This is a genomic window from Shewanella sp. BJSY2023SW007 (assembly GCF_047314525.1).
Classification (GTDB): Bacteria; Pseudomonadota; Gammaproteobacteria; order Enterobacterales; family Shewanellaceae; genus Shewanella; species Shewanella chilikensis.
This window is the reverse complement of sequence record NZ_JBKORL010000101.1, coordinates 1-57671: the sequence shown is the minus strand read 5'-3', so window position 1 is coordinate 57671 and position 57671 is coordinate 1. Positions and strand designations below refer to the sequence as shown.

Annotated in this window: 49 protein-coding genes and 1 riboswitch (1 of these 50 running past the window's edge); of the genes, 23 read left to right on the top strand and 26 right to left on the bottom strand. The window is 54.9% G+C overall.

The annotated features are described in order from the left end of the window. Nucleotides 1-514, bottom strand: the 5' portion of a protein-coding gene (locus tag ACMHXE_RS18230) for a PH domain-containing protein (RefSeq protein WP_101052709.1). Its footprint begins 35 nt before the window's first position; 514 of the gene's 549 nt are visible here — the first part of the coding sequence; its start codon is at nt 512-514; its stop codon lies off the left edge, out of view. A 226-nt stretch (nt 515-740) separates the two neighbouring features. On the opposite strand from ACMHXE_RS18230, the gene ACMHXE_RS18225 reads away from it, so the two are divergent. Then, a complete protein-coding gene (locus ACMHXE_RS18225) occupies nt 741-1046 on the top strand; it encodes a winged helix-turn-helix domain-containing protein (RefSeq protein ID WP_039034136.1) in 306 nt (101 codons plus the stop codon). Between the two features lie 151 nt (nt 1047-1197). Here the strand turns inward: ACMHXE_RS18225 and ACMHXE_RS18220 are convergent, their stop codons facing one another. The 7 genes from ACMHXE_RS18220 to ACMHXE_RS18190 all read right to left on the bottom strand — a co-directional run bounded on the left by ACMHXE_RS18220 (nt 1198) and on the right by ACMHXE_RS18190 (nt 6439). Beyond that, nucleotides 1198-1533, bottom strand: coding sequence for a DUF2956 domain-containing protein (locus ACMHXE_RS18220; RefSeq protein WP_101052713.1), 336 nt, complete (start codon nt 1531-1533; stop codon nt 1198-1200). 169 nt (nt 1534-1702) lie between these two features. Further along, on the bottom strand, nt 1703-2548 hold the full coding sequence (locus ACMHXE_RS18215; RefSeq protein WP_101052715.1) for a heme ABC transporter ATP-binding protein: 846 nt from the start codon (nt 2546-2548) through the stop codon (nt 1703-1705). Nucleotides 2549-2556: 8 nt separating this feature from the next. Beyond that, nucleotides 2557-3576 carry a FecCD family ABC transporter permease gene (locus ACMHXE_RS18210; protein WP_071238416.1) on the bottom strand — a complete coding sequence of 340 codons (1020 nt, stop codon included), beginning with the start codon at nt 3574-3576 and terminating at the stop codon, nt 2557-2559. 2 nt (nt 3577-3578) lie between these two features. After that, complete coding sequence (locus ACMHXE_RS18205; RefSeq protein WP_157823001.1) at nt 3579-4418, bottom strand: heme/hemin ABC transporter substrate-binding protein; 840 nt, start codon at nt 4416-4418, stop codon at nt 3579-3581. Between the two features lie 64 nt (nt 4419-4482). Further along, on the bottom strand, nt 4483-4890 hold the full coding sequence (locus ACMHXE_RS18200) for an ExbD/TolR family protein (RefSeq protein WP_025008886.1): 408 nt from the start codon (nt 4888-4890) through the stop codon (nt 4483-4485). Continuing rightward, nucleotides 4887-5603 (bottom strand): MotA/TolQ/ExbB proton channel family protein, encoded by a 717-nt coding sequence (locus ACMHXE_RS18195; RefSeq protein ID WP_028779489.1) that lies wholly within the window; start codon nt 5601-5603, stop codon nt 4887-4889. The genes ACMHXE_RS18200 and ACMHXE_RS18195 overlap by 4 nt, the downstream gene beginning before the upstream one ends. 14 nt (nt 5604-5617) lie before the next feature. Then, nucleotides 5618-6439: a TonB family protein gene (locus tag ACMHXE_RS18190; protein ID WP_413732998.1), complete on the bottom strand. Its 822-nt coding sequence runs from the start codon at nt 6437-6439 to the stop codon at nt 5618-5620. Between the two features lie 451 nt (nt 6440-6890). Here ACMHXE_RS18190 and ACMHXE_RS18185 point away from each other — a divergent pair, with 451 nt between their 5' ends. Genes ACMHXE_RS18185 through ACMHXE_RS18170 form a run of 4 tightly spaced genes read left to right on the top strand, consistent with a single transcriptional unit; the run spans nt 6891 to nt 11888 of the window. After that, nucleotides 6891-8942: a TonB-dependent hemoglobin/transferrin/lactoferrin family receptor gene (locus tag ACMHXE_RS18185; protein WP_413733029.1), complete on the top strand. Its 2052-nt coding sequence runs from the start codon at nt 6891-6893 to the stop codon at nt 8940-8942. 11 nt (nt 8943-8953) lie between these two features. Next, the gene (hutX, locus tag ACMHXE_RS18180) at nt 8954-9502 is read left to right on the top strand and encodes a heme utilization cystosolic carrier protein HutX (RefSeq protein WP_373296776.1); all 549 of its coding nucleotides are present in this window, start codon (nt 8954-8956) and stop codon (nt 9500-9502) included. Continuing rightward, complete coding sequence (gene hutZ / locus ACMHXE_RS18175; protein ID WP_101052727.1) at nt 9499-10032, top strand: heme utilization protein HutZ; 534 nt, start codon at nt 9499-9501, stop codon at nt 10030-10032. Before hutX ends, hutZ begins: the two co-directional genes overlap by 4 nt. Before the next feature lie 32 nt (nt 10033-10064). Then, on the top strand, nt 10065-11888 hold the full coding sequence (locus ACMHXE_RS18170) for an ABC transporter transmembrane domain-containing protein (protein WP_240905207.1): 1824 nt from the start codon (nt 10065-10067) through the stop codon (nt 11886-11888). 11 nt (nt 11889-11899) lie between these two features. Here the strand turns inward: ACMHXE_RS18170 and ACMHXE_RS18165 are convergent, their stop codons facing one another. The 3 genes from ACMHXE_RS18165 to ACMHXE_RS18155 are packed head-to-tail and all read right to left on the bottom strand — an operon-like array spanning nt 11900 to nt 14465. Continuing rightward, a complete protein-coding gene (locus tag ACMHXE_RS18165) occupies nt 11900-12649 on the bottom strand; it encodes a PepSY-associated TM helix domain-containing protein (RefSeq protein WP_413732996.1) in 750 nt (249 codons plus the stop codon). Then, the gene (locus ACMHXE_RS18160; protein WP_413732994.1) at nt 12639-13202 is read right to left on the bottom strand and encodes an FMN-binding protein; all 564 of its coding nucleotides are present in this window, start codon (nt 13200-13202) and stop codon (nt 12639-12641) included. The genes ACMHXE_RS18165 and ACMHXE_RS18160 overlap by 11 nt, the downstream gene beginning before the upstream one ends. A gap of 42 nt (nt 13203-13244) precedes the next feature. Beyond that, on the bottom strand, nt 13245-14465 hold the full coding sequence (locus tag ACMHXE_RS18155; protein WP_413732992.1) for a porin: 1221 nt from the start codon (nt 14463-14465) through the stop codon (nt 13245-13247). Nucleotides 14466-14865: 400 nt separating this feature from the next. Here ACMHXE_RS18155 and ACMHXE_RS18150 point away from each other — a divergent pair, with 400 nt between their 5' ends. After that, the gene (locus tag ACMHXE_RS18150; protein ID WP_101052737.1) at nt 14866-15597 is read left to right on the top strand and encodes a DUF3581 domain-containing protein; all 732 of its coding nucleotides are present in this window, start codon (nt 14866-14868) and stop codon (nt 15595-15597) included. A gap of 2 nt (nt 15598-15599) precedes the next feature. On the opposite strand, the gene ACMHXE_RS18145 is transcribed toward ACMHXE_RS18150, so the two are convergent. Further along, nucleotides 15600-17579 (bottom strand): diguanylate cyclase, encoded by a 1980-nt coding sequence (locus tag ACMHXE_RS18145; protein ID WP_413732990.1) that lies wholly within the window; start codon nt 17577-17579, stop codon nt 15600-15602. A gap of 236 nt (nt 17580-17815) precedes the next feature. Beyond that, nucleotides 17816-19414: a TerC family protein gene (locus ACMHXE_RS18140; protein ID WP_413732988.1), complete on the bottom strand. Its 1599-nt coding sequence runs from the start codon at nt 19412-19414 to the stop codon at nt 17816-17818. 546 nt (nt 19415-19960) lie between these two features. Here ACMHXE_RS18140 and ACMHXE_RS18135 point away from each other — a divergent pair. From ACMHXE_RS18135 to ACMHXE_RS18105, 7 genes are all read left to right on the top strand, one after another. Next, entirely contained in the window at nt 19961-20575 is a 615-nt protein-coding gene (locus ACMHXE_RS18135) for a CDP-alcohol phosphatidyltransferase family protein (protein ID WP_101052744.1), read from the top strand. Nucleotides 20576-20600: 25 nt separating this feature from the next. After that, nucleotides 20601-22370, top strand: coding sequence for a bifunctional alpha/beta hydrolase/class I SAM-dependent methyltransferase (locus tag ACMHXE_RS18130; protein WP_339087048.1), 1770 nt, complete (start codon nt 20601-20603; stop codon nt 22368-22370). Further along, the gene (locus ACMHXE_RS18125) at nt 22370-23755 is read left to right on the top strand and encodes a phosphatase PAP2/dual specificity phosphatase family protein (protein ID WP_413732985.1); all 1386 of its coding nucleotides are present in this window, start codon (nt 22370-22372) and stop codon (nt 23753-23755) included. The genes ACMHXE_RS18130 and ACMHXE_RS18125 overlap by 1 nt, the downstream gene beginning before the upstream one ends. Next, complete coding sequence (locus ACMHXE_RS18120) at nt 23748-24176, top strand: hypothetical protein (protein WP_101052750.1); 429 nt, start codon at nt 23748-23750, stop codon at nt 24174-24176. The genes ACMHXE_RS18125 and ACMHXE_RS18120 overlap by 8 nt, the downstream gene beginning before the upstream one ends. 19 nt (nt 24177-24195) lie before the next feature. Further along, entirely contained in the window at nt 24196-24834 is a 639-nt protein-coding gene (locus ACMHXE_RS18115; RefSeq protein ID WP_413732983.1) for a lysophospholipid acyltransferase family protein, read from the top strand. Then, nucleotides 24831-25754, top strand: a complete 924-nt coding sequence (locus ACMHXE_RS18110; protein ID WP_025008904.1) for a phosphatidate cytidylyltransferase — start codon at nt 24831-24833, stop codon at nt 25752-25754. The genes ACMHXE_RS18115 and ACMHXE_RS18110 overlap by 4 nt, the downstream gene beginning before the upstream one ends. Before the next feature lie 99 nt (nt 25755-25853). Next, a complete protein-coding gene (locus ACMHXE_RS18105) occupies nt 25854-26711 on the top strand; it encodes a pirin family protein (RefSeq protein ID WP_413733026.1) in 858 nt (285 codons plus the stop codon). A gap of 51 nt (nt 26712-26762) precedes the next feature. Here the strand turns inward: ACMHXE_RS18105 and ACMHXE_RS18100 are convergent, their stop codons facing one another. The 10 genes from ACMHXE_RS18100 to ACMHXE_RS18055 all read right to left on the bottom strand — a co-directional run bounded on the left by ACMHXE_RS18100 (nt 26763) and on the right by ACMHXE_RS18055 (nt 37229). After that, nucleotides 26763-27794, bottom strand: a complete 1032-nt coding sequence (locus ACMHXE_RS18100; RefSeq protein ID WP_226564997.1) for a site-2 protease family protein — start codon at nt 27792-27794, stop codon at nt 26763-26765. Nucleotides 27795-27905: 111 nt separating this feature from the next. Continuing rightward, nucleotides 27906-28268, bottom strand: a complete 363-nt coding sequence (locus tag ACMHXE_RS18095; RefSeq protein ID WP_224866057.1) for a DUF4144 domain-containing protein — start codon at nt 28266-28268, stop codon at nt 27906-27908. 103 nt (nt 28269-28371) lie between these two features. After that, complete coding sequence (locus ACMHXE_RS18090; RefSeq protein WP_226565000.1) at nt 28372-30042, bottom strand: DUF342 domain-containing protein; 1671 nt, start codon at nt 30040-30042, stop codon at nt 28372-28374. Nucleotides 30043-30353: 311 nt separating this feature from the next. Further along, nucleotides 30354-31388: a methyltransferase gene (locus ACMHXE_RS18085; RefSeq protein ID WP_413733025.1), complete on the bottom strand. Its 1035-nt coding sequence runs from the start codon at nt 31386-31388 to the stop codon at nt 30354-30356. A gap of 123 nt (nt 31389-31511) precedes the next feature. Beyond that, a complete protein-coding gene (locus tag ACMHXE_RS18080) occupies nt 31512-32828 on the bottom strand; it encodes an alkaline phosphatase (protein WP_101052898.1) in 1317 nt (438 codons plus the stop codon). Between the two features lie 7 nt (nt 32829-32835). Continuing rightward, entirely contained in the window at nt 32836-33795 is a 960-nt protein-coding gene (gene gshB / locus ACMHXE_RS18075; protein ID WP_109248596.1) for a glutathione synthase, read from the bottom strand. A gap of 43 nt (nt 33796-33838) precedes the next feature. Then, nucleotides 33839-34570, bottom strand: coding sequence for a 16S rRNA (uracil(1498)-N(3))-methyltransferase (rsmE, locus tag ACMHXE_RS18070; protein WP_109248597.1), 732 nt, complete (start codon nt 34568-34570; stop codon nt 33839-33841). An 18-nt stretch (nt 34571-34588) separates the two neighbouring features. Beyond that, complete coding sequence (locus tag ACMHXE_RS18065) at nt 34589-35344, bottom strand: endonuclease (RefSeq protein WP_373296779.1); 756 nt, start codon at nt 35342-35344, stop codon at nt 34589-34591. Between the two features lie 95 nt (nt 35345-35439). After that, on the bottom strand, nt 35440-36009 hold the full coding sequence (locus ACMHXE_RS18060) for a SprT family zinc-dependent metalloprotease (protein ID WP_109248598.1): 570 nt from the start codon (nt 36007-36009) through the stop codon (nt 35440-35442). A gap of 71 nt (nt 36010-36080) precedes the next feature. Continuing rightward, nucleotides 36081-37229, bottom strand: a complete 1149-nt coding sequence (locus ACMHXE_RS18055) for a hypothetical protein (protein WP_101052771.1) — start codon at nt 37227-37229, stop codon at nt 36081-36083. Between the two features lie 269 nt (nt 37230-37498). On the opposite strand from ACMHXE_RS18055, the gene blaOXA reads away from it, so the two are divergent. Then, the gene (gene blaOXA / locus ACMHXE_RS18050; protein ID WP_412496187.1) at nt 37499-38368 is read left to right on the top strand and encodes an OXA-55 family carbapenem-hydrolyzing class D beta-lactamase; all 870 of its coding nucleotides are present in this window, start codon (nt 37499-37501) and stop codon (nt 38366-38368) included. A gap of 104 nt (nt 38369-38472) precedes the next feature. On the opposite strand, the gene ACMHXE_RS18045 is transcribed toward blaOXA, so the two are convergent. After that, nucleotides 38473-39384 (bottom strand): LysR family transcriptional regulator, encoded by a 912-nt coding sequence (locus ACMHXE_RS18045; protein ID WP_025008920.1) that lies wholly within the window; start codon nt 39382-39384, stop codon nt 38473-38475. 121 nt (nt 39385-39505) lie between these two features. Between ACMHXE_RS18045 and ACMHXE_RS18040 the strand changes: the two genes are divergently transcribed. Next, nucleotides 39506-44059 carry a biotin carboxylase N-terminal domain-containing protein gene (locus tag ACMHXE_RS18040; RefSeq protein ID WP_413732979.1) on the top strand — a complete coding sequence of 1518 codons (4554 nt, stop codon included), beginning with the start codon at nt 39506-39508 and terminating at the stop codon, nt 44057-44059. Nucleotides 44060-44455: 396 nt separating this feature from the next. On the opposite strand, the gene ACMHXE_RS18035 is transcribed toward ACMHXE_RS18040, so the two are convergent. Both ACMHXE_RS18035 and metH read right to left on the bottom strand, forming a co-directional pair. Beyond that, nucleotides 44456-44998 carry an outer membrane beta-barrel protein gene (locus ACMHXE_RS18035; protein WP_224866062.1) on the bottom strand — a complete coding sequence of 181 codons (543 nt, stop codon included), beginning with the start codon at nt 44996-44998 and terminating at the stop codon, nt 44456-44458. 678 nt (nt 44999-45676) lie between these two features. Next, a complete protein-coding gene (gene metH / locus ACMHXE_RS18030) occupies nt 45677-49396 on the bottom strand; it encodes a methionine synthase (RefSeq protein WP_413732977.1) in 3720 nt (1239 codons plus the stop codon). Between the two features lie 241 nt (nt 49397-49637). On the opposite strand from metH, the gene ACMHXE_RS18025 reads away from it, so the two are divergent. The 8 genes from ACMHXE_RS18025 to cobO all read left to right on the top strand — a co-directional run bounded on the left by ACMHXE_RS18025 (nt 49638) and on the right by cobO (nt 57557). Next, nucleotides 49638-50396: a histidine phosphatase family protein gene (locus tag ACMHXE_RS18025; protein WP_413732975.1), complete on the top strand. Its 759-nt coding sequence runs from the start codon at nt 49638-49640 to the stop codon at nt 50394-50396. A 95-nt stretch (nt 50397-50491) separates the two neighbouring features. Further along, a riboswitch (cobalamin riboswitch) is annotated at nt 50492-50629 on the top strand. Nucleotides 50630-50727: 98 nt separating this feature from the next. Continuing rightward, complete coding sequence (locus ACMHXE_RS18020; RefSeq protein WP_335921878.1) at nt 50728-51669, top strand: ABC transporter ATP-binding protein; 942 nt, start codon at nt 50728-50730, stop codon at nt 51667-51669. Next, the gene (locus ACMHXE_RS18015; RefSeq protein ID WP_224866068.1) at nt 51666-52736 is read left to right on the top strand and encodes a FecCD family ABC transporter permease; all 1071 of its coding nucleotides are present in this window, start codon (nt 51666-51668) and stop codon (nt 52734-52736) included. The genes ACMHXE_RS18020 and ACMHXE_RS18015 overlap by 4 nt, the downstream gene beginning before the upstream one ends. A gap of 17 nt (nt 52737-52753) precedes the next feature. Then, complete coding sequence (gene cobT, locus ACMHXE_RS18010) at nt 52754-53818, top strand: nicotinate-nucleotide--dimethylbenzimidazole phosphoribosyltransferase (RefSeq protein ID WP_224866070.1); 1065 nt, start codon at nt 52754-52756, stop codon at nt 53816-53818. Next, nucleotides 53818-54594 carry an adenosylcobinamide-GDP ribazoletransferase gene (locus ACMHXE_RS18005; RefSeq protein WP_101052783.1) on the top strand — a complete coding sequence of 259 codons (777 nt, stop codon included), beginning with the start codon at nt 53818-53820 and terminating at the stop codon, nt 54592-54594. The genes cobT and ACMHXE_RS18005 overlap by 1 nt, the downstream gene beginning before the upstream one ends. Beyond that, nucleotides 54591-55187: a bifunctional adenosylcobinamide kinase/adenosylcobinamide-phosphate guanylyltransferase gene (gene cobU, locus ACMHXE_RS18000; RefSeq protein WP_101052785.1), complete on the top strand. Its 597-nt coding sequence runs from the start codon at nt 54591-54593 to the stop codon at nt 55185-55187. The genes ACMHXE_RS18005 and cobU overlap by 4 nt, the downstream gene beginning before the upstream one ends. A gap of 74 nt (nt 55188-55261) precedes the next feature. After that, the gene (locus ACMHXE_RS17995) at nt 55262-56953 is read left to right on the top strand and encodes a cobyric acid synthase (protein WP_413733023.1); all 1692 of its coding nucleotides are present in this window, start codon (nt 55262-55264) and stop codon (nt 56951-56953) included. Then, a complete protein-coding gene (gene cobO, locus ACMHXE_RS17990) occupies nt 56943-57557 on the top strand; it encodes a cob(I)yrinic acid a,c-diamide adenosyltransferase (RefSeq protein ID WP_413732972.1) in 615 nt (204 codons plus the stop codon). The genes ACMHXE_RS17995 and cobO overlap by 11 nt, the downstream gene beginning before the upstream one ends. The last annotated feature ends 114 nt before the right edge of the window (nt 57558-57671 follow it).

The window sequence follows — 57671 nt, the reverse complement described above, 5'->3', positions numbered from 1 at the left end:
TTTTACTTGCCAGAGACAGCAGATGTTGGCGCAGCGCTTCGGCGACTTCAATATCCAGCCCGGGCAGACTCACCTCGGCCGCCGAACTGCCGGCACTGTAGCAGCGCAAACTTGTCAGTCCGAAATGGCGCTGCAATGGCCCCTGAGACAGGCTCACATGTTGCAGCCTGCTGGCCGGCATGGCGGTATGGCTCTGCCACCAAAGCCCTTCACGCAGCAAAATGCCGTATTCACAAACGCCATAAGCCATGGCTTCGGCTTGTTTTAGATTGAGCCAGGTCTTGAATCCCAAAAGCAGCAGAGCCAGTGTGACCGAGATGATGACTCCAAGACCACTCAGCTTGGCGCTGAGCAGTAAAGCAGGCACTAGTAGCAGTATGACCAGCGCCATCAGCAACAGGTTTTGCCACAGCAATTGTTGACGGTAGCGGGGAGACAAGGGGGCCAAGGGTTGGCTGTCAAAGCCCAACCACTGCTGCTGAGGCAGGGGCGAGTGGGGCGAGCGGATATCCATGTGCTTTGAGTCCTTGAGGCATTGACCTGACTATAGCAATAGAGAGTTTGTCGCTTCAAGCCGCTAACTCGGATGGCAGAGACTTGATGCAGTTCCGGATCCTGAGCGATTGCACTTGTGTTAACAACTGGATATCAAGTAGTTTGGTTGCAAGACTTTGTTGCCTATGTGGCGCTCGTTTTCTCAAACGCGCCGCTACTGGCTGTAAACCATCAGGACGATGAGTATGTTCCAAGCCGATAAGGTATCCAAACAGCAAACTGCCTTTTTACGTAAGCTCTATCTGGCCCACCTGATAGACGATAGCCAACATAACCTGCTGTCCTTACAGAAGGAAACCGGCATGCCGCGCCGCACTTTGCAAGATGCCATTGCCGCCTTCGGCGATATAGGTATTCAGGTGGACTTTATTCAGGATGGCCGCAGGAATAATTCAGGGCACTACCACATCCGCACCTGGGGCCCGATTAACAGTGCCTGGGTTGGCACTCACCTGGAGCAGATCCGCACTCTGCTGTTTAGCGACATCTGAGCTTCTCTGTTGCCATTAACCGGCAGAAAGTTTACGGATTATTGTATCTTAAATCATGCCGTAACTTGTTCGTGTGTGGCTGAACTCGCGGTGAGGAAGTTATTTTTATAGCCTTACTTGCTCTCAAATAAAATTTAAGCAATTGATAAAGTTATATAAATACAAACCAAATCCAGCTTAAAATGAGCAGTGTCCAAGGTAACAAGAGTTGCCACTTGGGGATGTAGCTTGAAGGTATTTCGCTTGCCGCGACGCCGTCATCTTCGCCGGACTGAAGTTTCTTTTTCTGCCTCAGCTCTTGTTTGCGCGCCTTGTCTCTTTCCCTGGCCTTGGCCTTTTGTTGCTTCTTGTATTCAGCAATGCCTTTCTCTATGCCCTGGGCAATGAGGCGGGTTTGCTCCTTGGTCTGCCCCGCCTTTTGAGTGGCTTTGGCCACGCGCATGGCTTCGGTTTGGGTTTCGTTGGAAATCGCTGGCTTCTTGTTCATCTCTGATGGGGTTGATGGCTGACCCAAGAATTATACCTGCCTGCTTGGAGTTCTGACCACAGACGGCTTCACATCAAAGGCGCTTGTCGGTGCTGAACTTGTTCGGGGTCAAATGCTCTTATGGCAGGGCCATATTGCAAGGGCTTTTATTGTCAAGATTTTGATCGCTTCAAAAATAGAGTCTCTGCCCCTGCGCGTCGGCGAAGGTACCCGGTTGATAGTGCCAGACCCTGGAAATCAGTTCAGGCGTCAAAGCCTGTTGAGGCTCGCCCTGAACCAGGAGTTTTCCTTTGTCCAAAACCAGCAACTGATCGGCATAGTGACTGGCCTGGTTGAGGTCGTGCAGCACGGCCAATACAGTGTAGCCCTGCTCATGTGCCAGCTCTCTGGCGAGCCGCAGTACTCTGTGTTGCTGGGCCAAATCCAGCGCCGAAGTGGGTTCATCCAACAAGAGTACAGGCGAGTGCTCGGCCTGGGCCAATTGAGTCAAAACCCTGGCCAACTGAACCCGCTGGCGTTCACCGCCGGACAGTGCCGGATAGCTGCGCTCACTCAGGTGAGCCAGATCCAGACGCCACAGTTGCTGCTCAACCAGTTGGGCGGCATCTCTGGCACTGAGACTGAGAGGATACAGGCCCATGGCTACCACTTCACGAACGCTGAAGGGAAAGCTGAGACTCGAGTGTTGCGGCAACATGGCCAGATGCCTGGCCAAGGCTTGTTTCGGCCACTGCCCAAGAGGCGAGCCGTGAAAGCTTATCCGCCCGGCATCGGCCTTGAGCTCCTGAGTTAACAGCCGCAGCAGACTGGACTTGCCAGCGCCATTGGGCCCCAATAGAGCGTAAAATTGGCCGCTTTGCAGTCGGCAACTGACATCGGTCAGCAAGGGCTTGTTGTCGACTCTGGCATGGAGATGTTTGAGCTCCAGTACTTGCTCAGTAACTACGGTGGACTCAAATGATATAGCCGGTGTCTGTGCGGCAGTTGTTGTGGTCACGGATTCGAGTGAAGGCATGGAGTACCTCAATAAAGCTTACGTCGCTGACTTAGCAGCAGATAGAGGAAGAAGGGAGCGCCGAGCAGAGCCGTCATCAGGCCGACAGGGATCTCGGCCGGTGACATCAAGGTGCGGGCCCCTGAGTCGGCCAAGGCCAGCAGCACGGCGCCGAGAATGGCACTCAGCGGCAGCAGTTGCCGATGATCCGGCCCCTTGAGCAGCCGCACCAGATGTGGTACCACCAGTCCGATAAAACCTATGATGCCGGTGGCCGCCACGGCAACACCGACACCCAAAGAGCAGAGTAAGATCAACTTCAGCTTGAGCCTGTCTACCTCTATGCCCAGATGACGCGCCTCGGATTCGCCAAGCAACAGGGCGTTGAGCGCCAATGCCTGTTTGTTGAACTGCCAACTCACCAAGGCCAGTACCGGCAGACAGATAAATACAGATTGCCAACTGGCACCGGCGATGGCCCCCAGTTGCCACAGGCTGAGATCCCGCAGTGCCATGTCGTTGGCAAGGAAAGTCAGCATGCCAATTCCGGCACCGGCCAGGGCGGTAATAGCCACCCCGGCCAGCAAGAGTAACACCACTGAGGTGCTGCCACCTGAAGTGGCGAGCCGGTAAACCAGTAAACTGGTTGCCAGACCGCAGAGAAAAGCACCAAGGGGGACGGCATAGCTGCCAAGATGTGGCAGTAGCACTATGCAGATGGCGGCTCCCAGCGCCGCGCCCGAGGACACACCTATGATGCCGGGATCCGCCAGAGGGTTACGAAACAGGCCTTGCATTACGGCGCCGCACTGTGCCAACAGGGCGCCGACAATCAGTGCCAGCAAGGTTCTCGGCAGACGGACATTTTGCACTATCAGGGCATTGGCTTCCTGCCCGGCGGCGATTGAGCCAAGCAGGGAGTCGATTATATCGCTCAAGCCTATGGTCACAGGTCCGGTTGCTATCGAGAGCAATGCGGAAAACAGCAGCAGGCTGGCGAGTCCTGGCCAGAGCCAGGGATGGCGGTGGGGGGGCAGCACGGCAGCCATGATTATTGCTCCAGCAGTTCCTGATTCAGGGATTCGGCCGCTTCAATGGCGGAGATACCCAATCCCCCGAGCAATGCCTGAGGTTGAAGATCCCGGATCAAACCGGCTTTTCCGGCCGGAGTATGGGCCAGTAGCGGCATGCTCTTCAGTAGCTTATCGGCTTGAGGTTCGGGTTGCTCGCTGGCGCTTGAGAGTAAAATCAGCTCTGGCTTGAGCGCCAGAATGCCTTCCTGAGACAGGCTGCGGTAGCCGCTGAAGTCGGCGGCGTTGGTGGCACCGGCCAGCTGGATAATGATATCGGCGGCCGTATCGGCGCCGCCGACCCTGGCGGGACGCTCTGACTGCAACAACATAAACATGACTCTGGGTGGATGTTCGAATTTGGCCGCTGATTGCGCCAATTGCTGTAACCTGTCACCCAGGGTATTGGCCAGTTCGGTGGCGGCTTTTTCCTTATTCAGAGCCTTTCCCAGAGTGAGAATATTTTGCTGTAGTTGCTCGGCGGTATCGGCCGCATTCAGGGTGATAACCGGCACACCGGCCTGTTTTACCAGCTCTATACTGCTGGCCGGTCCCATCACAGAGGTGCCAATCAGGAGATCCGGTTTTTGCGCCAATATGCCCTCGGCTGAAAGCATTCTGTGGTAGCCGAGTCTTGGCAGTTTCAGCGTTCCTGGCAGGGCGCTGCTGGCGTCAACAGCCACCAGTTGTGGGGCGGCATCCAATGCCAGTACCAATTCAGTGACGCCGGCACCGGCACTGATCACTCGCTTGGGAGGTTCTTCTGCGGCAAAAAGCGGCATGGCGAGCAGGCCACAGAGGAAGATAAGAGAGTTTTTCATTCTAGCTCCAAAATAATTCAGGGACTCATCGCCACAGACTTGTGTCTGAGGTTTCATCAGTTGTTTAGGGTTCCATCAGGACCCTGGTCTGGCTGATCTCCAGCCGTTGCAGCAGACTCAGCAGTTGCATCAGCGGCTGGACTCTTGCCTCCTTGTCGGCGGCTACCACCAAAGTCAGTTCGGGATTGTCGGCCAGCGCCTGAGTCAGTGCCTGCTCGAACGCGTCGAACCGGGCAAATTTTTGTTCGTTGAGCGCCCAGAACGGCGCCTGGGGTAACACGCTTACCGTCAATTGAGTCTGTGCTTGTGGGCTCAAAGTTGTGGCACTGTTATCCGGCACTTCAATCGGCAGGCTCAATAACTTGGGATTGGCTGTGAGCAGCAAAAACACCAGCACAATGAAGATGATGTCTATCAAGGGGGTTAGATCCAGGCCGCTATCCAGGCCATGCTCTTCCTTAATTTCAATCATGACAGCGGCTCCGGATGGCGACGCTTGCCATTGATTTGACTGAGTTTGGTCAGGTTAAAAGCAGCGTAATCATTGTCTTCGCCCTGCAGTGGAACCCCTTCCAGCCAAAGGTTGAGTTGATTCAGTACATGGGCGCAGGAGGCCACTGAGCGCTCGGCCCAGAGTCCGAACAGCTGCGCGCCCAACAGCGCGGGTACGGCGATCAACAGGCCGGCGGCTGTGGTGTACATGGCCAATCCCAAGCCTGAAGCCAACAAGGCCGGAGTGATACTGTCACTCTGATTGGCGCCAATGTCATTGAACATCTCCAGTAACCCCAGCACAGTGCCGAGTAAACCCAGAAGCGGGCTGATGGCACCTATGTATTGCAGCAACTTGAGCCCGGCGTGGAGTTTGCGTTTCTCCTTTGCCAGCCAAAGTGACAACAACTCTTCCCGCAGCGCCTTGGGTTGTGCGGCCTGTCTCAGCAAATGGCGGGCACCGCAGGAAATCAGTCCCCGGTTATCTTTCAGGCGTTCAAGCAGGCTGTCACAGCTTTCATCCAGTGTGCCGCTGCGCAATTCGCCGAGCCAGGATTGGCGCCTGAACAGGCTCGGCAACAAGATGGCAAAGCGCTCCAGCAATATCATCAGGGTCAGAAAGGCGCAGATGAGCAAAGGCCAAGTGAGATCGCCAAGTTGCTGGTGCAGGCTTTGGTACAAACTTAATTCCATCGTGTCTCCAACTGTTAATTAAGGGCGAAGCGAACCGGCACCCTGACTTTGAAACGGGCGGCTGAGGCTTGGGAAGGAATGCTGAACTGCCAGTGGCGTACGGCGGCCAATGCCGCTTCATCCAGAATGGAATAGCCTGAGCTGCTGACGAGCAGGGCGTTTTGGGTTTTGCCTTGATGATCAAAGAAGATGTCTACCAGAGCCGTGCCCTCAAAGCCCCGCTTGCGGGCGAGTCTGGGGTAGTTCGGTGGCGTCGGCGGGCTGGCAAAAACAGGCTCAGCCAGCTCTATTGTGTGATTCAGCCCTGAGGTGGTGGCTGTTAGAACCGGCGACGAAGGAATGCCCGGCTTTTCCTCATGGGGCACAGGCTCTTCTTGCTGAGTTGTTGAGGCGTGTTTCGGTTCAGATTTATCTTCTCTCTCTCGCGGTTTTTCCTGAGTCGGTTGTGGCTTACTCATCTTTGAGGCTTGTTTCTGACTCGCTTTGGCAGGTTTGGCATTTAGCTGCTCAGACTTTGGTTGCTCAGACTTTGGCGACTCAGGGTTTGCCACATTCTGCTTCAACGGTTTTTTATATTGAGGTTCGCTATGTTCAGCTTCTTTATGCTTAGCGGATGGGGCCTTTGCCGCGGGGTGGCTTTCGGCGGTAGCAGCCTGGTTTTGAGTCTGGGCAGAGGCAGTTTGGGGCGCTGCAGCAGGGGCTGCGCTGAAACTCAGCTGCAAACCGCCCTTGGTGGGCATTACCAAAGGATCTGGGGGGGCTGTCTGAGAGGCCAATACCGCACTCTGAAGTGACAATGCCATGAGCGCAAAACCACAATAACGCTTGGGGGTCACGCCGTTACTCCTGTTTACAACCGCTTGTTGCTGCGGGTGAATGTTCAAATTCAACTAAGCAAGGACCCGTAAGGCTCAATGCTGTTCTGTTTTGGGTCGGCTCTGTCCCTGAGCCGCCACCATTCCATGGTTCCTACTTTTACTGCCTAACCAGTTTTTACCGCTTGGCTAGCTTTTACCGTTTGAATAGCACCGCATTTCGTACCGACAAATGGCTTAGCTTCCCGAGTAACTTTCCCTTTCTTCAGATTAAAATATATTAGAGTAAATAATATTGCAAATGATAATAATTACTATTTGATCATCTTCTAAAGTTAAGCTAGAGTGCCGGCGTAAGTGGTGTTATCCCGGGCTTGCTGTTTGCCCCTGGGCTCAATTTATTTTCAGTAATGCCACTCCCATGAGAAAGGCTGGAGATACAGCCTGATAATCTGTTTGAGGATCAAAGATGATGAATAGAAAGCCGCTGGTTATGGCTATTACTCTGGCATTGGGGACTCCCCTCCTGAGTTTGGCCGCTGTTGCCGAGCAGGTAAAAACAGCTGAATTTGATGAAGTGCTGGTAAGTGCTACCCGCATTCAGGAGAAAGTCTCTGAGTCCAGCCGCAGTGCAGTGGTTGTCGGCGAAGAGCAGTTGGCTGAGAAGCAGGGCGACTCGGTGGCCGAAGTGCTCAAAACGGAAGCCAACATCAATATCGCCAATGGCCCCAGGGCGTCTGCCCAACAGGTGGAAATTCGTGGCCTCAGTGGCCAGAGAGTATTGCAGACCATAGATGGTGCCAGGCAAAACACCAGCGCTGGCCATAGAGGCACCTTCTTTATGGATCCTGAGCTGCTCAGTTCTATCGAGGTGGTACGCGGCCCGGCTTCCAGCCTTTGGGGCAGTGGCGCCATAGGTGGCATGGTATCACAAAATACCAAGTCGGCAAGAGAGATGCTCGACGAAGGCCAGAGCTTTGGTGGTTATCTCAAGCAAGGTTATGAAGCCAATGGCCAGCGCAGCAAGAGCAGTGGTGCCATTTATGGTGCCAAGGGCAGTATCGACTGGTTGCTGAACGGCAGCTACAGCGACGGCGACAATATCAAGGCCGGTAATGACAATACCCTGGAAAACAGCGCCAGCCGCAGCCGCAGTGGTTTGGCCAAGTTTGGTTGGCAGTTGGACGAGGCACAAAGGCTGCAGCTTTCCGGCAGGATCAATGAGATCTCCGAGGCCGTGCCCAGCAATCCGGCCACAGGTGTCAGCAATAGTGTGCCTCTGGTGCGCCGTGACAGCAAAGATTCCAACCTGACCCTGGACTACAGCCTGGCACCAAGGGGCAATGCCTTGCTGGATCTGGATGCCAAGTTCTACTGGAACAAGACAGATTATGATGAGAATCGCCTGACCAAGGGCCAGTTCGACACCACAGAATATGAAACCCTGGGGTTCAGTATCGCCAATCGCAGTCAATGGCAGGGGCTCAAATTAACCTATGGTCTGGATGGCTACCGCGACCAGATAGAAACCTTCCGTGATGACAGCGGCCAGAGCGGTCAGCGTCCCGGCAACATAGATGGTGAGTCTCGGGTGTGGGGCGCTTTCGTGGCCGCCAATATCGCCCTGGGGGAAAACTGGTCATTGGATCCGGCGCTGCGTTACGACAGCTTTGAAAACGAAAGCAATAACCTGGGTCATTCCAGTGATGACGATGCTTTGTCTCCCTCGTTGGCACTGGTGTGGAAGACAGCGCCATGGCTGACACTCAGTGCCCGTTACGATGAAGCCTTCCGCGCGCCATCAGTGGAGGAGATGTACTCCAGCGGCACTCACTATTGTATTCCATCCATCCCCAATTTCTTGCCCAACGGCCTGTGTAATACCTTCGAGGTCAATGAAAGCCTCAAGGCTGAAAAGGCCAAGAACAAGGAACTGAAGGCCGATATGCGCTTTGCTGAGCTGGCGGGCAACGATGAGTTGGCGCTGAGCTTGAGTGTATTCAGAAACGATGTCGATGACTTTATTGAGCAGCGGGTGACCAATCCATTGCATGGTATTCCCAGGCTTGAGCAGAATACCCGTTGGGATAACGTCGACAAGGCCAGGCTGACCGGTTTCGAACTGACGGGGAAGTATCGTATCAATCAGACCCGCTTATCACTCAGCTATGGTCAGACTGAAGGCAAGGACAGGCATGACGGAGGTTATCTGGCCAATATTCCGGCCAACAAGCTGGTGCTCGACTTATCGCAAGGGATCATGGCGGGCGATATGAAGCTGGGGACCCGGGTCAGCTATAACGCCAGTCAAGACAGGGTGCCTGAAAACAACCCGGTTAACCGCTACCAGGACTACACCCTATGGGATGTGTATCTGGCTTGGGAGCCTGCCATGGGGGCCTTCGAAGGACTGCGAGTCGACTTTGCCATTGAAAACATTGGCGATGAAGAATACATCCAAGCCTGGCAAACCCTGATGGATCAAGGGCGCAACTTCAAGCTCTCGGCCCGTTACCGTTTCTGATGGAGCAACAGATGCAGATAAGCGATACAACAAGGGCGGCCGCTGGCCGCCTGCAGATAGCCGCCGCCATGCTGGAACACCCTGAATGGTTGCCGGCCGATGCCGCCGCCAATCTTGGGATTTCTGAGCTTGAGGTGGTGCAGGCATTACCGGCCGAGCAGCAGCAATTCTTGCCGCTGGAATGGTTGGAAGCCCTGTTGCAGGCACTGCCTGAGTGGGGCAAGTTGACCACCATAGTCACAGTTGCCGGGCAGATATTTGAATTTAAAGGCGACTTCCCCAAGGGAAAGACGGCTCATGGCTACTTTAACCTCTACAGCAAGGGAGATGGCCTGCATGGCCATCTGAAATTGGAGAATTTCAGTGCCATCGCTTTGATAAGTCGTCCATTTCGGGGCACTGAAAGCCATTCGATTAACTTCTTTGGCCCTGATGGCGCCATCGTTTTTAAGGTCTATCTGGGCCGGGATCAACAACGCAAGCTGCTGCCGCCACAGTTGGCACTGTTTGCCGACTGGCGTCACCGTGGTGAAGTGACAGCAAAAAAGGGGGAAATATGACCAGTGAGAACCAACGCCTGCAGGAAAAACTGCTGCCGGAAATTGAAGAGTTTAAACAGGGGCGCACTACCTTGCAGTTGGCGACCCAGGATGCCAACGGGGTCCCCAATGCCAGCTATGCGCCGTTCGCGCTGGCCGATGATGGCTTCTATATTCTGGTAAGCGATCTGGCGCGTCACGGTATTAATCTCAAACAGTCACCGCGGGTATCTGTGATGCTGGTGGAAGACGAAGCCGAGGCGCGCAGCGTGTTTGCCCGCCGTCGCTTGACCTTTGATGCCGCTGCCGAACTGATAGCAAGAGACAGCCCAAGCTTTGCCAAAGGGGTACAGGTGCTGTCCGGGCGCTTCGGTGAGATGATAGATAACCTGGCGGCATTGACCGATTTCAACCTGTTTAAGCTGGTGCCCGAGCGCGGTCTCTATGTCAAAGGTTTTGGCCAGGCGTTCAGTCTCAGCGGTGCCGAGTTGTTGGATGTCAACTGGATGCGTGATGGTCACCATGGAACGCCCAAGGCTGTGTCTGCCTGAACTGGACTCATCGGCGCTTTGGCGCCACAATCCTGATTAATAGTCACTGTCTGGATTTTCTATTGTCTGCTCCTCAAATCGCTTCGGCTCGGATCCTGCCCTGGATCCTGAGCTTTCTTAAGCCTTATCGTTTGCGGGTTGCCCTGGCGCTGCTGTTTTTGCTGCTGGGGTCATTGGCCTGGCTGGCTCTGGGGCAAGGGGTTCGCTTGATAGTGGATGAGGGCTTTATGGCCGACAACTCGGGCCGCCTCAACGAAATTGTGTTGTTTATTCTGGGGATCACCCTGGTCAGTGCCGTGGCCGTGTTCTGCCGCTTTTATCTGATGACCTGGCTCGGTGAGAAAGTCAGCAACGATATTCGCCGCTTGGTGTATCACAGGTTACTGGAACAAAGCCCGGTGTTTTTCGCCCGCTTGCGCACCGGGGAAATCATCTCCCGTTTCACCGCCGACAGTACTCTGTTGCAGACAGTTATCGGTTCTAGCCTGTCGATGGCACTGCGATCTTCAGTGACCACTATAGGTGGCTTGGTGATGATGGCTTTTACCAGCATCAAGCTCACGGCCTTGGTGCTGCTGGCCGTACCGCTGGTGTTGGTGCCTGTAGGTTTGCTTGGGCGGCGGGTACGCAAGCTTGCGCGCACCAGTCAGGACAGTGTCGCCGATCTCGGTGCCTATGTGGATGAAACCTTGCATGAGATCCACACGGTACAATCCTATGGTCACGAGGCTCGCGATCGCGACAATTTTGACGGCTACCTGGCGGCGGTGATGCGTGCTGCCAGTGGCCGCATCCGTTATCGCTCGGCGTTGATCTCCTCTGTCATGTTGCTGACTATCGGTGCCATAGTGGCTGTGACCTGGGTGGGGGCCAGAGACGTAATGGCCGGTGCGGTCAGCGCCGGTGAGCTGTCGGCATTCATGTTTTACGCCATGATGGTGGCTGGCGCCGTGGCCACCATAAGCGAAGTGATAGGGGATATTCAGCGGGCTGCCGGTGCCAGTGAACGCTTGATGGAGCTGGCCGAGTCCAAGGCAAATATTGCCGAGCCGGCCAAGCCGCTGGCGCTGCCCAGTCCGCTTAAGGGAGAACTCAGAATAGAGCAGCTGAGTTTTGCCTATGATGAGGGTGCAGCAGTGCTTGAGGATCTCAATATCCATATTCAACCCGGTGAACGGGTGGCTCTGGTTGGGCCCAGCGGCGCCGGCAAGAGTACGTTGTTTCAGTTGCTGCAGCGTTTCTATCAGCCGAGTTGCGGCCGCATTCTGCTCGATGGCGTCGATATCGCTTCTGTATCATTGGCGAGCCTGAGGGCACAGTTTGCCCTGGTGCCCCAGGAGTCGGTGATCTTTGCTACCAGTGTGCTGGAAAATGTGCGTTATGGCCGCCCGGAGGCCAGCCTGGAAGAGGTGGTTGCCGCCTGCAAGGGTGCCAGAGCTCATGAATTTATCAGTGAGTTTGCCCAGGGGTATGATACCTATTTGGGTGAGCGTGGCGTGCGCCTTTCCGGTGGTCAAAAGCAGCGAATTGCCATTGCCCGCGCCATCTTGGCCCGCAGGCCTTTACTGCTGCTCGATGAAGCCACCAGTGCCCTGGATGCGGTCAGTGAAGTCAAGGTCAAGCAGGCTTTGGATGAGTTGATGGCGGGACGAACCACTCTCATCATAGCCCACAGGTTGGCGACAGTGCTCAATGCCGACCGTATTCTGGTGCTGGAGCGGGGGCGATTATTGGCCAGTGGCAGCCACAGCGAGTTGATGCAAACCAGCCCGCTGTACCGTGAGTTTGCCAGTCTGCAGTTGCTCGCGCCCGATACTCTGGCCGGGAGCTCACACGAGCCCGGGCAGGCATCATAGCTGGCTTGATCTCAGCGCTTCTGTTTTAAATAAATGATCAGGCCGCTCACAGACAGTAATAATAAGGCGATCGCCGCCAGATCCATCAGATAACTGCCGGCAGCGCCGAAGATTCGGCCGCTGTGCAGATCCTGAAGAACCCTGTGCCAGGACAGGCGACTGGCGCGAATATCTCCGATCAACTGCTGCGTTTGTATCTTTGCCCCTTCGAGTGGTTTTATCCAGGGGAGGGTCACCAGGCTGCTGGCCGCTTGCCAGTCCAGCAGTTCGCTGTCGCTGCGATATTGGCCCAGTGGTGTTTTTAGCCAGACATTGCCGGGCTCGACCGCCAAGGCGTTTATCTGCGGCGGCAAACCTGTCAGCTCGGTTTGGGTTTCCAGCACAGCAAGATCCTGGCTCAAAATCGTCAAACTGTTTTGGGTCAGCAGCAGCCACTTGTCTTCAAAGGGAGCCATGGCCAGTATTTCATCTGTTTGCTCGGCTAGCGGCGTGCCGGTTATCCAGGCCTGCCCCTGACTGCTGCCCGCCAGCGGCTGGGCTTGCCAGACTTTGACATCTTCCGGGGCGCCAATGCCGTAATAGTCTTGCAGCCATTGCCAGTGCACGCCTTGGGATAGGTTCAGCTCACGGCTGTGATTCAAGGCCAGGCCGGTCAGTGTCAGCAGCAACACAAGCACACTGCTGCTGATGCCAATACGTTTGTGCCAGGGGCGCAGGGTGCGCAGGAGACGGACTCGAAAGTCCGGATGTTTACGTGTCATCTGGGCTCACTGTGTTTTGCAGGCTGAGTTGCCGATCAAGATAGAGGGCGATGCGGGCCAGTTTGGTCAGGGCCCTGACGGACAGTGTTGCCCCGGTAATGCCATCTATATGTTTGTCCAGCTGTTTATCTTTTGTGAGTGTCGCCGATTTAAATTGATCGGTAAAGAAGTCGTGCCTGACTTCATCGCCGCGGCTTTCGCGGTAGATAAGCACCTTGGTGCGATAAATCTGCCCATGGCGCACCTGAATACCCACAGTGATTGGCGCTTCTTTGCCAATTTCCTCGAGGATCCAGACAGTGTCGTCTCCCCGCTGCCAATAGCGGGTACGCAGCGGCCGAAAATCGTGGGCCAGTATCTCTTCTATGACCTGGCGTTGCTCGGCGCTGAACCAAAAAACTTTGGCTTTGGCTTGGTCTTGACCTTTACCTTTACCTTGGGAGCCCAAGGCCTGGGTGACAAAGTCTGCCGGGCTTTGGTAAACGCTTTGCGCCGCCTGGGTTTGAGTGAATGGCAGCAAAAACAATGAGAGTAGTGCAATACGGGTCTTCATAAGTGCCTCAATGAGGGCGCCCCAGAGGGCACCCAAAGATCATCAGAACTGATAACCTACACCCAGATTGAAACCATCTGAGTCAGATTTGCCGCCACGTTTTTCGTAGTCGGCCTTGAACACCACATTCTCGTGCAACCAGTAGTTGATACCCACATTGGTTTGGGTTTCTTTGGTGTCTTGATTGTCACCGGCATTGTTGTCCCATTCGTTGTAGCGGGCGAAGATACCGAACTGCTCGTTAAAGCGGTAGGACGGCTCTATATACCAGCCATTTTGCTTGTCGCGGCCCAGGGCTTCGGCTTCAAATCCATCTATGTCCCACTCGGCGTAGAGGGCTCTGATGCTGAAGTTTTCTAGGTGGTAGATGGCGTGCGCCGACCACATCAGAGCCGAGGCTGTGTCTACAGTGGCTTCGCCTTGAGTCAGATCAGATTGGTACTGAACCGTGGCAGCCAACTCCAGACCGGGAACGGCTGTGTATTTCACCCGGCCGGTATAGGCCAGATCGTCAGCCTTGGCCTCGGAAACCTTTTGGCGACCGCTTCTTGGCTTATAGGCATTTTTACCTGTGGTAGGGACATTCAGGCCCGAGGTCACGGCCGCATCGAAGGCCAGTCCGGGAGCCGCCTGGATATTCATTGCCAGACCCGCTTCCCACCAGGTAGCCGGGAGTATGTCTTTCTCAACCGGGTTACGCTCGACACCATAAAATGCCGGTGGCTCGTGGGTTTCATTGATGATGCCAACCGGCATCAGGAACAGACCCGCCTTGGCAGTCAGGGCTTCATTGAAGTCGTGCTCTATGTAGGCCTGCTCCAGCTCGACTTCGCCATTTTGACCATCGCCTGAGATGGAGTGTTCCACTTCCAATTCGGAGAAGAAACGGGTGTCTTCAGTAAACTCATGGCCGAAGAAGAGTACGAAACGGTGGAAGTCGAACTCTTTCTTATCCTCGCCCAGCTTGTTGTCTATGTTGTTGTAGTGCAGCTCACCATAGCCGCCGATAGTGGTGGCGGTTTTTTGCGGCGTGGCATCTACCACCTCGGCGGTCTGTTCAACCCGCTCAGCGGTTTGCTCGACCCGCTCGGCAGTTTGTTGCTGACGCTTTTCGGTTTCTGCCAGACGGCGCTCCAGATCCTTGAGGACTTTCTGCTGCTGTTCGATGATTTGGCGCAGCTCTTGAGTCTCGTCCGAGGCGAATGCCTGGGGGCCGCACAGGGCTGTCAGTAGCGCACTGGCAATGAGAGTTTTCTTGATCATCTTGGTTCCCGTTGTGATGTTACTGTTGTTGAAATCGGGCGAATTCTAGCAATTGATTTAATAAATGCAAACGATTTGCATTTATTATTGTGATCAAAATTAACAAATGTCAGCATCTGTAAACCGAGTTGTTATTGTTGAGGTTTTGCCTGAAAAACTGGCTTTACAAAGTAAGCTTTTGATCTTTTGAGCAAAGTAGTAAGGCTGTATTTGAGTTATCCAGCAGAGCTTGGAACCATTTTCGGATAAAGTCGCTGAAGTGCGATTGCTTGATTTTTGAGCGGCTAACCTTGGCCGGAAGCCAAAGCCAACAGATCGGGTGAGTTATTTGTCAAAAGGCGGTTAAACTGGTAGGCCTTTTTATTCCGGTTAGCCTTGGCTTTGTGAGTGTTTGAACAAGATGTTTCTAGTTGATTATTTTAAAAGAGAAAATAACCAAATAACCATAGGCCGTAAGCAGGCCAGTGATTTTGCCAAGGGAGTAGCAGGGGATTTCAATCCTATCCATGATGAGGATGCCAAGCGTTTTTGCGTTCCAGGCGATCTTCTGTTTGCCCTGGTGTTGAACGATTATGGCCTTAGCCGCCGGATGCTGTTCAAGTTTGAAGGCATGGTCGGGGACGGCGTATGTCTGCATTTTCCCGGCAATCAGGGGGCCGAGCTGGCGATAGAAGATGAGCGCGGCAAACGCTACCTGAATGTCCATCGCGATGGTGAAACGCGCCACTGCGAACGGCAGTTGGAATCCTTTATCCGCAGTTATGTGGCTTTTTCCGGTCTCAACTTTACCCATGTTTTGGTGCCTTTGATGCGCGAGCATCAGGTCACCATTAATCCGGCGCGGCCCTTGGTTATCTATGAAAGCATGGGTTTTGAACTGGACACCCTGGAGTTTGAGCAGGTTAAACTGGAGCTGATTAACAGCAATCTCAAAGTCGATGGCAAACGCGGTGATGTGACGCTGGATTTCGCGCTTATCAGTGATGATAAACAGGTAGGAACCGGGCGCAAGACCTTGGTACTCAGTGGCTTACGTCCTTTCGACGAGGCGGCAGTGGAGGCCATGGTCAGTGAGTATCAGGCGCGCCGCGATGGCAGCTGGAATGGCGGCGGCTCGCAGACAAACGCCTGAATTCAAACTGCGTTGGCTTCTGAGTCCTGTGCCAGCTCACTTTCGACTCGATTACGCCCAAGCTGCTTGGCTTGATAAAGAAGTTTATCCGCAGTATCAGTCAGTTGACTGAAGCTTTGGCAACCGTCGGCGTCCAAAGCCACTCCTTGGCTGACGGTGAGCCTCAGTGGCTCGCCATTTTCCAGGGTGAATATGTGCTCGGCCACGCTTTGCCTAAGGGTTTCGGCAACAGACACAGCGTCATTCAAGCCGGTATTGGGCAGCAATAACATAAACTCTTCACCGCCAACCCGAGCCAGTAGATCATCCTTCCGCAGCAAGGCTTTCATCACCTTGGCCAGTTCGATCAGCACTCGGTCGCCGTTATTGTGGCCATGAGTGTCATTAACCTTTTTGAAGCTATCTATGTCGAGCGTGATTAACGCCAGCGGGCCATGTCTGCGCTGGACTTTGGCCGGCAACAACAGTGATTTCAGTCGAAAAAGCAGTGTGCGCCACTTAGGTTGCGACTCCTGGCTTTGCTCCTCTGAAGCTTGATGGTACAGCAACCAACCGGCCAGATAACGGCGGTTATAAAGGCCGGTGAGGCTGTCGGTCTTGGCCAGCAGTCCCCACTTCAAGCGTGAGCGATTGAGCCAGAGAATAATGATAGTGGCCAGTAACAGCAGCAACAGGATGATGCTGCTGATGATATTGAGTTGATTCAGGGTCGTGCGGTTGGTTTCCAGCTCCAGTTTTTGCAGTACGTTGTTCCAGTTGAGATCCTGGTTTTCAAATTCGAGACGTTCTAAGTTAAACAGTAACTGCTGGCGATCCAGATTACTGACCAACTCCTTGGAGCTGTATACGGCGAAGCGTTGCTGGTACTGATCCAATACCTCGTAAGCGCGCTTGAAATTACCCAATCCGGCAAAGCCTTCGGCGCTGACCTTTAACAATTCTATCTGGGAGCGTAACAAGGTTTTTTCCTTGGCTAAGCCGATAAGCAGAGGGTCGACATAGACGGCCATTTCGGCGTACTTATGCTTGTTGAGTAACTCTTGGGCCTTGAGCAGTTGAAAGCGGCTGGTATAGAGGGTTGAAGTCTCGCGATATTGCAACTTGTCGGCCAGTTGCAGGTGCTTTGCCATGGACGACACATCCCCGGAATCCCGGTACTTTAGCGCCAGTTCTACATTGATGCGAAAGCGATACAGGCCGTATCCCAATACTCTGGCCAGTTCCAGCGCCGCTTGATATCTATCTATGGCTATTTCAACCTGTCCCTGCTGCTCGGCCAACTGAGCCAATTCCAATTGCACCAGCATCTGGTTGTAGGACATCCTTCTGTCCTTGAAGAATTTGAATGCTTTCTTAAGCAGTTTTTCCGAGCGCTCAAAGCCGTTAAGGCGCACCAGAAGGTGGCCCATGCCAAAGGAGATCCGCTCCAGCAACTCCTTGTTCTGGCTCTGTTCGGCGGCGTCCAATGACAGCATCAGGCTGGCATAGGATGCATCCAGCTTGCCTTGCTGTTCAAGCGCCTTACTTTTTAGTAGCAGGGCTTCAGCCTGAACCACTTTATCGGCCGAATTTTGCTGACTATCTATTATTTTTTGCAGTTCGCTGATGGCCTGTGTGACCTTGCCGGATTGCAACATCACCTGTACCAGTCTCAGTTCCAGCAGGGTATGTTCGCTGGTTCCCGGAACCGCCAGTTTAAGGCCCTCTTTGGCGGCTTGCTCGGCGGCGGGGACCTCATGCAGCAGCAGAGATACTGTCGCCTTAGTCAGATAAAAACGGGTCAGCAGGGGCTTGGGCAGGTCTTTGAGTTGCCCGCTTTCCATCTCGTACAGTTGAGCCTGCGACCGTTGCGGCAGTGAATAGAGCTGGCTTTCGGCCCCTTTAAGCAAGCGGGAGAATTGCTCTGCGTTGGCCGCCGACAGAGCAGGGCTGGCCAGTATCATTATTATTGCTATCCATGGCAGGCAGAAGCGTTTCTTCATACTTTTAGTGCTCTTTGAACCGAAAATGTCTGATAAAAGTGATATTGGGGAGGGATTATCGCGTTCACGGCTTGGGTTTGTCTAATTATTCGCGGGTGACTACTTAAGTTTGGGAATTGTCCGATGGAGCCGGAGTGCCCGAAGGAGCTAGGTGATCAACAAATGGTGGAAAGGCGGGTTGTCGTAAAAACAGCGCCGATAACCGCAAATTTTGTTTGGCTATCGGCGCTTGTGGATCAGTTTTCTACTAGCGTTTGATAGGAGCCGTCGTTGGCAGGGCTGTTTTCAGTTTGCTGATCCAGACGGCTTATTTTGACTTCGGCTATCTGGTGCTGATTCATCTCAGTGACTTCAAAGCGCCAGGGCTCTATAGTCAGCACACTGCCTGCTTCCGGGATCCGGCCAAAGCGTGCCAGCAACATGCCCGCGAGGGTCACATACTCGTGATTATGGCTTTCGAGTTCATCGTAGCCCAGGAGCTTCCCTAACTGATGCAGGTTAATGCTGCCGCGAGCGCGCCAACCATCGCCATCGATGCGGATCTCTTCGGCCTCATCTTCCTGGGGCAGTTCGCCGACTATGGCTTCGAGAATGTCGTGGCCGGTGACCAGTCCCAATAGGGCACCGAATTCGTCTGTGACCAACGCCATGTCGGCCTTGGCGCGCTTTAGCTCTTCCAACAAACGGAACACGCTGATGCTTTTCGGCACTATCACCGGCTTGTGGCCGGGGCGCAGACTCTGCAGTGGCCGTTGTTGCTCTATGGCGGCCAGCAACTCCTTGGCACTCACCAGTGCCACGACCTTGTCTATATCGCCGTCACACAGGGGATACTGGCTGAATCTGTCGCTATGCAGTTGTTGTTTTATCTGCTCGGGGCTGTGGCTGAGGTTAACCCAGCTTATTTCGGCTCGCGGCGTCATAATGCTCTTGATGCTGCGCTCGGCCAGAGTCAGCACTTCACCGACCATGTTGCGTTCATCTTCACCAAAGCACTTGCTCAGGGCGCGCTCGTCTTCGGGCAACTCTTCATCTTCTTCAATTTCTTCAAACTGCTTCTTGCCGCCCATCAACTTGAAGATGGCGTTGGCTGTCCTGTCCCTCAAGGGTTTACGGGCCTCACGTTGTTCGAACCTGCGTTGCCCCAACTGGTTGAAGAACTCGATCATGATGGAGAAACCTATGGCGGCATACAGATAACCTTTGGGAATATGGAAACCAAAGCCTTCGGCCACCAAGCTGAAACCTATCATCAGCAGGAAGCTGAGACAGAGCACCACCACGGTTGGGTGTGCGTTGACAAAGCGAGTCAGCGGTTTGGAAGCCAGCAACATCACAGTCATGGCCACCACTACGGCTGTCATCATTACCCAGAGCTCATCCACCATACCGACCGCGGTAATGATAGAGTCGATGGAAAATACCGCATCCAGCACCAGTATCTGGGTCACAACTATGCCAAAGCCGGCGTAGGCGACTTTCTGGCCAATTTCCGGCTCTTTGGACTCCAGCCGTTCATGCAGTTCACTGGTGGCCTTGAACAGCAGGAACAGCCCCCCGGATATCAGGATCAGATCCCGTCCGGAAAAACTGAAATTGGCAAGGCTGAATAAAGGTTGGTTGAGGGTGACCAGCCAGGACACCACGGCCAACAGGCCAAGGCGCATCAACAGAGCCAGCGACAGGCCTATGACCCGGGCTTTGTCTCTTTGATGTTGAGGGAGTTTTTTAACCAGAATGGCAATAAATACCAGGTTGTCTATGCCGAGAACTATCTCGAGGATGATAAGGGTAAAGAGTCCGATCCATATGTGTGGGTCGAGCAAAAGTTCCATAGTGGTGAACCAAGGGTCTCAAAGTGGGTTTAACTTGGGCCTATTGCAGCATAACTTGGGTGGAATGCTGAATTAATTTTGGTTAATCCTTTTTGAGCATGATAGAAGGTGAGTGCAACACTACGTCTACACCATCCTGGGCGCGGGGCTGTGTTTGGTTGTCTGAAACGCTAGTCTGCTTAAATTATTAAAAGTATCAATTTGTTGTATTTATTTTGGTTGAATGAACGTCAGCGCTGGCTATTCCAAATGCCTATTGGGGCTTGGCAACTTGATTGGGCCATTCATGGCTATCTATCAGCTGGAACATTTGGCTTTAACCCTAAAGCCAATCGAAGCAGAGAATCAATAGACTGGATACAGAGAGGTGCAGTGGCATTTTCCCCTTGTCGGAGGCGTTGCGGTTGAGTCGTGATTCAGCCGCGGCTTTTTCCCTCAAGCACTTTGAAGCATATTAAAAATCAGGCATAGTGCACTTTGGTCATTTGCGCGAGATTCAAGGATGACTGTGAGAACTTTTCTTTCTCGATTAGGATGTTGTAGCCAATGAGTTTGTCTGTTTATCAGTTGAAATCCCGCTTTCAGGACCTACTGAGGCCACTGGTTACCCGTCTGTATCAGCGCGGCGTCAGCGCCAATCAAGTCACGGTATTGGCGGCGCTGGGTTCTATACTGCTGGGAACCCTGTTGCTTATCTGGCCTCATCCTTGGCTCTTTGCCCTCATCCCGATTTGGATGCTGAAAAGAATGGCGCTCAATGCCATAGATGGCATGTTGGCCCGCGAGTTTGGGCAGCAATCCCGTCTCGGCGCCTACCTCAATGAGCTCGCCGATATTGTTTCGGATGCGATACTCTATCTGCCTTTTGCCTTGCTCGGTGGTGTGGAACCTGCACTGGTGATCGCCCTGACCTTACTGGCCATTGCCAGTGAATACGCCGGGGTGCTCGGCCTGATGGTGGGAGCCGAGCGCCGCTATGATGGCCCCATGGGCAAGAGCGATCGCGCGTTTGTCTTCGGTATTCTGGGGCTGGCCGTCGCCTTGGGTTGGTTGACACCATTCTGGCTCAATTTGATTTTGTCATTGGTTATCCTGTTACTCTGCCTGACCATATTCAATCGGGTAAAATCCGGTTTGAAGCAGGGTGAGAGCGCAAGTTAAGTTGTTTATCAAAGGAATGAATTATATGGATAATGCCGCAAGGGTACCCGAGGAACACTTTTTTACTACCCATGATGGATTCCAGCTGTTTTATCGTTTCTGGCCGGCGCTGGAAACCAATGAACAAGAGGATCCCGGGGCCGTGTTGCTGTTTCACCGTGGTCATGAACACGGTGGTCGAATGGCGCACCTGGTGGATGAATTGGCGCTGCCTGAGCAGGCTTTTTTCGCTTGGGACGCCCGTGGTCATGGGCAATCACCGGGCGCCAGAGGCGACAGCCCCTCCTTCGGTACCAGTGTCCGCGACATTCAGACCTTTGTGGAACACATAGAGCGCAAACATGGTTTCAGCCAAGAGCAGCTGTGTGTGGTGGCCCAAAGTGTCGGCGCCGTGCTGGCCAGCACCTGGGTGCATGACTATGCGCCTTCTATTCGTGCGCTGGTGCTGGCGTCGCCGGCCTTCAGCGTCAAGCTCTATGTGCCTTTTGCTATCCCTGGGCTCAAGCTGCTGAGGAACCTCAAGGGCAACTTTTTCGTCAACAGCTATGTTAAGGCCAAGCTGTTGACCCATGACCCCGCCAGACAATACAGCTTTGAGACTGACCCACTGATCGCCAGGCCGATCTCGGTCAATGTGTTGTTGGGACTCTATGATGCCGCCGAAAGGGTGGTGGCCAATGCCCAGGCGATTACTGTACCGACTCAGGTACTGATCTCGGGCGCCGACTATGTGGTTCGGCGCCAGCCGCAGCAACAGTTTTTTGAGCGTTTGGGTTCCCAGCGTAAAGAATTGCACCTGCTGCCCGGTTTTTACCATGACACCCTGGGAGAGCTGGATCGGGCCGACCCGATAGCCAGGATCAGACGCTTCCTGCGGGCCAATATCGCCTCGCCACAGGCGGCTGTGAATTTGTTGCAGCAAGATAAATTCGGCCCGAGCTGCGCCGAAAGTGAATCGCTCGCCGCCCCTCTGCCCGAGGCTTCCTGGCAGGCCAAATACTGGCAAGCCACCCGCGCAGTGATGAAACTGGGGGAGAAATACTCAGAGGGTATCGCCCTGGGTTTCGAGCGCGGCTTCGACTCGGGCAGCACCTTGGACTATGTCTATCGCAACACCCCCTCCGGCAAGGGGGAGTTTGGCCGTTTTGTCGACAAACAATATCTCAATGCCATTGGCTGGCGCGGCATACGCCAGCGTAAACGCCATATCGAAGAGTTGCTGGCGCAGGCGCTGTCGACGCTGAGAAAGGAAGAAAAGCCGCTGCATTTGATGGATGTGGCCGCTGGGCATGGCCGCTATCTGCTGGAGAGCCTGGCGAACAGCGATATCAAGCCCGATTCTGTGCTGCTGCGTGATTACAGTGATATCAATATCCGCGACGGCCGCGCTCTCATCGATGAGCTTGGCCTCAGTGACATAGTGCGCTTTGAAAAGGGCGATGCCTTCGACTTTGATTCGCTGGCGGCGGTCGAGCCCAAACCAACCCTGGCGGTAGTCTCCGGCCTCTACGAGCTGTTTGGTGACAATGAGATGGTGTCCCGCTCCCTGGCGGGTATTGCCGCGGCGCTGGCGCCCGGAGGCCTGCTTATCTACACGGGCCAGCCCTGGCATCCACAGCTGGAATTCATCGGCCGGGCCCTGACCAGCCACAGAGACGGTCAGCCTTGGGTGATGCGTCGCCGCAGTCAGCAGGAGATGGATCAACTGACCAAAGCCAACGGCTTTCACAAGTTGACTCAAAGAGTGGATGAGTGGGGCATATTTACCGTGTCCATGGCGCGTAAGGCCGACTGATGCCTGAGCTGCCCGCCCGTCGACGCGAGGTCGGTACCATTCGCCGGGGCCTGCTTTGGCTGGCCTTGTTGGCGCCGTTTTTCTTTGCCAGCTATGGTTTTGCCAATTGGTATGCCTCGCAGCAAAGTGAGGTTCCCAGTCTGGTGTTTTCCTGGGAGCACGCCATTCCGCTTTGGCCCTGGACCATAGTGCCTTACTGGTCGATAGATCTTCTCTACGGCCTGGCGTTTCTGCTCCCCCTCAGCCGCAAGGGGATAGACAGACTGGGGCTCAGGCTGCTGAGCGTACAGCTTCTGTGTATCGGCTGTTTTCTCATCTGGCCACTTAAATTCAGTTTTGAGCGCCCGCCGCTCGACGGCGTTTTTGGTGGTTTGTTCGATCTCCTGATGGGGTTTGATAAGCCTTTCAATCAGGCGCCCTCTTTGCACATCGCCCTCTTGGTGGTGCTCTGGAGTGAATACAGTCAGCGGACCAAGGGCCCCTGGCGTTATCTGCTCCACGGCTGGTTTGCCTTGATTGGCCTGTCGGTGCTGACGACCTGGCAACATCATTTTATCGACTTGCCCACAGGGCTGGCGGCCGGTCTGTTCTGCCTCTGGCTGTGGCCGCGACATTCGTTCAGCCGCTTGAGTTTGGCGAGGGAACCTTGCAGGCTCAAGCTGGCAGCGGCTTATGGCGTCGGCGCCGTCTTGCTGCTGCTCGCGGCCTTGCTCTGGCCCATGAGTCTCTTTGGCATGCTGCTGTTTTGGCTGGCCTTGGCGCTGGCCATGGTGGCGCTCAATTATCTCCTGTTTGCCGCCGCGGGTTTTCAAAAGAGTGAGCTGGGCCATCCCAGCTTCGCCAGTCGCTGGCTGTTGTTACCTTATCGTTTGTTTGCCTGGCTCAATATCCGTTTCTGGACCGCTGGCAAGGTAGCGGCGCAAGAGGTACTGCCCGGGGTTTGGCTCGGGCGCATGCCCACCATGAGTGAAGCGCAGCAATATGATGCCATATTGGATCTCTGCGCCGAGTTACCTTTCCCCTATTCGGGCAAGGCCTTGCTGACACCTGTTCGGGGGATGACCGAAGGCAAGCTCAAATGGTATCAGCCCATGCCCATGCTGGATTTATGCTTGCCGGATGAACAGGAGTGCCTGGAAGCGGTCAGGCGGCTCGAGTGTTTGCGCACTTCAGGTACTCTACTGGTATGTTGCGCCTTGGGTTATGGCCGTAGCGCCCTGGTATTGGCGGCCTGGTTGCTGCTGAGCGGTCGGGCCGGCAGTGCCCTGGATGCCGCAAGGATGATTGCCGCCGTCAGACCCAAGGTGGTTTTCAAGCCAGAGACTCTGGCTTACCTGGAGCGGCTCAAGTCCGGTTTTTGCCCGCCAGAGGTGCAACATGCCTGAGTCGCAGCAGCGGGATCTGGCAAAATTGGTGGCCACTTTATTGGGCAATGCCGCGCCGCTGCGCTGGTTCAGTGCCGTTTTGATGTTGGCACCTTTGCTGCTTCTCTGGGGCGGCAAGCTTCAAGGGTGGTCGGAACTGCTCAGCGCCCTGTTGATGGTGCTTTTCGGGCTGGGCGGACAGTATTTTGGCCTTAGAGTCGCGCTGGATGCCAAGCTGTTTGCCGCTCTGGCAGGGGAGCATTCCTGCGAACGTCTGGATCACAGCATGCAGCAGCTCGGCTGGCTTAAAGAAGAACAGGCCGGTCGCAGTATGCTGCAGCGCGCCCAAGGGGCGCAGGCGCTGCTAAAGCGTCTGTTCCTCTGCTTTGCCGGGCAGGCCGCGGCGCTGATGTTGTTACTCGTCTGGCGCTTTTTCCTGTAAGAGGAGTTTACCCTTATCTATGGATACCCTAATCGGCTGGCTCGCGGGATTGACCGCCTTTGGGATCACCTCGGCCGCCAGGTTGGTCACAGGTGCCCGTGCCCTGTGGCTTGACTGCCGCGCCAATCACAATCAGCGGCTCTACTTTGCCAATCACAGCAGTCACGGTGACTTTGTGTTGCTGTGGGCATCACTGCCTGCCTTGCTGAGACGCAAGACTCGTCCGGTTGCCGGCGCCGAGTATTGGCAGAAGACGGCGCTGAGGCGCTTTATTATTCAGCGGGTATTCAATGCCGTGCTTATTCCAAGAGAGAGCCATGGTGAGGGCAATCCCTTGGCGCCGGTGGAAAAGGCGCTGGCCGAGGGCGACTCGCTGATCTTCTTCCCGGAAGGAACCCGTAATCTGAGCGAGGCGCCATTGTTGCCGTTCAAGAGTGGAATCTATCATCTGGCACACTCGCGCCCGGATCTGGAGCTGATCCCCGTCTGGATTGCCAACCTCAATCGCGCCATGCCCAAGGGGCGTTATCTGCCGTTGCCGCTGCTCTGCACTTTGAGTTTTGGCACGCCTATCAAGCTGCAGCCGCAGGAATCCAAGGTGGCCTTTCTCGAGCGTTTGCGTTTGGCACTATTGGCGATGTCACGGGAGGAAGTATGAACCAGACACTGTGGTTGTTTGCCGGCATAGGCCTACTGCTGGTGGTAGCGACCCTGATAGGCCGTTTGCTGGCCTGGCGTAAGGGCAACAACGCTGTTATTGCCAATCTCAATGCCAGAATCGATGCCTGGTGGATGATGGTGCTGGCCATAGGCATAGCCTTCCTGTTCGGGCTCTATGGGGTGATATTGCTGTTTGCCCTGGTATCTTTCTATGCGCTCAGGGAGTTTTTAACCCTGACACCGACCCGGGCCAGCGATTATCCAGCCCTGGTCGCCGCCTTCTATTTTGCCTTGCCGGTGCAGTATCTGCTGATCGCCATCCATTGGTACGGCATGTTCAGTATCTTTATTCCCGTGTATCTGTTCCTGCTGATGCCGATTCTGGCAGCACTTGGCGGCGATACTACACGTTACCTTGAGCGTACCGCCAAGGTGCAGTGGGGGCTGATGATAGCCGTCTATTGTGTCTCGTCAGTGCCGGCGCTGATGACCTTGAAGATTGAGGGCTATGAAGGGCGTAACTTGCTGCTGATCGCCTGGCTCATTCTGGTGGTGCAACTCTCCGATGTGCTGCAGTATTGCTGTGGCAAGCTGTTTGGCAAACGCAAGGTGGCACCCAAGCTGTCGCCCTCCAAGACCCTCGAAGGCCTGGTCGGTGGGGTATTGCTGGCGACGCTGGTGGGTACTTCGCTGTTTTGGATCACCCCATTCACCCCCTGGCAGGCGGCAATCATAGCTTTACTGGTGAACCTGCTCGGCTTTGCCGGAGGACTGGTGATGTCGGCCATCAAGCGTGACCGCGGCGTCAAGGATTGGGGCCATATGATAGAGGGCCACGGCGGCATGCTGGATCGGATGGATTCTGTCTGTTTTGCTGCGCCGGTTTTCTTCCATGTGGTGCGCTATTGGTGGGTGTGACCTTTCTATAAAGTCGAAGACTCATAGCGGATAAATGCGCTTTTTGTTGTTATTTGTCGGCAGTAAGCTGGGGCTATTCCAAAGTGAAGGAGCCCAATGATGAAAATATTGCAAATACTGCCGGCGCAACCCACCTCTGACGGCGATGGGGTCAATATCAGCCGGGTCGCCGATTTTCTGGCTCTGGCGCTGGATCCTTATCTGATGCTGGATGAGATCCGCTCCGACGATGAACGCGATTATCTCGGCGGTTTTCCGCCGCATCCCCACCGCGGTATGGAAACTTTTACCTATATCCGCAAGGGCGGCTTTGAGCACAGGGATCAACTGGGCAATGTCCGCGCCATCCGCGAAGGCAAGGTGCAGTGGATGAGTACCGGCCGCGGTGTGGTCCACTCCGAAATGCCGCTGGCCGATGCCAAAGAGGGGCTGCATGGCTTTCAGATCTGGCTCAATATGCCGGCCAAGGACAAGATGCGGCCGCCCAGGTATCAGGATAGCGCTGCCGATGAACACCAACAGCTTGAAACTGACGGCGCCAGCCTGAGACTGCTGGCCGGTGACTGGCGTTTCGCCGGTACTGAAGCCAGTGCTCCCTTGACCGGGTTGGCCGGCGATGCGGCGATTGCCGATTTGACGCTGGCGCCTGATGCCCAAGCCGAGTTGGAACTCAGTCATCTGGGGCGGCTGGCGCTCTATTTGCACAGTGGTGAATTGCAACTGCCGGATGGCAAACAACTGGCCGCCGGTAATATGTTGCTGCTCGACAGTCGTTATCCTCTCGAGCTGCAAGCCGGTTTCAAGGGCGCAGGCCTGCTCATTCTGGCCGGTAACCCTATTGGTGAGGCCGTGGTGCAGATGGGGCCTTTTGTGATGAATACCCAGGCGGAGATCCTGCAGGCCATTCGTGACTACCAAAACGGTGATTTAGGTGAGATACCATCCGGTTCCGTTTAACTGACATAGGCTACAGACGGCTGCTTTGTTGCAGCCGTTTGCCATATTGCATCAGCTCTGCAATATTTTGAGTGGCAATCCCAGCATATCATCTCCGCTACCCGCCAGATGCCAGATAACCCCTACCAGGGCCGCCACGGTTAACAGATACCAGATAAGGGAAAACACTTGCCCATACCTGTCCAGCGGCAACAGATGGCTTTGATGACGCTGTTTCCACTCAAACAGAATCTCGGCGCTGCCTATCAGCAACAGGAACCCCAGCAGCGCTAGCCCCAGGCTGTAGCTGATAAATACTCCGATGGCGGCACCGAGAATACAGGCGATAAGGCCGATGGCGCTGTTCATTGAAAAGCTGATGCTCTTGAGAATATGTCCGCCGTCCAGCGGCAGAATTGGCAACAGGTTGAACAGATTGAGTAAGGCGTTAAAGGCCGCCAATCCGGCAAAGAAGGGATTGCCCGTGATCCAGTAGGCCACGAGTGCCGCCAGGGACATTAACAGGCCAAAGGTTGGCCCCATGATGGAGATCACCACATCTTGCCAGCGGGTGTTGATCTTCTCATCGGACAAGGCCAGGCCGCCCATAAAGGGAATGAGGTAGATACCTTTGGTTTTCATACCAAAATACTTCATCGCCCGGATATGGCCGTATTCGTGAAACACCAGACAGGCAATAAGGGCAAGGGCAAACTGCAGTGAAAACAGCCAAGAATAAGCGGCAATACTGGCCCCGGCCAGTACGACCTTGATCACCTTGGCGCTCTTGAGCAGTTTGAAGCCCAGAGACACCAGCCCCACCAGACTCAGTTTCTGCTGTTTCACCGGCGCTATGTCCGGTGTTTGCCGCTCAATATCTTTGCTGTTGCGCCTGCCTTCAATTGTGACTTGTTCATCGATGAGCAAACGATAGCTCAGCTCAAAGGGTTGCCAGTTGAGCTGGGTTTCCAGGCGTACCTTGATGCTGCTGCCATCGGTGCGACTAAGACTGAACTCATGGCGGCCGCTGCCTTGGTCATTGGCGCTGGCGGCTTGTTGTGATACCAATTGGTTATCCCAAAAGAGTTGCTGCCAACCTGCCATGGAACCTTCCAGCCTCAGAGGCTTCCCTAAGCAATCTATTTTCAGAAGTTGCAAATCTATGACTCCGGTGAGAGAAAACGCGCCGATTATACCCGTGGGCGCAGGGCTTTGTCAGAGATTGTCGAGATAACGCACCATCTCCAGCCCTTGTGGAAAAGTGATAAAGGCCAATTTGGCCACGCAGCAGCTGCCGAGCGCGGCGGCGTGCTTTTGCACCAACAGCTTGAGATCTTTGAGTTCGAGTCGAGACTGGCTAGGGCCTATTTGCGGCAATGAGGCCAGCACAGGTTCGTTGCTGCGAGTGGCTGGAAGTATGGGATAGCATAAGCCGCCGGAATCTATCAGTTGGTCGCCCTGGCAACTCAGGTGTTGATGCAGGCAGATATACTCCAACCAGTCTCTTTCATTCTCGAGGAACAGGAGTTCGTCTGAATCTGCCGGTTTTAGAATGGCGGGCCAGGTGGGCTGTGTCATAGGGGCTCCACGCATAAGCTGTTCCCGATACCATAACACAGTGACTTGGTGTTGCTATGATTTCTTCCCGGTCAGATTGAGCCATAGCCGTACGGCTTTGAGGTTAACCGCGATTGCTGTAATCGAAGTGGATTTCTCCATTTTGGTTTTCAATCACGCAGGGGCCGTGTTCCCTTTGAGTGCGCTGCTGTGCCGGGCCTATGTGAATTTCCACATTGGAGTAGACATGCTTCAGGGCTTCGACAAAGTAATGGCGATAGTAACCTTCAGTTTCCGCCTTCAGAAGATCGAGTTCGGTTTCTTCCCGCAGCCGCTCATCATCGACACGATGTTTCTCTTGCAGCATCATTTTGATCTGTTCGACCATGGTAGGATCTGTTTGCCATTCACTCTTGGGCGGCAGTTTTCTCAGCCGGGCTTCCATCTCCAGCCCGGCTACTACCAGAACCCTAACACTCTCTTCGAGTTCTTTGAGGTTTTGGCGGTATTCCCCCAAACGCATGGCGCAGAAGAGATCTGTCTTGGTATCGGCTGTGGCGCCTATGGCGACGGCCTTGATACCTTTTTCTGCCTTGGCTATTCCGCCCACCAGGTCTCCGCGACGGCCGTTGGCATCGCTGACTATCAGTTTGCCATCGGTGCAACTGTAGCTGTGCAATAGCTGCTTGGTTACCAGAATATCGCCTTGGCACTGAAGATCAGAATATTGCACAAACTGGGCCGAAATCTGCCCTTTGGCTCTTATTTGGGTCGATAGCTCATTGGTGCGGATCTGCCGACCTATAATCCCCTTGCTGACGGTGATATCTCCCTCTGCCGTCAGGGACGCCGAGTCGACAAAGCCCATCACAGTGATATCACCACTACTCTTGACCTGCATCCCTTCATGGACGTCGCCACTGATAAGGATACTGCCCTTGAAGTCGACGTTGCCATAGCCCACGTCGACATCTTTTATCTGCAGCACATCGTCCACCTGCATGCCGTTGCGGATCTCCACCGGCTGACCGGCTACAGTGGCGATAAGCTTATTGCTGTCTTTGGCGCTGAGTTCTGTACCTTTACCTACCACCATCTCCAACTCTTTACCTGGCTTGGCCGGCAGTACTTCACCGAAGACATTGTAGCCTGGGGTACCTTGGGTGGCGGGGATCTTCTCCATCAAAATATCGCCGCTATTGACCATGATGACGGCGCCCAAGTTACGCATATCCACAGTGCCATCCTCCCGCTCCTGAGGGTGCAACAGGCGTTCACGGGCCAGGGGGACTTTGCGATCCAATTTGGCATGGCTACCGTTCACTGCGGCCTTGCCACATGCAATTATGCCTTCTATGGTTTCACCGGGTTTACTCTGCTTCAGGCGTTTGAGCATGGTTTCTATCTTGATTTTCGATAGTCCCATGCAGATCTTATCTTCCTTGAGACGGCGAAGAATGTCCGGCAGGGTGATCTCTTTACCGCCCCAGGCGGCGGTAAGGGTCATGGCGGCTTGCATCTTATCCTTGCTCGGCTGGAGTGATATCTGGCCGTCACGACGCTCGGCTATCTGAAAAAATTGCTCGAATTGGCCATCTTCTTCGGCATAGAGCTTGTTGATCTCTTTGACGGCTTTAACAATTTGACTGTCCAGGGGGTAAAGTTTGGCAAAGTCAGGTAATGCCAGCAGATGACGAATGGCTTCCTCGGTAACGGGACCATGGGTTTTGGGGATGAGCCTCAGCTCGGCAAATTGCATGTTACTGCTGAGTTCAACGAGATCCGGCGCCAGCATATTAGAGTATCCAGGTTAGTTATACCTTTCCTTTGGAGCTTGAATATGTTTGCCACTCGAGTAAGAAACTGTTTGTCCATGGTGTGTGCCATGACATAACAGGAAAACAGGGGCTCTTATCGACTGAGTCAACTCCTGTGCGGAACGGTACTATTATTATTTTTCCGACTGCTATTGAGTATAACAACATAAGCTCGCCGAAACGAAGCCTGTTGTTAACATCCCATTAGCAGTTATTCAAAAGATAATAGCCCTGAATACTTATAAAAATCTTTGATCTCTTAGCGAAAAGTTACCAAAATTTTTCGGCGTTACTTTTTGTCACTGGTATTCCGGTAAAGCTTGTATTTGTTGTTTTCGGCGATGACATTCACCTTGCCGAAATGGGCCGCTATTGTGTCGCTGTATGGCAGGTGACGATTGGCCACTATCTGCCATACTCCTCTGTCTGTGAGTTTTTTGGCGCTGTCGGTGATAAAGCTTTCGGCAATATGGGTAGTTGCCGCCAAACCATCGTGAAACGGCGGGTTGGAGATGATGGCATTGAACTCGCCCTGGGTGGCGCTCAAGCCATCTGATGGATAGACCTTGGCGCTAAGGCCATTGGCCTTTAGGGTCAGCTCACAGGACAGCAGCGCCATGGCATTGATGTCGACACATTCCAGGCTCAGCTCCGGCTGGGCTTTGAGCAGGGCGGCCGCAATCACTCCGGCGCCGCAGCCAAAGTCCAATACCCGGCCCTCAAGCTTGGGCAGATGGGACAACAACAGCTCTGTGCCCAGATCCAGACGTTTTTCACTGAATACTCCGGCCATATTGCAGATTTGCACATCCCCTTGGGGAGTGGGCAAGCTGTAATGACTGACATAGGTCTCAATATCCAGCGCAGTTGGGCTGGCGATGGCCTCGGCGGCAAACAGCAGGCAGTGACGGGCGTTGTCCAGTTTGATCGGATTGCTGAACCAGTGACTTTGCTGCTTGGCAAACGACTTTATCCCACCTTTGTTTTCCCCTATGACCAGCAGCTGGCCTCCCGGTTGCAGGTGCAGCGCTGCCAGTTCCAGCAGATAAGCGAGCAGCGGCTTGGCCTTAGGGTAGTAGACCACAACTGTCTCGAACCTGTCAGTATGGGGCAACTGGTGGCCAAAGTAACAATGAAGCTCGGTCTTGGCTTGCGACTTAAGCTGTTGGAAGTGATTGAAATCCAGCGCCAGGGCATCGACTCTGGGGCACAGGTTCAAAAGCTCTCTGGCGCAGCTGTCGCTTTCATGGTTGAGCAGCAGCAGGCTTTGGCCTTCAAAAAGCGCACTGTTGCGCAGCAGTAATTGCGATGGCGGTGTCAGCAACATAGGAGAACTTCCAAGGATAAAATCTGCTGCGCATTATAGCCAATCAGTGGTGGCAGCGGGCAAGCGTTATAGTCAGCAACCATAAAAAAGCGGCCGCAGCCGCTTTTTTATGGTTAAGCATTATTGAGCAGCCCTTTGCCCCTTGGGCAGTAGGCTTATCAGTTTGGAGGCGATATCCGTGTTGTCCTGGTTGCCGATAAACAGTTCGGCGCCCGGGCCTGTGGCAAACACCTGCACATCTGTGCCGGTATGGCCGCCAGTGGTCCAGCCTGTATTGGAGCGGCGATCTACTTCCTGTTTGATAGCGCTGGCCAGCGTCTCTTTGCCTTGCATTCTGGCCTTGGTCAACTGCTCCAGCAACGCCGGTTCCAGCTCAAAGCCCAGGCCTTGAGCCAGCGGTGCTTGCCAGTCTTCTGCGGTCAACGCCGCGGCGGCCAGGGTATCAATACTGGCAGACAGCCCCTTGAGCACCTCTGGATTCCAGGCATATTTGCCCTTGCTGCCGATGGAGAGACCGCCGGTATTGTGATCTGCGGTGGCCACCATCAGGGTATTGGGGTTTTGGCGCACGAACTGCTCGACCACTTCCATGGTACGGGCAAATTCATCCATCTCCGCCATGGCAGCGGCGATGTCGTTATTGTGACCGGCCCAGTCGATCAGGCTGCCTTCGACCAGCAATACAAAGCCGTTGTTGTTTTGTGACAAGAGCTCCAGCGCCTTGCCTGTCATGGCGCTGAGGCGATGGCCGTTCTTGTCATCCAGCACCCAGGGCAATTGCACTTCGGCAAACAGGCCCATTACCTTGGGCTGTGTGATACTTTCAAGCGCGCTGAACTCCTGCAAAATTTGATAGCCCTTGGCATCAAACTTGGCCAGCAGCTCCTGATCGAAGTATTTCTGGCCGCCCCCCAGCATCACATCGGCATCCGTCTCCAGATACTTGTTGGCCAGCTCGACATAGTTTTTTCGACTTTCGCTGTGAGACAGAAAGGCCGCCGGCGTGGCGTGATTTATCTGGGAAGTGACCGCCACTCCTGTGCTCATTCCCCGCTGCTTGGCCTTTTCCATTATGGTCGGGATGGGTTGCTTTTGGGTGTCGACCGAGATAGCGCCGTTATAGCTTTTCACCCCGGTTGCCAGCGCAGTTGCCGCGGCGGCCGAGTCGGTGACATAGCCGCTGACTCTGGCGGGGTAGGTACTGGCCATACCGACCAACAGGCGATCGAATACCGTCTGTTCTATCTCTTCGGTATCCGGGTTGTCATTGAAATACCGGTAGGCGCTGGTATAAGCCGGCCCCATGCCATCACCGACCATGATCACGATATTTTGGGGTCTGGAAGGGGCGGGATTGGGCAACTGATTGGCATCGGCTGCCAGTGGCAGCAGCAATGCCAGACCCAGCAATGCGCCCGTGAGTTGGCTCAGTTTCATCAGAGTCTCATCCTTGTTGTTTTTGTTGCAGTCTTTGCTCAATGGCATTCATCAGCATGCCGGTGATATTGACATCGAAAGCCGCTTCAATCTCTTTGATGCAAGTGGGGCTGGTGACATTGATTTCGGTGAGCTTATCCCCAATCACATCCAGACCGACGAAGATCAGGCCGCGCTTTTTAAGCTCTGGGCCCAGGGCTCTGGCGATGGCCCAGTCACTTTCTGACAGAGGCTGGGCAACACCGCTGCCACCGGCCGCCAGGTTGCCGCGGGTTTCGCCTTTCTTGGGGATCCGCGCCAAACAGTAGGGCACAGGCTCGCCGTCGATGACCAGAATACGCTTATCGCCCTTGGTGATTTCGGGAATAAATACCTGGGCCATGGCATAGTTTTGGCCGTAGTTGGTCAGGGTTTCTATAATAACCCCCAGGTTGGGATCGTCCTGCTTGACCCTGAATATGGATGTGCCGCCCATACCGTCAAGCGGCTTGAGGATCACATCGCCATGTTGGGCATGGAAAGCGCGTAACCGCTGCGGGTCACTACTGACCAGTGTGGTGGGGGTAAACTGGCTGAACCAGGCGGTAAACAGCTTTTCATTGGCATCACGCAGGCTCTGTGGCTTGTTGACTATTAATACCCCGGCTTCTTCGGCGCGCTCCAGCATGTAAGTGGCATAGATATATTCGGTATCGAACGGTGGGTCCTTACGCATCAGAATCACATCCAGCTCCTTGAGCGGCGTGTCGGTTGCTTCACCCAACTGATACCAATCAGTGGGATCTTCCTGAACCTTGAGTGGCCGCATCTTGGCCCAGGCTTCACCCTGCAGCAGCGCCAGATCCTGCATCTCCATATAGAAGATCTCATAGCCGCGGGACTGCGCCGCCAACAACATGGCGAAGCTGGAGTCTTTCTTGATGTTGATATCTTTGATGGGGTCCATCACTATGCCGAGCTTGATCATGATGCCTTTCCTTTATTCGTTACGCCCACCGGGCGGAAAATGGTTAACCCAGATCGCCGAATCTGAGCTGCAATGCGGTAATGGCGGTTAGTGCCGCGGTTTCGGTGCGCAGTACTCTGGGGCCGAGCAGAACTTCGGTAAATGCCTGGGTTTCTGTCATGGTGATTTCCTGCTCCGACAGGCCGCCTTCCGGACCTATCAAGAGACGCACCTTGTTGTTTGGCAGCTCAAGGCCATTGATGCCGTGAGCGGCTCTGGGATGCAGATTGAGTTTTAATGCCGTCGTCGGCTCGGCGCACCAAGCGGCCAGCTCCATGACGGGTCTCACTTCAGGAACCCGGCTACGGCCGGATTGCTCACAGGCGCTGATAACAATTTTTTGCCACTGCTGCAGTTTCTTTTCCAACCTGTCGCCGCTGAGTTTAACGCCGCAACGCTCTGAAAACAGTGGTGTGATGGTGTTAACCCCCAACTCTACCGATTTTTGTAAGGTGAAGTCCATGCGATCGCCGCGGGAGATCACTTGCCCTAGGTGCAGATCCAGGGGGGACTCAGAGGGATTGTCCATGGCAGACAGCACGTGTACATCCACGGCTTTCTTTCCGGCGCTGATGATAGTGGCCGGATAGTCTTTGCCATCACCGTTGAACAGGCTTATCTGCTCGCCGCTGGACATCCGCAGCACTCGGCCGACATGGGCGCTGGCATCATCATCCAATGACAGGACTTGCCCCGCGGTTATCGGGCCTGGGTGATAAATTCTCGGCACTCTCATGCTCTGTGTTCCTTAGGCTTAATGTGTTCTGCCACTGAAGGCACTTTGGCTGCAGGCAGCCTGCACCCATGGGTTGTGATTGCCCTGAGAGGCGGCAATCGCCTGATCTCGTTGGCATTCAATAGTATCAACTGGATAGCTTTTGTCCCAAGCCTTGAATAACTTTAATTGGCTGGAGGCTATCTTGAGCCCATAGGTTTGCTGCATATAAAGGTAGGTTCGGGCGATGCGGCCCCTTGCCTGCGCCGGTGGTTCTGCCTTACGGCCCTTGAAGTCGATGGTCATCTGACACTGGCCATATTGGTTTGGCTTGGCGTTCCACTGACTGAATCTGAAGTTGGATCTGTCGCCATTGACCTCACCCACGGCAGGCACCAGATTGTGCAGGTCGGCCTCCATGCGCTTAAAGGTTTCATCGTTACGGCTGCAGTTCTTGCGACCGCCGTTTTGCCAGCACAGCAACTGATGGCCAAACTCCCAGGCAGGTACTATGTGCTCCCATTCTATGCGGTTGGCGCGGGTTTGCTGTTTGCGGATTTGATAGCCGCAGCTTTCCAAGTCAGGCTGCCATTTCTTGCCTTCCATTTTGATGGCGCAGCCACAGTAGAAACTGACTGCCGGCAGGTTTTGGCTGTAGATAGTCCTGGCGCGTTTTTTGGCTTCGGAAAAACTGCTGGGATGGCTGGGCGATGCCAGCACAGAAGAGGCTGCCAAAAGCAGCGACAGGGCCACAAGCGGCCGCTGAAGGAATGAAATCACGCTGTTCCCTAAAATCATAACTAAGGATGCCGACAGCCGATACTTCAGGTGTCAGACTTAAAATTGTTGCTGCAGATAGTAAAAGAAGCCGCCAGGCTTGGCAACTTGGCTCAGGATGGCTGAGGGCTTAGCAGTTTGCCGCAGCGGCGGCATTGATATTTAGCCTGACCCCGCATGACCTTGTTGTGACGGCGGATGCTTAGTTCCACCTCGCCGCAGCCACACTGATAGGGTAGGGTCCTGGGTTTGACCGAACTGATATCCATCGAGTGAGTGGTACGCGGCGCCAGGCCATAAATCCGCCGCATCAAGCTCTGCCACTCCTTGCCATGAGGTCGGGTCTTGCCATGCAGTTGGAAACAGAGCAGGTGGCAAATCTCGTGTGGAACCACCTCATGGGTGAAGGTGTGCAGGTTTTGCTCCAGTAGCACTGGATTGAAGCGCAAGCGGTTCTCGGTTGGATGAGCGGTACCGGCGCTGCGGCCTCGCAGGGTAAAACTGACCGAAGGGCGCTTTAGCGCATGCCCCAGCGCGGCCTCCGCCTTGAGATAGCAAAGCTCTATTGCATCGAGTACAGCTAGCTGCGCTTCACTGTCGGCCGGTTGAGGTTGCGGCTCAGACACTTGATGGTATTCAGAAGTGCTGGCGCTTTTAAGGGTTCTGAACAACTGACTCAGCATGAGAAACTCGAATTGGCATGAATTGACGGCGAATAGACAGAGGCGCAACTGCGCCTCTGTTGAATCAGGGATTATAAACTTTTGGCCGCCGCTGTCAGCATGGCTTTGACCTGCTCGACAATTGCCGCTTCGGTATCGGCTTCAAAACCGGCAATGCTCGGGGTATGAATATGCCCGGTGGGAATACGGCTGCCGAGTTGGTTTTGCAGCAGGATAGCCCGGTAGGAGATCTCATTGGACAGGTAACCGCCGCCAGACCCCTCCACTGAAGTGCTGTTTTGCAGTTCGCTCAGGCTGCTTGCCTGAAACTCGCCACGGGAAAGGGTGCTGACAGTATGGTTGTCGTTGACCTTCCAGCGGTCGTTTATACTCTGCATGGCCGCTACCGGCAGGGAGAATTCGACAAACGCTGGGCCATTGAGGGTATCGTTTTCCAGCTTGGGGGGCAGAGGGCGCTGCTTACTGGCGCCGGTGAAAATATTGCGGTTGTCCGGAGCTTCGGCGCTGCGGTTGCGGCCCGGAAAGCGTTCCAGATCGAAGTCGCTGCGCCCCATACTGACAGTGACCACCATGTCGACACTATTGTCGCGATAAACCGGGGTCAACAGCGACTCTATGATGCCCTCATCAAAGTCGGCGAAACGTACCGGGATCATCACTGTCTCTATCTGTGCCTGACGGCCGTTAACCGAAAAGCGGTAACCATCCAATGCCAGGGCGACCAGACCTGAAGGGTTGCTCTGCTCTATATTGCGATCGAGAAAGAAGGGGTCGAATCCGGTTAGCAGTATCTTGATGCTGGCATCATCCTTAAAGTCGATATCGCTGAAACCTCGGGATGACTTTTCCACCGCCTTGGTCAGTATTTCTCTTTGCCAGGAGGCGATATTGAACTTGGGCGACTGTTTGCCCAGCTCTGCTCGCATCTGCAACCGGCTCCAGTAAAGGGAGCGGTCGTCGCTGTGACCCGACTGCACATCTCTGACCGCCTGTTGCCACAGGCGTTGCCCCTGGTGCGCCACCATCTGGGTAACCTTGAGCTCATCGGTATGTTGGCGGTATTTGGTTACCAGATCATCTGTCAATGCCTGATAGCGCTGGACCACTTGAGGCATTTTTTCGTTGGCGGCAGGCAGGCGATCCTCTTCGACACCGGCCTGAGCCGACAGAGAAACCAGAGTACCCGATAGCAGGGTTATGGCCAGGCTGGGCTTAAACATGGCAGTTCCTTTCGCTTATAGAGTTGTAAAGTTAGGGAAGGTGCGAATAAGTCCTCGTGGCGTTCTCTTTTGTAGAGAGTGGCTTGCACAGTCATTGGCTCTCTGCGTTATCCGACCTACCTCAAGTATGCAACACTCGCCAGCAACAGGAAAGCTATCTGTTGCCTTGCCAGATTGTTGCCACAATTGAGCAGGGCTTTGCCAGATAATTATTCATTCCAGGATTGTATGCTTGTTGCTTTGACCGCCGGGAATTAAAGGGGAATGAGATGAATAAAGGTTTGCACAGAAAGCGCCTGAGTAAGCGTTTGCTGCTGCCCATGTTGCTGTGTTTATTGGCTCAGCAAACGCAGGCAGTGGCAGCGGCGCAGACCAAGGTCAGTGAAGTCGGCTCTGAGGTCACGGTCGAGGGTTGGCAAGAGGTACACCGCTGGGACAAGTTGTTTGAATCTGCAGGTGTTAAAGGCTGTTTGCTGCTTTGGGATCAAAAGCGTTCTTTGGGGCTATCCAACAATCTAAGTCGCGCCGCCGAAGGCTTTATTCCTGCTTCTACCTTCAAGATCCCCTCCAGCCTGATTGCGTTGCAAACCGGGGCGGTGCGCGATGAAACCAGTCGTTTTAGCTGGGACGGAAAAGTTCGGGAAATTGCTGCCTGGAACCGGGATCAGAGTTTTCGCACCGCAATGAAGTACTCCGTGGTGCCTGTGTATCAGCAGCTGGCCAGGGAGATAGGCCCCAAAGTGATGGCAGCTATGGTGCGGCAACTGGAATATGGTAATCAGAATATCGGTGGCCAAGCGGACAGCTTCTGGCTCGACGGTCAACTTAGGATAACGGCGTTCCAACAAGTGGATTTTCTGCAGCAACTGCATGACAACAAGTTGCCTGTGTCTGAGCGCAGCCAGCGAATTGTCAAACAGATGATGCTGACCGAAGCGAGTACTGACTATATCATTCGCGCCAAGACAGGCTATGGTGTACAGCAAACGCCGGCCATAGGTTGGTGGGTCGGTTGGTTGGAGTTGGACGACAACACTGTCTATTTCGCCATTAATCTGGAGCTGACCTCCGCAAGCCAGTTACCGTTGCGCCAACAACTGGTGAAACAGGTGCTCAAGCAGGAACTGCTACTGCCTTGAGTATGGCAGGCTTGGAATATAGAGAGCCAAAAAATAAGTCAGAGAAGGCCAACTTGTGTGCTGTATTATTGATTCCTCGCCCTATTTTCATCTGCAAAGATTGGCTACATCATCAAAGATTGCAGCGATTCCTGACTGTTGAAGCGCTTGGTAAAGAAGTCCAGAAATACACTGATATTGGTCGCCAGTTGTCGACGGGAGGAATAGACGCCATAGACCTTGAAGGGCTCTATGGGCCACTCCTGCAGCAGCGGCACCAGGGCGCCACTGGCCAGTTCGTTCTTGCATACCGAATGGGACAACATGGCGATGCCAAAGTCATCCAGCGCCAGTTGCTTGACCATGATGGCACTGTTTACCCGAGTGCGGCGCCTGAAGCTGGCCATGGTTTTGCGGCTACCCTTGCCCAGCGGCCAGATGGGGGCCGAACGGGAGGTACCCAGCAAGATACCATCGTGGCGGGCCAGATCTCTCGGGGTTGCCGGCGTTCCTTTGGACTTGAGATAGCCGGGGCCTGCCACCAGAATCGGCTGACGTTCAAACAGGAGCCTGGCGACAAGATCCGAAGGCTGCAGTGGGCCATACTTGATGGCGATATCATAGCCTTCGCCTACCAAGCCCACATCGGCATCGGTAAACTGTACATCCAGTTCGACCCCCGGATAGAGACGCATAAAGCCGCTGCAGAGATTGGCGATTAACTCTTGGCTGAATGAAACCGGGATCGCAATCCGCAATGAACCGGAAACATCGTTATGGGTATTCTCGATTGTGGCTTTTGCCGCTTCCACTTCGTTGCAGATGCTGTCACAGTGTTGATAAAAGAGCGCGCCCACCTGAGTGAGGCTTATTGAGCGGGTATTTCGTTGCAGCAGACGGACCCCAAGCTGTTGTTCCAGTTGGGCGATTTTTCGGCTAATGGTAGACTTTGGCAGGCCGGTTTCACGGGCTGCCTGAGAGAAGCCTTCTGCTCTGACCACTGCTGCAAATAGGAGCATCCCATTCAAATCTGGCATGTTTTTATTACTGTCTCAAAAATGGAACATAGCGTCTAAGGCAGTTTAATGGCATTTGACGGGATAACAAAGGTATATTTACTGGCTAAAAAATTTCAGAGGCTTAGCAGAGGATCGATAGATGACCAGCAAGAAGCAGCCCGCAAACACGACTCAAGCCCAGACTCCGGATCCCCTGTTTTTGCAGGCGGAGCATTTGGCTAAGGATTTTTCGCTGTTCCCAGAGCACAGCAAACAGAGCCTTTCAGAAGAGATAAAGGGTCTGTTGGATGACGATGCCATCCAGAGTAACTTAAAGTCATTGGCGCAGTTGGATGTGGATGGCTATGTTGCCAAAGTTATCCAGCCTACCCAGGACAAGAACCGCCCAGGTGCCAAGCGAATCATTGCTGATCTGAAAGGCAAGATGATCGCCGAGAGCCACAACGGCCCATTCTACAGCGCCGAAATCGAGCTGAACTTTGGTGGTCGTAATCGCCGAATCGGTTTTATTGCCCAGGAGCGCACCACGGCCAACGGTGCCTGGATGCCAGAGCACCACCTGCAGGCCTGTGAGGCGATTCGTCATTTTGCCGAATTGTCCATGCCCATAGTTTACCTGATTGATACCCCAGGAGCCGATGCTGGTGAGGTGGCCAATAGCCATAACCAGGCGCATTCTATTTCCAAGGCGATTGCTGAAAGTGCCAACGTCGATGTACCGACTTTGGGGATAGTGATTGGCGCCGGTTATTCGGGCGGGGCTATTCCACTGGCGGCGGCCAATATACTGTTGTCGCTGCGCGATGGTATTTTCAACACCATTCAGCCTCAGGGCCTGCAGAGCATTGCCCGCAAGTACAACCTTTCATGGCAGGAGTGTGCCAAGTCTGTTGGCGTGTCCCCGGAAGAGCTCTACACCTCAGGTTGTATCGACGGCATTGTGGATTTCTCTCCTTATGATCGCGACGAGCGTCAGCACAATCTGCGCCGCGCCATCATCAGCGCCATCGAAGCCATTGAACGCGCCGCAGTGCAGTTTGTAAAAGAATCCGATGACCTGCGCGAACACTATGATCGCAGCCTTAAGCGTTTCCTCGAGCCTTCCAAAAGCCTCAAGGCGTTGGAATCCAACTCGGAAATGTCGGTTGCCATCAGCCCGACCATGCACCTTAACCTGTTCGGCAGCGCCTACCGTTATCTGCGTTATTTGACTCTGCGTAGCCGTATTCACTCCATCTCCATGGATCAGTATGGTCGCTTGTCCAAGGTGAGTGTGCCGGAAGGGGATCTGTTGGCCAGGATCCAGAAGGAGCAGGAGAAGGTGTTCCAGGCTTGGCTGTCCAGCCCGGACAAGCTGGTTTACGACGAAGAACTCAACAAGCTGTGGAGTAACTTCATCTCCAAGCGTGATGATGTTTCCACCGAGCGCAACATGCTGACCCGTCTGATCCTGGGTGAGCCGAAAGAGAACTACAAGAAGGCCCGTAAGGCGCTGCTGTTCAACATTGGTTGGTCTTTGTATCACCGTTGGAAGAGTAATGCGGCCAACAACTTCAAGGGGCTTATCCACTATCTGGAAACTCTGCCGGCAGAAGTGACTCAGGCGCCTTGGCCTGAACTGAACCAACTGACAGTACTGGATGTCGTGGTCAATGAAGAGCTGCGTGAAGACTTTATTTGGCAGTGCTACAACATCCTGATCTTTAACGCGCTGTACGACAATGTCGTGGGTAACCTGGCCTCTATCGCCAAGGAAGCCATGATGGCCAAGAGCCTGTCGCGTCAGTCTGTTGATGGCTTGCTGCACAAGTCTATCGACCGGGCGATTTCCACTCAGGATACCGCCAACGACAAGAGCAAGTTCTACAAGTGGCTGAAGTATTTCATGTCACAGTCCAACCGCGCCGAACTGCTGACCAAGACAGAGCAGTGGAAGAGTGTAGGTTTCCCACAGCTGAACGATTCGTTGTTCGTGATCTTGACTTACTTCTTTGAACGTCTGCTGCCGGAATACTTCGACAGCGAAGAGGATAAGGGCAAGTACACAGGTGCCATCAACCCGGTGCGTATCGGTCGTCGTAAGGACTTCTGGAACCGTTTGACCATGGGTTACCAGGATCTGCTGATCCAGAAGGTGCTGCGTGACGAGAAGAAAGCCGGCAATATGACCTGGGAAAATATCATCGCCAAGTTCTTCAAGAACTTCGATGAGATCAATGGCGACAAGATGTCGGCCAACCTGCTCAACTTCCCGGGCTTCCGTCTCTCTATTGAAGATGCGCTCGACAAGGGCATTCGCCCCTGTGGTTTGATCACGGGTCTGGCGGACTTTGAACATGGCGGCAAGGCGCTGCGTGTCGGGGTTGCCGTATCCAACACCGCCTTCCAGGCCGGTGCTTTCGATATGGCCAGTGCCGAGAAGTTCTCTGCGCTGCTTATTGAGTGTGCCAAGCGCAGGCTGCCGGTGATCTGCTTTATCAGCTCCGGCGGTATGCAGACCAAAGAAGGGGCTGCTGCGCTGTTCTCCATGGCCGTGGTAAACGACCGTATTACCCGTTTCGTGCGTGACAACGAACTGCCTGTGCTGATGTTCGGTTTCGGTGACTGTACCGGTGGAGCGCAGGCATCCTTCGTGACTCACCCTCTGGTGCAGACTTATTATCTGTCCGGTACCAATATGCCGTTTGCCGGTCAGATGGTGGTACCAGCTTACCTGCCATCCACTTCGACTCTGTCCAACTACCTGTCCAAGGTGCCCGGAGCGATGAATGGCCTGGTCAACAACCCATTCAGCACTCAACTTGATGAACAGCTCAAGAGCATAGATCCTCTGATGCCTATGCCAAGCGCCGAGATAGGTGATGTGCTGACCAACGCGCTGTCGACTCTGGTGGTTGAAGTAGAAGAGGTCAGCGAAGAGATAGTTCAGGACGATCCTCGTGCCCTGATGAAGCCTATCGACAAGGTGCTGGTACACGCCCGAGGCTGTACAGCGGTGAAACTGATCCGCAAGGCGCACGACAATGGCATCAATGTGGTACTGGTGGCGTCCGATCCTGATATGACGTCGGTTCCTGCCGACATGCTCAAGGAAAACGACAAGCTGGTTTGTCTCGGTGGTAACACTTCCGACGAGTCCTACCTGAACGCTTACTCAGTGCTGAAAGTGGCCGAGTATGAGCAGGTAGACGCGTTGCACCCAGGTATCGGCTTCCTGTCGGAAAGCCCACAATTCGCCGCCTTGTGTGTGAACAACGGCGTGAACTTTGTTGGCCCAAGTGTGCATTCGATGACAACCATGGGTAACAAGTCCAACGCCATCAAGACCTCTCAGGCGCAGAATGTGCCCGTGGTACCAGGCTCTCACGGTATTCTGACCAACGCCGAGCAAGCGGTTAACGTGGCCAACGAAATCGGCTACCCAGTGCTGCTCAAAGCGGTACAAGGTGGTGGCGGTAAGGGTATCCAAGTGGTTAAGCGCCCTGAGGATATGATTGGCCTGTTCCAGAAAACCTCCACGGAAGCGGCTGCCGCCTTTGGTAACGGTGATCTGTACCTGGAAAAATATGTGACTTCACTGCGTCACATTGAAGTTCAGCTGCTGCGTGACAAGTTCGGCAACACCAAGGTACTGGGTCTGCGTGACTGCTCGGTGCAGCGTAACAACCAGAAGGTGATTGAAGAGTCCGGTTCCACCATGCTGCCTGAAGAACTCAAGCAGAGAGTGATGGAATACACCCGTGCTCTGGGTGATGCCACCGACTATATGGGCGCAGGTACCGTTGAGTTCATCTATAACCTGGATGCCAACGAAGTCTACTTTATGGAGATGAATACCCGTCTGCAGGTAGAGCACCCGGTAACCGAAGCGACTTCCGGTATTGATATCGTCAGCGCGCAATTCGATGTGGCAGCCGGTCGCTCCATTGAAGATCTGCAGCCGCAGGAAATCGGCTATGCGATGGAAGTGCGGGTGACAGCCGAGAAGGCAGCTCTGGATAGCCAGGGCATACTGCAGCTGGTGCCAAACCCGGGTCTTATCACTGAGTGCGTGATGCCAGAGCGCGATGATGTGGAAATCATCTCTATCGCGGCCGATGGCAAAGAAGTATCGCCATACTACGACAGCCTGATTGCCCAGATCATCATCCGCGGTGACAGCCGGGACGATGTGATTGCCAAGATGTATGACTATCTGGATCAGGTGGTCATCAAGGGTATCGCCACCAACATCCCGCTGCTGAAGCGGATCCTGGCCGACGAGACCTTCCGTGAAGGCGTGTATGACACCAACTATCTGCCGCGTCTGATGGCTGAGCTGGATATCCCAGCCCTGATCGCCGAAATGGAAGCCGCCGCCGAAACTCAAGGTGTGGATACTGAATCGCTGCGTGTGGGTGAGTCCAACGAGCTCAAGGTGTTGGCTCAGGGCGCGGGTATCTTCTATACCTCTCCGGCACCGGGCGAAGCCGACTTCGTCAAGGAAGGCGACATAGTGACTGTCGATCAGACGTTGGCACTGACCGAAGCGATGAAGATGTTCTCTCAGGTGACACTGGCAGGCTTCAACCGCAAGGGTGCCGAGTTGTATCCAGAGGATAAGAAATATCGCATTGAGCGGATCCTCAACAGCAATGGCCAACAGGTCTCCCAAGGCGATCTGCTGTTTGTAGTTTCCCCAGTGGAAGACTGAGGTTACTGATAGTCAGCTCAGGTAAAGCGTGAATTATTAGCCTGAGCGTTTGCAGTTTTATTTATAGAGTTAAAAATCCGGTGGCTAACAGTCATCGGATTTTTTTATTTAATTTTCAGCGATATACATAATCGCATCCGGCCTTACTGAAAGCTTGTTTCCATCCGCTTGCTTTCCATCAATCTATTTGCTGCTGGTTTAAGCTCCTATCTGTGGGGCATAGGCATTAAGTAACAACCAATGTGATAAAAATCAACATGATAAAAAAAATGCCAGTCGCCCTAAAGCTGACTGGCACTTGCCAAATGGTCAATAATTGATGAATGAAGAAGAATGAGTTTAAAATTCCCGGGTACTTAAACTATCAGTACCCTTTGAAAACCATGTCAATACAGTTTAGAACTTGTAATCCAAGGTCAAATACACTTGCTGGCTGTCATTAATTTCGATGCCGTTCTTTTCATAGTCCTGGGCCAGGTAACGATAGCCAAGGTCTGAGGAGAAATGTTCACTCCATTTGTACTGGACACCGACTTGACCACCCCAGACGAAATCAGTTGAAGATTTGCCGGCAATCTTGTTGTCATTGGCGCCCATACTGACACCGGCGAACAGATTGACATCTTTATGTACCGGTAACAGGTAATCATAGGATACCAGCCAGCTGTACTGCTCCTGTTTGTAGTTGTTGGCGGCAACGCTGAACTTATCTTCCATGTAACCAAAAGTACCGGTAATACGGTGTTGCTGTTCAATCAGCATACCTATACGTGCCTGATAGCTCATATCTTCGGTGTCTTTATTGACTACGCCCTCAATTTCATCAGCCTGGTAGCCCAGGCCTGCCCCGGCGAAGTACTCTATTTCGACTGCTTGTGCACTGCTACATACCAATGCTGCTCCTGCAGCCATCATCATTATTTTGTTCAGTTTCATCATAGACTCCTAAGACTGCTAAGTCGTTTTATCAGAATGTTTATCGGGTTGATGAGTCATACTTTAAGGTAAGTTAAGCGCTTGCAGAAGCCTGCAACTGTGTGTCTCTTTGTCTCAAAAAATAGAACAATAAGAGCCTTGTCACAGAGATAGCTTCAGATCTTGTGTGATAACTATGAGGGGAGGGGAAGATGCAGGAATTACCGTTATAAAAGCCTATATCTGATTGATTATGCTATATATTTAAAAATGGCTAAGTTGGAATTATTAGGCAAGTTGTGAACAAGTCCTATATGTGCACCGCGTCAGTTTACCGGCTTGGATGTAAGGCGTTACTAGCCGTTGATGGCCCAAGCATATCTCTATAATTTTATTATTTAACAGCTGGTTAGGTTTTTATTGGCGATTTGGGGAGTGCATGTTTTTATCCTTCCTGAACCTAAGCTGACTCATTGCCAATTATCCTGCAGGATATCAAACTCCGCTGATATAGATGCTGATGTTTTCGCGGCCTTTACACCAGTCATCAGGACGAAAGCCCAGAGGGCTGTGATTGGAGACAATAACGGATTTTGGGGAGCGCTTGTTTTAAAGCGGAACAATGGTCAGCAATCAGGGGCTCTGATGGGAAAAGATGAGAGCCCCTGAACGGCTCAGTTGTTCGCTTAAGAGCCTGTCAGATCACTCAGGATCATAATCCAACACAGGGGCCAGCCACTTCTCGGCTTCGGCCACAGTCATCCCTTTGCGGCGGGCGTAGTCTTCCACCTGATCTCGGCCTATGTTGCTTACCCCAAAATAGCGTGATTGCGGGTGCGCAAAGTACCAGCCGCTGACCGCTGCCGTGGGGTACATGGCAAAGCTCTCGGTAATCTTGAGGTCGATACACTCATCTGGCTTAAGAAGCTGCCAAAGCAGACCTTTTTCCGTGTGGTCCGGGCAGGCAGGGTAGCCGGGAGCCGGGCGTATGCCCTTGTACTTTTCACGAATAAGCGCCTCGTTATCCAGGTTTTCTTCGCTGGCATAACCCCAGAACTCCTTACGCACCCGCTCGTGCATCCGCTCGGCGAAGGCTTCGGCCAGGCGGTCGGCCAGACACTTGAGCATGATGGCGCTGTAGTCATCGTGGGCCGCCTCGAAACGGGCAATATGGGCATCGATGCCATGGCCGGCGGTGACCGCAAATCCCCCCATATAGTCGGCCACGCCGCTCTCTTTGGGAGCAACAAAGTCAGAGAGACAGAAGTTGTGGTTGCCCACCCGCTCCAGCTGCATCCGTAGATGATGGGTGGTCAGCAACACTTGGCTGCGAGAGTCATCTGTGTAGATCTCGATATCATCGAAGTTGACGCTGTTGGCGGGAAAGAGGCCGATAACGCCCTTGGCGGTGAGCCACTTCTCTTGGATGATTTGCTCCAGCATCGCCTTGCCGTCGGCATAGACTTTACGAGCCTCAGTACCGACGACTTCATCATCCAGTATTTGCGGGAAATGACCGTGCAACTCCCAGGCGCGGAAAAACGGCGTCCAGTCGATGCGCTCGAGTAAGTCCTCCAGCGGATAGTCGTCAAACACCTGGATCCCCGGGGTGTTGGGCTTCACTGCTTGGTAGTTGGCCCAGTCGTGGCTGCAGCGGTTATCCCGTGCGACCTGCAAGGGCACTATCTGCTTGCGTTTGGTCTGCGACAGACGCTTTTGGCGCATCATTTCATATTCGCGATAGGTTTCGTCTATGGTGGCCTGGCGGGTTTCATTGTTGATGAGCTTGCTGACCATGGGCACGGCGCGCGATGCATCGGCGATATAGATGGCGCCGTGGGGGTAATGGGGCGCTATCTTCACTGCGGTATGGATCTTGGAGCAGGTGGCACCACCGATAATCGCCGGCAGGGTCAGACCTTCGCGCTCGAAGGTTTTAACGTTGTGCACCATCTCATCCAGGCTCGGGGTAATGAGCCCGGACATGCCTATGATGTCGACCTTCTCGGCCTTGGCAACTTCGATGATTTTCTCCACCGGCACCATGACACCGAGATCTATCACTTCATAGCCGTTACAGGCCAGCACCACCCCGACTATGTTCTTGCCTATGTCGTGAACATCGCCCTTGACCGTGACCATCAGCACCTTACCGTTGCTCTGGCCTTCGACTTTTTCGGCTTCGATATAGGGGTTGAGATAGGCGACCGCCTTTTTCATCACCCGGGCGGACTTGACCACCTGCGGCAAAAACATCTTACCGGCGCCAAAGAGATCGCCCACCACGTTCATGCCGTCCATCAGCGGGCCTTCAATCACATCCAGCGGCCGCCTGGCCTGCAGACGCGCTTCTTCTGTGTCGACATCTATGTATTCGGTGATCCCTTTCACCAGCGCGTGTTCCAGGCGTTTGTTGACCGGCAACTTGCGCCATTCGAGATCTTCTTTCTTGCCTGCGCCGCCCGGGCCACCGCGATACTTCTCGGCGACCTCGAGCAGCTGCTCTGTGTTACTGGAGTTGGCAACCGGGCACGGCAGGTTGAGCACCACGGCCTCTACCTTCTGCTTCAGCTCAGGGTCGATATCATCATAGATGGCCAACTGACCGGCGTTGACTATGCCCATATCCATACCCGCCTTGATGGCGTGATAGAGGAATACGGCATGAATGGCTTCCCGCACCGGGTTGTTGCCGCGGAAGGAGAAAGAAACGTTGGACACCCCGCCGGAAATCATCGCATGGGGCAGGTTGGCCTTGATATCTTCAATGGCGCCGATAAAGTCCACCGCATAGTTATCGTGCTCCTCTATGCCGGTGGCGATGGCGAAGATATTGGGGTCGAAGATAATATCTTCCGGCGGGAAGCCCACCTTATCCACCAGCACCCGGTAGGCGCGGGTACAGATTTCGGTTTTGCGCTCCCGGGTGTCGGCCTGGCCTTGTTCATCAAAGGCCATGATGATGGCGGCGGCGCCGTAGCGCTTCACCAGTTTGGCCTGTTCAATAAACTTGGCCTCGCCCTCTTTGAGGGAGATGGAGTTGACTATTCCCTTGCCCTGAATGCACTTGAGCCCGGCCTCAATCACCTCCCACTTGGAGGAGTCGATCATCACAGGCACCTTGCTGATATCCGGCTCGGAGGCGATAAGGTTGAGGAATTTCTGCATCATCTCGACCCCGTCGAGCATGCCCTCATCCATGTTGATATCTATGATCTGGGCGCCGTTTTCCACCTGGTCACGGGCCACCTCCAGCGCGGTTTCGTACTGGCCTTCTTTGATTAACTTGAGAAACCGGGCCGAGCCGGTGACATTGGTGCGCTCGCCCACATTCACAAACAGGCTGCTTGCATCTATGGTCAGGGGTTCCAGTCCGGAGAGGCGACATGCCACCGGCAGCTCAGGCAGCGGCCTTGGTGCATGAAGGCTAACGGCTTCAGAAATCGCCTTGATATGCGCAGGCGTGGTGCCGCAGCAGCCGCCGACAATATTGAGCAGTCCCTCTTCGGCCCAGGGGCCTATCACGCTTGCCATCTCCGCCGGAGTCTCGTCATAGCCGCCGAATTCATTGGGCAGACCGGCATTGGGATGCGCCGAGACAAAGCACTCGCTGATACGGGAAAGCTCCTCGACATAGGGCCGCAGTTCTTTCGGGCCCAGGGCGCAGTTGAGGCCTATGCTCAGCGGCTTGATATGTCTGAGAGAATGGTAAAAGGCCTCTGTGGTTTGCCCTGTCAGGGTGCGGCCCGAGGCATCGGTAATGGTGCCGGAAATCATCACCGGCAATCTTTGGTCCAGTTTCTCGAACACATTTTCGATGGCAAACAGCGCCGCCTTGGCATTGAGGGTATCGAAGATGGTTTCCACCAGAATGATGTCGGCGCCACCGGCGATCAGCGCCTCGGTGGATTCGCTGTAGGCCAACACAAGATCGTCGAAATGTATGTTGCGAAAACCGGGGTCATTCACATCCGGGCTGATGGAACAGGTGCGGTTGGTGGGGCCGAGCACCCCGGCCACATAGCGGGGAATACCGCTGGCGGCAGCCACTTCATCGGCCACTTCTCGGGCGATTCTGGCGCCTTGGTAATTGATCTCCGCCGCCAGGCTCTGCATCTCGTAGTCGGCCATGGCAATGGTGGTGGCGTTGAAGGTGTTGGTTTCTATGATGTCGGCACCGGCCAGCAGGTATTCCCTGTGAATGGTCTTGATGATCTCGCTCTGGGTCAGTACCAGCAGATCATTGTTGCCTTTGACATCGCAATGCCAATCTTTGAAGCGCTCGCCGCGGTAATCGGCTTCTTCCAGCTTGTAGTCCTGGATCATGGTGCCCATGGCGCCATCTAAAATCAGGATCCGCTCTTTGAGGGTCTGTTTGAGCTTGAGCTCTGTCTGGCTTTGGGAGTGCTGTGAAGTCGCCATAGGGTTACCTTTCATACCTGTCTTATTGCTGTTTTACATTCGCGGCGCTTGGCATCCGCGACATCATCTCTGCCGACCTGACGCCCGGGACACTATCTGGCATGATAGCCAAAGGCGTGTGTGGGCGCGGAAAGTTATTTTGGACATTTATACGTATAGACGTCCATAATATACGGATTCCGGCGGCCTGCGGCAAGGTTAAATTGGTCCGGTAACCACCGGACTCTGATGGGAGAAGTGTGTGGCTGAACATAGGCAACTGAATATCTATCTGCTGCGGCACGGCGAATGTGAAGGCGGTGAGATTATCCGCGGCCGCAGTGATGTGGCCCTGAGCGATGAGGGCAAAGCGCAGATGTGGCGCAGCTGGCGGGCTATTAGCAGTGCGCTGGAGCAGTTGCCGAGTGCGCCCCAAAGCTTGGCGCTGCTGAGCTCCCCGGCCCAGCGTTGCCAGGCCTTTGCCGCCGAGCTCAAGGCCGATATGCCTGATTATTTCCCGGCGCCGCTGCAGCAGCATGACTGGCTCTGGGAGCTGGACTTCGGTGACTGGGACGGCATGAAGGTGGCGAGTGTCTATCAACAGCATAGCGAGGCGGCCAAAGCCTTCTGGCGTGACCCCGTGGCCAATACTCCGCCGGGCGGGGAATCGCTGCCAGCCTTTCGTAGCCGGGTGTTGGATGGCTGGCAGACTATGGTGCAGCGCTGGCTTGCTAGAGAGGCTAATTCTTCCGAAAGCTCTGGTTCAAAAGGCTCTGTTTCAGGAGATTCTGGTTCTTCAGCAAGCGCAGATGCGGCGCTGATCCTGACTCACAGCGGGGTTATCCGGCTGCTGTTGGCCGAGATTTTGCTGCCGGGGCAAATGCCGCCTGCGGCAGTGTTCAACGCCTTGGAGCTACCTTATGCGGCCTGGGTCAGAATAACCCTCTATGCCAGCCGTGATGCCAGCGGTGAAAGTGACCAAGAATGGCAGTGTTTCAGCAAGCTCCACTGGCCGCAATAGTGCGGAGCAAGCGTCCGGTGGTGATTGTGCTGCGCTATTGCGCCAGGCAATTGTGCCGAGCGATAAAACCGGGATAATAACCCCAAATGGCCGCCAAGTGCGGCAGCAGCCAGGGTGTTGGCACCTTTGCAGGTGAACCAACCCAGGGAACCGGGAAAGCCCGGACTGTGCCCGCAACTGTGAGTCGCCGTTGGCGACGAGTCAGGAGACCTGCCCAGGCTGATAAACCAAACCAGAAACCCGGGCGGGTAAACCGGGGGAGCGAATAGATGATTCTTCCACTGCAGCCTGAGCCTTCTGCCGGTCACAGGCTCAATGTCGGGGGGCGGTTATGAGCCTGGCACTCAAGGTGCAACAGCTTAGCTGGCTTCCCGGTGGTCACAGCGTATTGGCCGATGTGGGTTTTGAGCTGCCATGTGGCAAGATGCTCGGGCTCATAGGCCCCAATGGAGCCGGTAAGTCGAGCCTGCTGCGCTGCCTCTATCGTTATATCCGCCCGGACAGCGGCCAGATCCAGCTGTTTGGGCAGGATATCAATAGCTTGTCAGCCAAAGCCTTCGCCAAAGAGGTGGCCGTGGTGCTGCAGGATACCCCGGCCCAACTGGCACTGGATCTGACTCAATTAGTGGCCATGGGACTGACTCCCCACAAGGGGTTGTTTGATATGCCATCGGCGACCGACAATGCCCAGGTGCAGGCGGCATTGGCGCAGGTCGGGTTGCAGCACAAGGCCGCAGAGCCTTTCGCGCAGCTTTCCGGCGGTGAGAAGCAAAGGGCCTTGATTGCCCGCGCCATAGTGCAGCGCCCCAAGCTTTTGATCCTGGACGAGCCCACCAATCATCTGGATATCCGCTATCAGATCCAGATCCTCGAGCTGGTGCGCAGCCTGGGGGTCACGGTGATCGCCTCGATTCACGATCTCAATCTGGCCTCGGCCCTGTGTGACGAACTCTTGCTGCTGGATAACGGCCGCTGTATTGCCCACGGCTCGCCCCAGAGCGTATTGACCGAAGACAGAATTGCCGGTGTCTTCGGTGTTTGCTGCCAGGTGGGGACGCATCCGCAGTTGGGACGGCCGCTGATCCACTACTTTTACGGCTATCAGTCGCCAGAGCCTGGTCACGGCAAGGCTCTAAGCTCGGCGGCGCTCGCCAGTGGCGAGGTTCACGGCGCTGCGATAGTCGAGCCAATGGCAGGGCCTGCCTCGGCCGAAACCTGTGTTGCTCACAAGGAAACTGACCGGCGCCCAGGCTCGGTGGGAGGTGGCGCATGAATGCTTCCGTGGCCGCACCGGGGCGCTCGCTTATCGGCTGGTTTCTCAGGCCCTTGCCCAGACTTTACTGGTGCTGGCTGCTGTTGCTGCTCGGCACTGTGTTGACACCCTTGGCCGCCGCCGGTTTTGGCGCCGCCGATATCAGCCTCTTCGATGTGGCAAGAGTGATTGGCAAACACCTGCTGGGAGTGGGTGAGCCTTCTGCCATCAGCGAGCGTATCGTCTGGGATCTGCGCCTGCCGCGTATCTTGCTGGCCTTTATCGCCGGTAGCGGTCTGGCACTGTCGGGTTATGTATTGCAGGCGGTGACCCGCAACCCGCTGGCAGATCCTTACCTGTTCGGTATCAGCTCGGGCGCCAGCTTCGGCGCCGTGGTCTCGGTCGCCCTGGCGACCGGCCTTGGGCTGAGTTCGGCCATCTCCGGGGTATCGCTGCCGCTGGGAGCCTTTATCGGTGCCAGTTTGGCTGTGCTCATGGTACTGCTGCTCGCGGGCAGGAATATCGGCAACCAGATAGAGAGAATGTTGCTCTCCGGGGTCGCCATCTCCTTTATGTTCAGTGCCCTCACCAGCTTGATCTTGTATTTTTCCACCCCGCAGGCCACTACCTCTTTGCTGTTTTGGAGCCTGGGCAGTTTTGCCCGTGCCAGTTGGGATGGGCTTGCACTGCCCACTCTGGTGGTGCTGGCGGCCTTGCTGGTGATCCTGGCCTTCAAGCGCCAGGTGCTGGCGATGCTTGCCGGTGATGAAACCGCCCACACTCTGGGAATCAGGGTGCAAAGGCTCAGGGTTTCCATGCTGCTGTTATGCTCGCTTATTACCGCCACTTTGGTGGCCCACTGCGGCGGGATAGGTTTTGTGGGGCTGATGGTGCCTCATATTGTCAGGTTGTTGCTGCCGGGGCAGCATCCCATGGTGCTGACGGCACTGGCGGGCGGCCTGTTTATGGTTTGGGTCGATGTGCTGGCTCGCAGCATACTGCCCACCCAAGAGCTGCCGGTGGGGGTGATCACCTCGGCCATCGGCAGTCTGTTTTTCCTGATGGTGCTGCGTAAACGCGGCCAATAACGATAAGAGAGGGAAGGATGTACCAGGTTGCAGCAATCAATCACGCGCTGGATGACGCGATTCAGGCCCGCATAGACAACAAGACCAAACCCCTGGGCGCTTTGGGTGAGCTGGAGGCTTTGGCGCTGCAATTGGGGCGCATTCAGCTCGGTTCCGCCACTGATGAGTTGGTCATCCGCCGCCCCGTGATGCTGGTGTTTGCCGCCGACCATGGTATTGCCGCGGCCGGGGTGTCGATTGCTCCCAGCGAGGTGACCACCCAAATGGTGCTCAACTTTGTTGCCGGCGGCGCCGCCATCAATGTGTTTTGTCGCCAGACCGGCTTCGAGCTGGAGGTGATTGACTGCGGCATTCTCAGCCCCTTGGGGATCCCCGAGGTTACAGAGCAGCGTCTGGGCGCCGGTACCGGGCCTATCCACAAACGCGCCGCCATGACTCTGGGCGCTGTGCATCAAGGGTTTGCCATGGCGCGCACCTTGGTAAAACGCCATATCGATGCCGGCAGCAACCTGCTGGCGCTGGGGGAGATGGGAATAGGCAACACCTCTTCTGCCGCCGCCGTGATGGCCGCCCTGACCGGCCTTCCTGTGAGTGAATGTGTCGGCCGCGGCACCGGCATAGATGTCGCGACGCTTAAGCGCAAATGCCTGCTGATAGAGCAGGCACTGCTGCTGCACCACTGCGAGCTGACCGAGCCGCTCAGTATCCTCGCCTGCCTCGGAGGCTTTGAAATAGTGCAGATGACTGGGACCATGTTGGCGGCGGCCGAATTTGGCGTGCCCGTGCTGGTGGACGGTTTTATCGCGTCGACAGCGGCGCTGGCGGCTGTGCGTTTGGCGCCGGGGGTGAGGGATTATCTTATTTTTGCCCATGAGTCTGAAGAGCGCGGCCACAAGTTGCTGCTCGATGCCATGTCCGCCAAGCCTTTGCTGCGGCTTGGGCTCAGGTTGGGCGAAGGCTCGGGCGCGGCGCTGGCGCTGCCTTTGGTGCAGGCGGCGGCCAACTTCTACAACCAGATGGCCAGCTTTGGTGAAGCCGGGGTCGACAAGGTGGTAGAGCCAGCTACCCAAGAGGTGCTCTGATGGGATTCTGGCTCGGGCAGCTGCGGCTGTTTTTGATCGCAATAGGTTTTTTCACCCGTATTCCTGTGCCCAGCGCCCTGACGGTGGATAGCGACAGCCTCAACAAGGCCAGCCGCTACTTTGGCCTGGTGGGCGTGGTGGTGGGTTTGATCTCCGCCTTGGTGTTACTGCTGGCCGCCGGCATATTGCCAAGCTCCATCGCCATAGTGCTGGCGATGATTAGCAGTGTGCTGGTTACCGGCGGTTTTCATGAAGATGGCCTGGCCGACACCGCCGATGGTTTCGGCGGCGGTTGGCGGGTAGAAGACAAACTGAAAATCATGAAAGACAGCCGCCTTGGCAGCTATGGCGCCTTGGCATTGGTGTTGGTGTTGCTGCTCAAGTACCAGTTACTGCTGGAGTTGGCACTTTACGACATCAACCAGGCGGCGCTGGCCCTGGTATTGGCGCACTGTGTCAGCCGGGTGACGGCGGCCAGCATTATCTTCAGCGAAACCTATGTTCGCGACGAGGGCAAGAGCAAACCTCTGGCGCAGCAGCAGGGGCTCAATGAGCTGGGTATTTTGCTGCTGACTGGAATTGTGCTGACGGCAGTGCTGTCCACCACGCTGCTGTTCTGGCTACTGCCGACCATGTTGTTACTGCGTTGGGCCCTGGTGTTCTGGTTCCGGCGCCAGATTGGCGGTTACACCGGCGATACCCTGGGAGCGGCGCAGCAGGTGAGTGAGCTGGCGGTTTATATGCTGTTGCTGGCATTGGGGGGCAGCCCGGCATGATCCATCTTATTCTGGGTGGTGCCCGCAGCGGCAAGAGTGGTTACGCCGAGCGGCAACTGGCCGACTTGTGCCCGGCCAATGTCCGCCCCTGGTATCTGGCAACGGCCGAGGCCGCCGATGAGGAGATGGCCCGGCGTATCGCCCACCATCAAACTGCGCGCCAAGGCGGCAGCCTCGAATGGCAGTTGGCCGAGGTGCCGCTCGATTTGGCCAAGGCGCTTGTGCAGCGCTCAGGCTCTGGAGCGCCGGTATTGGTAGACTGCCTGACGCTTTGGCTCAGTAACCAGCTCTGCTTTGGTGCCGATATGGCTAGCGAACGCGCGGCCTTGCTGCAGGCGGTAGCCGAGTTTGACGGCGATCTGCTGTTGGTGAGCAACGAAGTCGGCTCCGGCATAGTGCCGCTTGGGGAGCTGAGTCGGCGTTTTGTCGATGAGGCCGGTTGGCTCAATCAGGCGCTGGCCGCCAAGGCCGACAGAGTCACTCTGGTTGTCGCCGGTTTACCGCTGGCGTTAAAGCCTGTGAACTCTGATAGCAGTGGCTCCCTGGGCTTGAGCGCTTCGGGTACAAGCCCGGATCAGCGGGGTAAGGTGTGAGTAATCCAGTACCCCATAATGGCGCAGAACTTAAAGCTGAATTTTCGGCTCTGGCCCGGCCTGGCCGCAGCCTTATGGTGCAGGGCACCACTTCGGATGCCGGTAAGAGCACCTTGGTAGCCGGACTCTGCCGGGTGTTTCATAGTCATGGTCAGCGGGTGGCGCCCTTCAAGCCGCAAAATATGGCGCTCAACAGCGCCGTCACCCGGGATGGCGGTGAAATTGGCCGGGCCCAGGCGCTGCAGGCGGTGGCCGCCGGTCTTGAGCCGAGAATCGATTTCAACCCGGTATTGCTTAAACCCAGCTCGGATACCAAGGCGCAGGTGATTATTCAGGGCAAGGCGCTGACCAGCCTGGAAGCGGCCGCCTTTTTCGGCCCCGAGAGTCGTGACTATAAAGCCGCTGCCATGCAGGCGGTGTTGGCATCCTGGCACAGGTTGCAGCAGGAGTTTGACTGGCTGCTGATAGAAGGCGCCGGTAGCCCGGCCGAAATCAACTTGCGCCAGGGCGATATTGCCAATATGGGCTTTGCCGAAACGGTGGACTGCCCGGTGATCCTCATCGCCGATATCGACAAGGGCGGGGTATTTGCCCACCTGGTCGGTACCTTGGCCCTGCTGTCCGAGAGTGAGCAAGCTAGGGTAAAGGGCTTTGTGATCAATCGTTTTCGCGGTGATATCTCATTGTTGCAGTCCGGGCTGGATTGGCTAGAGGCTTACACCGGCAAGCCGGTATTGGGCGTATTGCCCTACCTCGATGCCCTGCATCTGGACGCCGAAGATGCGCTGGTGCAAACAACTGCTCAGTCTCAGGGGGCTGCTACCGAGCAGCCGGTAACAGCTCAATCAGCACGAGCTCAATCTGAAACAACTCAATCTGAAAGAACTGGGACGCGACTGCGAGTCGGCGTCTTGGTGTACCCCAGGATCAGCAACCATACCGACTTTGACCCGCTGCGGCTGCATCCGGATATCGAGTTTTGTTATATAGGGCCGACTCATCAGGGCGAACTTCCAGGGCTGGATCTCCTGCTGTTGCCCGGCAGCAAGAATGTGCGCGCCGACCTGGCTTTTATCCGCCAACAGGGCTGGGATAAGGGCATAGCTCGCCATCTGCGCTATGGCGGCAAGCTTATCGGTATCTGCGGCGGCTTTCAGATGCTGGGGCATAGCATTGCCGACCCCTTGGGGCTGGAAGACTTGCCCGGTACCAGCCAAGGGCTGGGATATCTGCCGCTCACTACCGAGCTGCAAGCCGAAAAACAGCTGCTCAATGTCAGCGGTACCCTGAGGCTTGGGCAATCATCGGCATCAGTCTCCGGCTATGAGATCCACTGCGGAGCATCGCGGATCCCGGACCAATGCACCCAGCCACTGTTGCTTAATGAGCGAGGCAGTGACGCCAACAGCGTCAGCGCCACTGAGCCGGCAAAAATCACTGAGCCCGCAAAAATCACTAAGCCAGCAAAAACCACTAAGCTTGCAAAAATCACAGTACCTGCACAAATCGCAGCAGTCCGCAGCGAAGGCCTGCTGTCGGAGGATAATCAAATTCTCGGCAGTTATTTGCACGGCCTGTTTGACAGCCCTGAAGCCTGTGAGCTGCTGCTCGCCTGGGCCGGGATGACGGCGTCACAGGGCCATGCCGTGGATATCAATCAGCAGCGCCAGCAACAGCTGGATCGTTTGGCCGATGTGCTGGAGCAACATCTGGATTTCAATAAAATAATCAACATATTCAAAGAGGAAGACCAGGGTGACCGATAATAATCAAACCGATATCAAGGCAGAGCGTCATAAGCAGCGGCAGCAGAAAGTAAAAGCGGCGGTGGATGCCAAAATCGCGGCCGCCACCGAAGAGAAGGGCATACTCCTGGTCGTGACAGGTAACGGCAAGGGCAAGTCCACCTCCGGCTTTGGCACTCTGGCCCGTGCGGTCGGTCATGGCAAGCAGGGCGCCGTAGTGCAGTTTATCAAGGGCACCTGGGAGTGCGGTGAGCGCAAGCTACTGGAAGGCGCCGGGGTCAAGTTCGAAGTCATGGGCACAGGCTTTACCTGGGACACCCAGGACAAAGCCAAGGATATCGCCGCCGCCGAAAAGGCCTGGACGGCCGCCGAAAAATGGCTTCAGGATGCCAGCATAGACATACTCCTGCTCGATGAACTCACCTACATGGTCAGTTACCATTATCTGGATCTGCAGCGAGTGATAAATGCGTTGCAAAATCGTCCCCCCATGCAGCATGTGATCATCACCGGCCGCAACTGCCACAGGCAACTGATTGAATTGGCAGATACTGTCAGTGAGGTGAATAGCGTGAAGCATGCGTTTGAGGCGGGGATTAAAGCGCAGCCTGGTTTCGACTACTGATATTTCTTCTATTTCTTCCTGTTTGCGACCGTGGCGTTATTGTCTGCGTCGGCTCCCCCAATCACATACTCATTGTATGCTCATGGGCTGAGCTTCCTTGACGGCTTAGCCACA

Coding starts and splice junctions, on each gene's coding strand:
- ACMHXE_RS18130 (WP_339087048.1), top strand. CDS start 20,601: ATGGATAATGCCGCAAGGGTACCCGAGGAACACTTTTTTACTACCCAT.
- ACMHXE_RS18205 (WP_157823001.1), bottom strand. CDS start 4,418: ATGAAAAACTCTCTTATCTTCCTCTGTGGCCTGCTCGCCATGCCGCTT.
- ACMHXE_RS18100 (WP_226564997.1), bottom strand. CDS start 27,794: ATGGCAGGTTGGCAGCAACTCTTTTGGGATAACCAATTGGTATCACAA.
- ACMHXE_RS18200 (WP_025008886.1), bottom strand. CDS start 4,890: ATGATTGAAATTAAGGAAGAGCATGGCCTGGATAGCGGCCTGGATCTA.
- ACMHXE_RS18060 (WP_109248598.1), bottom strand. CDS start 36,009: ATGCTGAGTCAGTTGTTCAGAACCCTTAAAAGCGCCAGCACTTCTGAA.
- ACMHXE_RS18090 (WP_226565000.1), bottom strand. CDS start 30,042: ATGCTGGCGCCGGATCTCGTTGAACTCAGCAGTAACATGCAATTTGCC.
- ACMHXE_RS18145 (WP_413732990.1), bottom strand. CDS start 17,579: ATGAAGAAACGCTTCTGCCTGCCATGGATAGCAATAATAATGATACTG.
- gshB (WP_109248596.1), bottom strand. CDS start 33,795: ATGATCAAGCTCGGCATAGTGATGGACCCCATCAAAGATATCAACATC.
- ACMHXE_RS18005 (WP_101052783.1), top strand. CDS start 53,818: ATGGGATTCTGGCTCGGGCAGCTGCGGCTGTTTTTGATCGCAATAGGT.
- metH (WP_413732977.1), bottom strand. CDS start 49,396: ATGGCGACTTCACAGCACTCCCAAAGCCAGACAGAGCTCAAGCTCAAA.
- ACMHXE_RS18165 (WP_413732996.1), bottom strand. CDS start 12,649: ATGACACGTAAACATCCGGACTTTCGAGTCCGTCTCCTGCGCACCCTG.
- ACMHXE_RS18150 (WP_101052737.1), top strand. CDS start 14,866: ATGTTTCTAGTTGATTATTTTAAAAGAGAAAATAACCAAATAACCATA.
- ACMHXE_RS18160 (WP_413732994.1), bottom strand. CDS start 13,202: ATGAAGACCCGTATTGCACTACTCTCATTGTTTTTGCTGCCATTCACT.
- ACMHXE_RS18220 (WP_101052713.1), bottom strand. CDS start 1,533: ATGAACAAGAAGCCAGCGATTTCCAACGAAACCCAAACCGAAGCCATG.
- ACMHXE_RS18035 (WP_224866062.1), bottom strand. CDS start 44,998: ATGATGAAACTGAACAAAATAATGATGATGGCTGCAGGAGCAGCATTG.
- hutZ (WP_101052727.1), top strand. CDS start 9,499: ATGACCAGTGAGAACCAACGCCTGCAGGAAAAACTGCTGCCGGAAATT.
- ACMHXE_RS18215 (WP_101052715.1), bottom strand. CDS start 2,548: ATGCCTTCACTCGAATCCGTGACCACAACAACTGCCGCACAGACACCG.
- cobU (WP_101052785.1), top strand. CDS start 54,591: ATGATCCATCTTATTCTGGGTGGTGCCCGCAGCGGCAAGAGTGGTTAC.
- ACMHXE_RS18185 (WP_413733029.1), top strand. CDS start 6,891: ATGAATAGAAAGCCGCTGGTTATGGCTATTACTCTGGCATTGGGGACT.
- ACMHXE_RS18210 (WP_071238416.1), bottom strand. CDS start 3,576: ATGGCTGCCGTGCTGCCCCCCCACCGCCATCCCTGGCTCTGGCCAGGA.
- ACMHXE_RS18080 (WP_101052898.1), bottom strand. CDS start 32,828: ATGAAACTGAGCCAACTCACGGGCGCATTGCTGGGTCTGGCATTGCTG.
- rsmE (WP_109248597.1), bottom strand. CDS start 34,570: ATGAGAGTGCCGAGAATTTATCACCCAGGCCCGATAACCGCGGGGCAA.
- ACMHXE_RS18135 (WP_101052744.1), top strand. CDS start 19,961: ATGAGTTTGTCTGTTTATCAGTTGAAATCCCGCTTTCAGGACCTACTG.
- ACMHXE_RS18115 (WP_413732983.1), top strand. CDS start 24,196: ATGGATACCCTAATCGGCTGGCTCGCGGGATTGACCGCCTTTGGGATC.
- ACMHXE_RS18125 (WP_413732985.1), top strand. CDS start 22,370: ATGCCTGAGCTGCCCGCCCGTCGACGCGAGGTCGGTACCATTCGCCGG.
- ACMHXE_RS18015 (WP_224866068.1), top strand. CDS start 51,666: ATGAATGCTTCCGTGGCCGCACCGGGGCGCTCGCTTATCGGCTGGTTT.
- ACMHXE_RS18040 (WP_413732979.1), top strand. CDS start 39,506: ATGACCAGCAAGAAGCAGCCCGCAAACACGACTCAAGCCCAGACTCCG.
- ACMHXE_RS18055 (WP_101052771.1), bottom strand. CDS start 37,229: ATGTTTAAGCCCAGCCTGGCCATAACCCTGCTATCGGGTACTCTGGTT.
- cobT (WP_224866070.1), top strand. CDS start 52,754: ATGTACCAGGTTGCAGCAATCAATCACGCGCTGGATGACGCGATTCAG.
- ACMHXE_RS18095 (WP_224866057.1), bottom strand. CDS start 28,268: ATGACACAGCCCACCTGGCCCGCCATTCTAAAACCGGCAGATTCAGAC.
- ACMHXE_RS18195 (WP_028779489.1), bottom strand. CDS start 5,603: ATGGAATTAAGTTTGTACCAAAGCCTGCACCAGCAACTTGGCGATCTC.
- ACMHXE_RS18140 (WP_413732988.1), bottom strand. CDS start 19,414: ATGGAACTTTTGCTCGACCCACACATATGGATCGGACTCTTTACCCTT.
- ACMHXE_RS18225 (WP_039034136.1), top strand. CDS start 741: ATGTTCCAAGCCGATAAGGTATCCAAACAGCAAACTGCCTTTTTACGT.
- ACMHXE_RS17995 (WP_413733023.1), top strand. CDS start 55,262: ATGGTGCAGGGCACCACTTCGGATGCCGGTAAGAGCACCTTGGTAGCC.
- ACMHXE_RS18105 (WP_413733026.1), top strand. CDS start 25,854: ATGAAAATATTGCAAATACTGCCGGCGCAACCCACCTCTGACGGCGAT.
- ACMHXE_RS18110 (WP_025008904.1), top strand. CDS start 24,831: ATGAACCAGACACTGTGGTTGTTTGCCGGCATAGGCCTACTGCTGGTG.
- hutX (WP_373296776.1), top strand. CDS start 8,954: ATGCAGATAAGCGATACAACAAGGGCGGCCGCTGGCCGCCTGCAGATA.
- ACMHXE_RS18155 (WP_413732992.1), bottom strand. CDS start 14,465: ATGATCAAGAAAACTCTCATTGCCAGTGCGCTACTGACAGCCCTGTGC.
- ACMHXE_RS18045 (WP_025008920.1), bottom strand. CDS start 39,384: ATGCCAGATTTGAATGGGATGCTCCTATTTGCAGCAGTGGTCAGAGCA.
- ACMHXE_RS18120 (WP_101052750.1), top strand. CDS start 23,748: ATGCCTGAGTCGCAGCAGCGGGATCTGGCAAAATTGGTGGCCACTTTA.
- ACMHXE_RS18020 (WP_335921878.1), top strand. CDS start 50,728: ATGAGCCTGGCACTCAAGGTGCAACAGCTTAGCTGGCTTCCCGGTGGT.
- blaOXA (WP_412496187.1), top strand. CDS start 37,499: ATGAATAAAGGTTTGCACAGAAAGCGCCTGAGTAAGCGTTTGCTGCTG.